At 41.3% G+C, this 57,671-nt stretch carries 52 protein-coding genes and 15 tRNA genes (2 of these 67 running past the window's edge); 44 read left to right on the top strand and 23 right to left on the bottom strand.

Annotated features, from left to right (window positions below; translation table 11 throughout):
• Both truC and SJY38_RS08780 read left to right on the top strand, forming a co-directional pair.
• Positions 1–15, top strand: partial view of a tRNA pseudouridine(65) synthase TruC gene (truC, locus tag SJY38_RS08785; RefSeq protein ID WP_377109618.1) — the final stretch only. Its footprint begins 750 nt before the window's first position; only the last 15 of its 765 coding nucleotides appear in the window; its start codon lies off the left edge, out of view; the stop codon is at positions 13–15.
• The gene (locus tag SJY38_RS08780) at positions 15–464 is read left to right on the top strand and encodes a flavodoxin (protein ID WP_004585976.1); all 450 of its coding nucleotides are present in this window, start codon (positions 15–17) and stop codon (positions 462–464) included. The genes truC and SJY38_RS08780 overlap by 1 nt, the downstream gene beginning before the upstream one ends.
• Positions 465–737: 273 nt before the next feature.
• Here SJY38_RS08780 and SJY38_RS08775 read toward each other — a convergent pair whose 3' ends face one another.
• Entirely contained in the window at positions 738–2,315 is a 1,578-nt protein-coding gene (locus SJY38_RS08775) for a LysM peptidoglycan-binding domain-containing protein (RefSeq protein WP_024033687.1), read from the bottom strand.
• A gap of 184 nt (positions 2,316–2,499) precedes the next feature.
• The gene (gene gloB / locus SJY38_RS08770) at positions 2,500–3,273 is read right to left on the bottom strand and encodes a hydroxyacylglutathione hydrolase (RefSeq protein ID WP_055255233.1); all 774 of its coding nucleotides are present in this window, start codon (positions 3,271–3,273) and stop codon (positions 2,500–2,502) included.
• 53 nt (positions 3,274–3,326) lie between these two features.
• Here gloB and SJY38_RS08765 point away from each other — a divergent pair, with 53 nt between their 5' ends.
• Positions 3,327–4,103 carry a class I SAM-dependent methyltransferase gene (locus SJY38_RS08765; protein WP_055255234.1) on the top strand — a complete coding sequence of 259 codons (777 nt, stop codon included), beginning with the start codon at positions 3,327–3,329 and terminating at the stop codon, positions 4,101–4,103.
• A 77-nt stretch (positions 4,104–4,180) separates the two neighbouring features.
• Here SJY38_RS08765 and rnhA read toward each other — a convergent pair whose 3' ends face one another.
• Positions 4,181–4,645 carry a ribonuclease HI gene (gene rnhA, locus SJY38_RS08760; protein ID WP_004585980.1) on the bottom strand — a complete coding sequence of 155 codons (465 nt, stop codon included), beginning with the start codon at positions 4,643–4,645 and terminating at the stop codon, positions 4,181–4,183.
• 68 nt (positions 4,646–4,713) lie between these two features.
• On the opposite strand from rnhA, the gene dnaQ reads away from it, so the two are divergent.
• The 10 genes from dnaQ (at position 4,714) to SJY38_RS08710 (ending at position 8,704) form a co-directional block, all read left to right on the top strand.
• A complete protein-coding gene (dnaQ, locus tag SJY38_RS08755; protein ID WP_377109617.1) occupies positions 4,714–5,427 on the top strand; it encodes a DNA polymerase III subunit epsilon in 714 nt (237 codons plus the stop codon).
• An 8-nt stretch (positions 5,428–5,435) separates the two neighbouring features.
• Positions 5,436–6,806, top strand: a complete 1,371-nt coding sequence (locus SJY38_RS08750; protein ID WP_377109616.1) for a TIGR03503 family protein — start codon at positions 5,436–5,438, stop codon at positions 6,804–6,806.
• A gap of 98 nt (positions 6,807–6,904) precedes the next feature.
• Positions 6,905–6,981 (top strand) — tRNA-Asp (locus SJY38_RS08745).
• 27 nt (positions 6,982–7,008) lie between these two features.
• Positions 7,009–7,085 (top strand) — tRNA-Asp (locus SJY38_RS08740).
• 41 nt (positions 7,086–7,126) lie between these two features.
• A tRNA-Asp gene (locus tag SJY38_RS08735) sits at positions 7,127–7,203 on the top strand.
• A gap of 31 nt (positions 7,204–7,234) precedes the next feature.
• A tRNA-Asp gene (locus tag SJY38_RS08730) sits at positions 7,235–7,311 on the top strand.
• Positions 7,312–7,348: 37 nt separating this feature from the next.
• Positions 7,349–7,425, top strand: a tRNA-Asp gene (locus tag SJY38_RS08725).
• 37 nt (positions 7,426–7,462) lie between these two features.
• Positions 7,463–7,539 (top strand) — tRNA-Asp (locus SJY38_RS08720).
• A gap of 53 nt (positions 7,540–7,592) precedes the next feature.
• Positions 7,593–7,669: transfer RNA gene (locus SJY38_RS08715), tRNA-Asp, on the top strand.
• A gap of 315 nt (positions 7,670–7,984) precedes the next feature.
• On the top strand, positions 7,985–8,704 hold the full coding sequence (locus tag SJY38_RS08710; RefSeq protein ID WP_377109615.1) for a helix-turn-helix domain-containing protein: 720 nt from the start codon (positions 7,985–7,987) through the stop codon (positions 8,702–8,704).
• A gap of 68 nt (positions 8,705–8,772) precedes the next feature.
• Here the strand turns inward: SJY38_RS08710 and SJY38_RS08705 are convergent, their stop codons facing one another.
• Together SJY38_RS08705 and fadE are read right to left on the bottom strand one after the other, a co-directional pair.
• A complete protein-coding gene (locus SJY38_RS08705) occupies positions 8,773–10,692 on the bottom strand; it encodes a S9 family peptidase (RefSeq protein ID WP_286744768.1) in 1,920 nt (639 codons plus the stop codon).
• 269 nt (positions 10,693–10,961) lie between these two features.
• Positions 10,962–13,418 (bottom strand): acyl-CoA dehydrogenase FadE, encoded by a 2,457-nt coding sequence (gene fadE / locus SJY38_RS08700; RefSeq protein ID WP_029772579.1) that lies wholly within the window; start codon positions 13,416–13,418, stop codon positions 10,962–10,964.
• A gap of 297 nt (positions 13,419–13,715) precedes the next feature.
• On the opposite strand from fadE, the gene SJY38_RS08695 reads away from it, so the two are divergent.
• Complete coding sequence (locus tag SJY38_RS08695) at positions 13,716–14,480, top strand: class II glutamine amidotransferase (RefSeq protein WP_286744767.1); 765 nt, start codon at positions 13,716–13,718, stop codon at positions 14,478–14,480.
• A 73-nt stretch (positions 14,481–14,553) separates the two neighbouring features.
• Here SJY38_RS08695 and SJY38_RS08690 read toward each other — a convergent pair whose 3' ends face one another.
• The 5 genes from SJY38_RS08690 to cmoA form a co-directional block, all read right to left on the bottom strand.
• Entirely contained in the window at positions 14,554–15,291 is a 738-nt protein-coding gene (locus tag SJY38_RS08690) for a DUF3108 domain-containing protein (protein ID WP_286744772.1), read from the bottom strand.
• Positions 15,292–15,307: 16 nt separating this feature from the next.
• The gene (gene purN / locus SJY38_RS08685) at positions 15,308–15,955 is read right to left on the bottom strand and encodes a phosphoribosylglycinamide formyltransferase (protein WP_004588939.1); all 648 of its coding nucleotides are present in this window, start codon (positions 15,953–15,955) and stop codon (positions 15,308–15,310) included.
• A complete protein-coding gene (gene purM / locus SJY38_RS08680) occupies positions 15,955–17,007 on the bottom strand; it encodes a phosphoribosylformylglycinamidine cyclo-ligase (RefSeq protein WP_138579437.1) in 1,053 nt (350 codons plus the stop codon). Before purM ends, purN begins: the two co-directional genes overlap by 1 nt.
• Positions 17,008–17,187: 180 nt before the next feature.
• Positions 17,188–18,156, bottom strand: a complete 969-nt coding sequence (cmoB, locus tag SJY38_RS08675) for a tRNA 5-methoxyuridine(34)/uridine 5-oxyacetic acid(34) synthase CmoB (protein ID WP_054982276.1) — start codon at positions 18,154–18,156, stop codon at positions 17,188–17,190.
• Positions 18,157–18,168: 12 nt separating this feature from the next.
• The gene (gene cmoA, locus SJY38_RS08670) at positions 18,169–18,894 is read right to left on the bottom strand and encodes a carboxy-S-adenosyl-L-methionine synthase CmoA (RefSeq protein WP_286744765.1); all 726 of its coding nucleotides are present in this window, start codon (positions 18,892–18,894) and stop codon (positions 18,169–18,171) included.
• 116 nt (positions 18,895–19,010) lie between these two features.
• On the opposite strand from cmoA, the gene SJY38_RS08665 reads away from it, so the two are divergent.
• Positions 19,011–19,700: a DUF3334 family protein gene (locus SJY38_RS08665; RefSeq protein WP_004588943.1), complete on the top strand. Its 690-nt coding sequence runs from the start codon at positions 19,011–19,013 to the stop codon at positions 19,698–19,700.
• A gap of 202 nt (positions 19,701–19,902) precedes the next feature.
• A protein-coding gene (locus tag SJY38_RS08660; protein WP_377109614.1) for an IS3 family transposase occupies positions 19,903–21,071 on the top strand; the annotation gives its coding sequence in 2 pieces (ribosomal slippage) (positions 19,903–20,173 and positions 20,173–21,071; 1,170 coding nt in all).
• Between the two features lie 73 nt (positions 21,072–21,144).
• Here SJY38_RS08660 and SJY38_RS08655 read toward each other — a convergent pair.
• Entirely contained in the window at positions 21,145–21,642 is a 498-nt protein-coding gene (locus SJY38_RS08655) for a M48 family metallopeptidase (RefSeq protein WP_288422521.1), read from the bottom strand.
• Between the two features lie 13 nt (positions 21,643–21,655).
• On the bottom strand, positions 21,656–22,504 hold the full coding sequence (locus tag SJY38_RS08650) for a DUF72 domain-containing protein (protein WP_096739850.1): 849 nt from the start codon (positions 22,502–22,504) through the stop codon (positions 21,656–21,658).
• Positions 22,505–23,067: 563 nt separating this feature from the next.
• On the opposite strand from SJY38_RS08650, the gene aspS reads away from it, so the two are divergent.
• The 3 genes from aspS to SJY38_RS08635 all read left to right on the top strand — a co-directional run bounded on the left by aspS (position 23,068) and on the right by SJY38_RS08635 (position 25,898).
• The gene (aspS, locus tag SJY38_RS08645) at positions 23,068–24,846 is read left to right on the top strand and encodes an aspartate--tRNA ligase (protein ID WP_029772588.1); all 1,779 of its coding nucleotides are present in this window, start codon (positions 23,068–23,070) and stop codon (positions 24,844–24,846) included.
• A gap of 189 nt (positions 24,847–25,035) precedes the next feature.
• Positions 25,036–25,266, top strand: a complete 231-nt coding sequence (locus SJY38_RS08640; RefSeq protein WP_024033669.1) for a hypothetical protein — start codon at positions 25,036–25,038, stop codon at positions 25,264–25,266.
• A 29-nt stretch (positions 25,267–25,295) separates the two neighbouring features.
• Positions 25,296–25,898, top strand: coding sequence for a pentapeptide repeat-containing protein (locus tag SJY38_RS08635; RefSeq protein WP_286744239.1), 603 nt, complete (start codon positions 25,296–25,298; stop codon positions 25,896–25,898).
• Between the two features lie 83 nt (positions 25,899–25,981).
• On the opposite strand, the gene SJY38_RS08630 is transcribed toward SJY38_RS08635, so the two are convergent.
• Positions 25,982–26,305, bottom strand: a complete 324-nt coding sequence (locus tag SJY38_RS08630) for a hypothetical protein (RefSeq protein WP_004588950.1) — start codon at positions 26,303–26,305, stop codon at positions 25,982–25,984.
• 124 nt (positions 26,306–26,429) lie between these two features.
• Between SJY38_RS08630 and SJY38_RS08625 the strand changes: the two genes are divergently transcribed.
• Positions 26,430–27,173 (top strand): alpha/beta hydrolase, encoded by a 744-nt coding sequence (locus SJY38_RS08625; RefSeq protein WP_286744237.1) that lies wholly within the window; start codon positions 26,430–26,432, stop codon positions 27,171–27,173.
• A 105-nt stretch (positions 27,174–27,278) separates the two neighbouring features.
• Here SJY38_RS08625 and SJY38_RS08620 read toward each other — a convergent pair whose 3' ends face one another.
• The 3 genes from SJY38_RS08620 to SJY38_RS08610 all read right to left on the bottom strand — a co-directional run bounded on the left by SJY38_RS08620 (position 27,279) and on the right by SJY38_RS08610 (position 29,815).
• Positions 27,279–27,851: a hypothetical protein gene (locus SJY38_RS08620; protein WP_273589946.1), complete on the bottom strand. Its 573-nt coding sequence runs from the start codon at positions 27,849–27,851 to the stop codon at positions 27,279–27,281.
• The gene (locus tag SJY38_RS08615) at positions 27,848–28,468 is read right to left on the bottom strand and encodes a hypothetical protein (protein WP_273589945.1); all 621 of its coding nucleotides are present in this window, start codon (positions 28,466–28,468) and stop codon (positions 27,848–27,850) included. The genes SJY38_RS08620 and SJY38_RS08615 overlap by 4 nt, the downstream gene beginning before the upstream one ends.
• A 144-nt stretch (positions 28,469–28,612) precedes the next feature.
• Positions 28,613–29,815, bottom strand: a complete 1,203-nt coding sequence (locus SJY38_RS08610; protein ID WP_064386443.1) for a bifunctional alpha/beta hydrolase/OsmC family protein — start codon at positions 29,813–29,815, stop codon at positions 28,613–28,615.
• A gap of 267 nt (positions 29,816–30,082) precedes the next feature.
• On the opposite strand from SJY38_RS08610, the gene SJY38_RS08605 reads away from it, so the two are divergent.
• Complete coding sequence (locus SJY38_RS08605; RefSeq protein ID WP_004589526.1) at positions 30,083–30,922, top strand: isopenicillin N synthase family oxygenase; 840 nt, start codon at positions 30,083–30,085, stop codon at positions 30,920–30,922.
• A 293-nt stretch (positions 30,923–31,215) separates the two neighbouring features.
• Complete coding sequence (locus tag SJY38_RS08600) at positions 31,216–32,607, top strand: DEAD/DEAH box helicase (protein ID WP_286744230.1); 1,392 nt, start codon at positions 31,216–31,218, stop codon at positions 32,605–32,607.
• Between the two features lie 102 nt (positions 32,608–32,709).
• On the opposite strand, the gene SJY38_RS08595 is transcribed toward SJY38_RS08600, so the two are convergent.
• On the bottom strand, positions 32,710–33,453 hold the full coding sequence (locus SJY38_RS08595; RefSeq protein WP_286744227.1) for a DUF3307 domain-containing protein: 744 nt from the start codon (positions 33,451–33,453) through the stop codon (positions 32,710–32,712).
• The gene (locus tag SJY38_RS08590) at positions 33,453–34,076 is read right to left on the bottom strand and encodes a hypothetical protein (protein ID WP_286744225.1); all 624 of its coding nucleotides are present in this window, start codon (positions 34,074–34,076) and stop codon (positions 33,453–33,455) included. The genes SJY38_RS08595 and SJY38_RS08590 overlap by 1 nt, the downstream gene beginning before the upstream one ends.
• Before the next feature lie 167 nt (positions 34,077–34,243).
• Here SJY38_RS08590 and SJY38_RS08585 point away from each other — a divergent pair, with 167 nt between their 5' ends.
• The 9 genes from SJY38_RS08585 (at position 34,244) to SJY38_RS08545 (ending at position 42,864) form a co-directional block, all read left to right on the top strand.
• Positions 34,244–34,747, top strand: a complete 504-nt coding sequence (locus SJY38_RS08585; protein ID WP_004589523.1) for an NYN domain-containing protein — start codon at positions 34,244–34,246, stop codon at positions 34,745–34,747.
• Between the two features lie 152 nt (positions 34,748–34,899).
• A complete protein-coding gene (gene nudC / locus SJY38_RS08580) occupies positions 34,900–35,823 on the top strand; it encodes an NAD(+) diphosphatase (RefSeq protein WP_029771750.1) in 924 nt (307 codons plus the stop codon).
• Positions 35,824–35,832: 9 nt separating this feature from the next.
• Positions 35,833–37,014, top strand: a complete 1,182-nt coding sequence (locus SJY38_RS08575) for a cystathionine beta-lyase (RefSeq protein ID WP_286744219.1) — start codon at positions 35,833–35,835, stop codon at positions 37,012–37,014.
• 163 nt (positions 37,015–37,177) lie between these two features.
• Entirely contained in the window at positions 37,178–38,002 is an 825-nt protein-coding gene (locus SJY38_RS08570) for an ABC transporter permease (protein ID WP_264390631.1), read from the top strand.
• The gene (locus SJY38_RS08565; protein WP_024033654.1) at positions 37,999–38,907 is read left to right on the top strand and encodes an ABC transporter ATP-binding protein; all 909 of its coding nucleotides are present in this window, start codon (positions 37,999–38,001) and stop codon (positions 38,905–38,907) included. The genes SJY38_RS08570 and SJY38_RS08565 overlap by 4 nt, the downstream gene beginning before the upstream one ends.
• Positions 38,907–39,281 carry a PH domain-containing protein gene (locus SJY38_RS08560; RefSeq protein WP_004589518.1) on the top strand — a complete coding sequence of 125 codons (375 nt, stop codon included), beginning with the start codon at positions 38,907–38,909 and terminating at the stop codon, positions 39,279–39,281. The genes SJY38_RS08565 and SJY38_RS08560 overlap by 1 nt, the downstream gene beginning before the upstream one ends.
• Positions 39,282–39,480: 199 nt before the next feature.
• Positions 39,481–40,275 carry a putative porin gene (locus tag SJY38_RS08555; RefSeq protein WP_286744214.1) on the top strand — a complete coding sequence of 265 codons (795 nt, stop codon included), beginning with the start codon at positions 39,481–39,483 and terminating at the stop codon, positions 40,273–40,275.
• A 111-nt stretch (positions 40,276–40,386) separates the two neighbouring features.
• Positions 40,387–41,621, top strand: a protein-coding gene (locus SJY38_RS08550) for an IS3 family transposase (protein ID WP_377109613.1) whose coding sequence is annotated in 2 segments (ribosomal slippage) — positions 40,387–40,738 and positions 40,738–41,621 — 1,236 coding nt in all. Because the reading frame shifts where the segments join, the coding sequence is not laid out codon by codon here.
• 439 nt (positions 41,622–42,060) lie between these two features.
• Positions 42,061–42,864: a putative porin gene (locus SJY38_RS08545; RefSeq protein WP_286744211.1), complete on the top strand. Its 804-nt coding sequence runs from the start codon at positions 42,061–42,063 to the stop codon at positions 42,862–42,864.
• 87 nt (positions 42,865–42,951) lie between these two features.
• On the opposite strand, the gene SJY38_RS08540 is transcribed toward SJY38_RS08545, so the two are convergent.
• On the bottom strand, positions 42,952–44,799 hold the full coding sequence (locus SJY38_RS08540) for a M2 family metallopeptidase (protein WP_286744209.1): 1,848 nt from the start codon (positions 44,797–44,799) through the stop codon (positions 42,952–42,954).
• Between the two features lie 167 nt (positions 44,800–44,966).
• Here SJY38_RS08540 and SJY38_RS08535 point away from each other — a divergent pair, with 167 nt between their 5' ends.
• A complete protein-coding gene (locus SJY38_RS08535; protein WP_096041942.1) occupies positions 44,967–47,243 on the top strand; it encodes an acyl-CoA dehydrogenase in 2,277 nt (758 codons plus the stop codon).
• A gap of 66 nt (positions 47,244–47,309) precedes the next feature.
• Here the strand turns inward: SJY38_RS08535 and SJY38_RS08530 are convergent, their stop codons facing one another.
• Positions 47,310–47,744 carry a hypothetical protein gene (locus SJY38_RS08530; protein ID WP_029773124.1) on the bottom strand — a complete coding sequence of 145 codons (435 nt, stop codon included), beginning with the start codon at positions 47,742–47,744 and terminating at the stop codon, positions 47,310–47,312.
• Between the two features lie 146 nt (positions 47,745–47,890).
• On the bottom strand, positions 47,891–48,859 hold the full coding sequence (gene cysK / locus SJY38_RS08525; RefSeq protein ID WP_004589513.1) for a cysteine synthase A: 969 nt from the start codon (positions 48,857–48,859) through the stop codon (positions 47,891–47,893).
• A 366-nt stretch (positions 48,860–49,225) separates the two neighbouring features.
• On the opposite strand from cysK, the gene SJY38_RS08520 reads away from it, so the two are divergent.
• The 12 genes from SJY38_RS08520 to SJY38_RS08465 all read left to right on the top strand — a co-directional run bounded on the left by SJY38_RS08520 (position 49,226) and on the right by SJY38_RS08465 (position 54,762).
• Complete coding sequence (locus tag SJY38_RS08520) at positions 49,226–50,377, top strand: dicarboxylate/amino acid:cation symporter (RefSeq protein WP_024033649.1); 1,152 nt, start codon at positions 49,226–49,228, stop codon at positions 50,375–50,377.
• A gap of 158 nt (positions 50,378–50,535) precedes the next feature.
• The gene (gene uvrY, locus SJY38_RS08515; RefSeq protein ID WP_004589511.1) at positions 50,536–51,186 is read left to right on the top strand and encodes a UvrY/SirA/GacA family response regulator transcription factor; all 651 of its coding nucleotides are present in this window, start codon (positions 50,536–50,538) and stop codon (positions 51,184–51,186) included.
• A gap of 11 nt (positions 51,187–51,197) precedes the next feature.
• Positions 51,198–53,021 carry an excinuclease ABC subunit UvrC gene (gene uvrC / locus SJY38_RS08510; protein ID WP_004589510.1) on the top strand — a complete coding sequence of 608 codons (1,824 nt, stop codon included), beginning with the start codon at positions 51,198–51,200 and terminating at the stop codon, positions 53,019–53,021.
• A 42-nt stretch (positions 53,022–53,063) separates the two neighbouring features.
• Positions 53,064–53,609: a CDP-diacylglycerol--glycerol-3-phosphate 3-phosphatidyltransferase gene (pgsA, locus tag SJY38_RS08505; RefSeq protein ID WP_024033647.1), complete on the top strand. Its 546-nt coding sequence runs from the start codon at positions 53,064–53,066 to the stop codon at positions 53,607–53,609.
• A gap of 208 nt (positions 53,610–53,817) precedes the next feature.
• Positions 53,818–53,893: transfer RNA gene (locus SJY38_RS08500), tRNA-Gly, on the top strand.
• A gap of 27 nt (positions 53,894–53,920) precedes the next feature.
• Positions 53,921–53,994, top strand: a tRNA-Cys gene (locus SJY38_RS08495).
• A gap of 36 nt (positions 53,995–54,030) precedes the next feature.
• Positions 54,031–54,117, top strand: a tRNA-Leu gene (locus SJY38_RS08490).
• Positions 54,118–54,207: 90 nt separating this feature from the next.
• Positions 54,208–54,283, top strand: a tRNA-Gly gene (locus SJY38_RS08485).
• Between the two features lie 39 nt (positions 54,284–54,322).
• Positions 54,323–54,409 (top strand) — tRNA-Leu (locus tag SJY38_RS08480).
• 60 nt (positions 54,410–54,469) lie between these two features.
• Positions 54,470–54,545: transfer RNA gene (locus SJY38_RS08475), tRNA-Gly, on the top strand.
• A gap of 19 nt (positions 54,546–54,564) precedes the next feature.
• Positions 54,565–54,638: transfer RNA gene (locus SJY38_RS08470), tRNA-Cys, on the top strand.
• 37 nt (positions 54,639–54,675) lie between these two features.
• A tRNA-Leu gene (locus tag SJY38_RS08465) sits at positions 54,676–54,762 on the top strand.
• Positions 54,763–55,285: 523 nt separating this feature from the next.
• Here the strand turns inward: SJY38_RS08465 and SJY38_RS08460 are convergent.
• Together SJY38_RS08460 and SJY38_RS08455 are read right to left on the bottom strand one after the other, a co-directional pair.
• A complete protein-coding gene (locus SJY38_RS08460; RefSeq protein WP_029773123.1) occupies positions 55,286–56,881 on the bottom strand; it encodes a BCCT family transporter in 1,596 nt (531 codons plus the stop codon).
• A gap of 183 nt (positions 56,882–57,064) precedes the next feature.
• A protein-coding gene (locus SJY38_RS08455) for a sodium:alanine symporter family protein (RefSeq protein ID WP_024033645.1) crosses the window boundary here: on the bottom strand, positions 57,065–57,671 show its 3' end. Its footprint extends 809 nt past the window's final position; the window shows 607 of its 1,416 coding nt (coding positions 810–1,416); its start codon lies off the right edge, out of view; the stop codon is at positions 57,065–57,067.

Genomic DNA, 57,671 nt, shown 5'->3' with positions numbered 1-57,671 from the left:
GAAAAGGATTATTAATGGCACATATTAGTATTTTTGTAGGCAGCGTTAACGGCGGTGCAGAACGTTTAAGCTATGATGTTGCAAATACAATTGAAAAAGCGGGGCACACTGCGAGCGTTATTAGTGAGGCCTCACTTGATGATATTAAAAACGCCTCACATATATTAGTTGTTACCTCTACCACAGGGCAAGGCGATGTACCTAGCAATTTAGCAGGGCTCTACTTTGCTATGAATAGCACATTTCCGATGCTAACCGATAAGCCATTTGGTGTTATAGCCATGGGCGATAGATGCTACGGCGATACGTTTTGCGGTGCAGGGCGCAGCTTTGATGAGCTACTACGTGACTTGCAGGCTAAGCCGGTAGGAAACCGTTTAGAAATAGATGCCTGCGAAGACTTTGAGCCATGGCCTGTAGCACAGCCGTGGTTAAAAGCATGGCTTGAAAAATTACCAGCTTAGTAACACCAATGCGCAATAATGCTTAATCATTTTGCGGGGTTAAATGTGTCGCTAGCTGCGTTAAAAAATGCTCATTTACGACTGATGGATGCAGAAGGTAGAGCCATGCAGGAGCAATTGCCGAGAACAATTAAATAGCGAATTTATTGCCTAGCTATTAACACGTTTTTCCGGCCTCAAAATAGAGCATTTAATTAAGCGAATTGGTATTAACTGCTTATATGTACAAAAAAAGGAGCGCATGCGCTCCTTTTTTAATTATTAAACCGTAGGTTAACTACTTCTTACATCAACCTTAAGCTTTAACTTTTGGCCAGGCTGTAAATACTTTTGGCCGGCTAAGTTATTCCACTTAATAATTTCGTTTACGGTTAAATTAAATTTAGACGCAATACGTGCAAGCGAGTCACCACGGCGTACTTTGTACGTAATGGTGCGATTAGTACTTGCAGTTGCTTGTGGTTTACTCGCGGATTTATAAACAGTGAGCTTTTGATTTAAGCGCAATACTGAGTTTTTCTTCAGTTTATTCCACGAGGCCAGTTCATCCATGGTGACATCGTATTCGCGACTAATGTCCCACAGGGTGTCGCCACTTTTAACCGTGTGCGACAGCTTAGTACGGGTGGCTTTATTAGCAGCTAAACGCATTTGCTTAGGTAAATGTTCACTATTAATTGCGCCATCGGTTAAGGGTACTAATAACTGTTGGCCAATACGTATGGTGTTTGACTTTAATTTATTAAGCGAGCGAATCGCACTGGTGCTGGTGGTAAACTTTTTAGCAATAACCGATAGGCTATCTCCGCGCGCCACGGTGTATTGCTGCCAGCGTAAGCGGTCTTTAACATCGGTTTGCGCCAGCTTTTGGCTGAATTGTTCCGCTTTATCGGTGGGTAATAGTAAAAAATGCGGACCGTTAGGGTCGGTCGCCCAGCGGTTAAAGCCTGGGTTTAACCTGTATAGCTCAGTAAGAGTCATATCGGCCATATCTGCGGCCAGTGCTAAGTCAATTTGCGTGCCTACATCAACCACTTCTACAACTTGCGCGTTGATAACCGGTTTCCATTTTACATTAAACTCATCAGCGCGTTTTAATAAATCGGCAAGGGCTAAAAGCTTTGGTACATACGCGGTGGTTTCGCTTGGTAAGTCGAGAGACCAAAAGTCTGTTGGTAAATGCTTTTTACGATTTTTCTTAATCGCACGCATTAAACGCCCTTCGCCTGAATTATAAGCGGCAATGGCGTTTAACCAATCGCCTTCAAGGGTTTTGTGTAAATACGATAAGTAATCAAGGGCAGCACGCGTAGATTGCACTATGTCGCGTCGGCCGTCGTACCACCAGTTTTGTTTTAAATCAAAACGCTCACCAGTGGCTGGCATAAATTGCCAAATACCCGAAGCACTGCGATTAGAGTAGCCAAATGGGTCAAACGCGCTTTCTACAATAGGTAAAAGGGCAATTTCGATAGGCATTTCGCGCTTTTCTACTTCTTCAACAATAAAGTGTAAGTAAGGTTCTGCGCGTTTTGAAATGCGGTCTAAATAAGCTTGATGACGCGCATAGTAGTTACGCTCGGTAACAACAGGGCGGTTTTGCGGTACATCAATAGACAGTTGGTAGCGAATGCGCTCCCACACATCGTCAAAAACGGGGGCGTCTTCGCTCTGCTCAACGTGTTGATATTGGGCGTTTACCATCAATGCATTGTTAATATCGTTAGGGCTTGCGCCTTCTAAGCGCTTATTTGCTTGGGTAGCAGCTTGTGCGTCTGAATCTACGGTTGTTAATGTTTGACAACCACTTAGCGCAAGCGCCAAGGCAATTAATAGAGGAGATTTATTCATATATACCAATACATCAGGTAAAAAAACTCGGCGAATACTACCCGTTATGAGTCAACATTGCCACTTAACGACCAACTTTAACATGTTGATAAAACCATTCGCTATTTTTAAACCAATGGTTTTACCTAGGATATACCTAACCACGATGCTGCAAAATTAATTACAACAGGTCAACATATCTTAACTAAAAGTTGTCTTTGAATCGTCTCAGACTTGCAAAGTTTTCCCATGGTTCATTGTTTTTTGTAACCAACACAAATTCTTTTGGAATTAATTCTGTAATAGTAGGTAGGTCGCTGCGCATAAACGGATTAACTTTAAGCTCTTGGCCTATTGTACTTGGCAGTGTAATTTCGCCCTTAGCACGCTGTGCATCTACTTTATCGCTGTATTGGAGTAGCTCAGGGTTACGCGGCTCAACGGCTTTTGCAAATGCTAAATTGGCTTGCGTATATTCATGCGTGCAATACACTTTGCAGGTTTTAGGTAGCTCACGCAGCTTATTAAACGACTCCCACATTTGCTCAGGCGTCCCTTCAAATAATCGCCCACAGCCCCCACTAAAAAGGGTATCGCCTGTAAAAGCCAACTCTTCATGAATATAACAAATGTGATCAAGGGTATGGCCAGGGGTGGTAATAATGTTAAAACGCGTACCCAATACCTCAATGCTATCGCCATCAACCAGTGTATTGGTGATCCCCGCAAACGGACTGTTAATAGGACCGTACACTGCAATGTTTGAAAACTGTTTTACAAGCTCGGCTACGCCACCGGTATGATCGCTGTGATGATGGGTAATTAAAATGCCACCAAGCTGTAAGTTATGCTCTGCTAAATGCGCTATAACGGGCTGGGCGTCGCCTGGGTCAACCACCCACGCTAGGTCGCTATTATGGGTAGTTAAACACCAAATATAATTGTCAGAAAATGCTTTAATTGCTTTAACTTGCACCATATTAATTTGCTCTATAAAGTGACGGGTAACACCTAGTATAACGAGCTATAAAAATGAAACCAGCCCTTAGTTTTCAAGAAGGACCCAAACCGCTGTCATGGCAGCAGTTCCCTCATGGGGATTATTTACGTGCTGACATTGAACAAAAAATGGATCAATGGCTGCCGCGTATGTTTGGTTACCATATGCTTAAATTAGGTAATTTAAGTGGCGAGCTTAATACCAGCATAAGCACTATAAAACACCAAGTATGTGTTGCCGAAGAGGGGCCTTACACAGGTGTAATAGCCGATATAGACGAACTGCCTTTTTATGAACACAGTGTTGATGCGTGTATTTTAAGCCACTGCTTAGAGTATCACTCAGACCCACATCACATATTACGCGAGGCGCATCGCACACTTATACCCGGTGGTTACATTGTTATTACCGGATTTAATCCGTTTAGTTTATGTGGATTGGCGCAAATGCTGCCCTTTAGCGGGCAAAAGCTGCCATGGACGGGGCGTTTTTTTACGCCTGCGCGGGTAAAAGATTGGCTTAATTTATTGGGGTTTGAAATTATTAGTGATGAGCGCTTTATTTACTCATCTCTTGCGCGGGGTAACAGGCTTTCACGGTTTGCATTTTGGCGCAGTTTTGCCAAACAGTATTTAAAACCTATGGGGAGTGTTTATATGCTGGTGGCGCGAAAACGCGTGGCTCCGCTTACGCCTATAAAACCTAAGTGGCATGCAAGGCCGCAGTTTTCTCCTGTAAAAGGGGCAGGGCTTAGGCAAACCTCAAAGCAGCACTTTAAACAGTGTGAGCAAAAAAATAATAATAGTTAAAAATGTAAGTAGGCACTTTTTAACCCAGCCATGAGCCTTACACTCATGGCATTAAAAAGTGCGAAAGCTTTAACGGGTTAAGGCTGATACCCTACATCATCAAGTAGGTTGCTACTGCCTGCAGCGTCACGTGCCAAATCGTCAACTATTTCGTTATATTTATGCCCGCTATGTCCCTTTACCCATTTCCATGTAACCGTGTGCTCGCTACAAGCGCTATCAAGTCGCTTCCATAAATCAACATTTTTAACCGGCTTTTTTGCCGATGTTTGCCAGCCCCGTTTTTTCCAATTTGCAATCCACGACTCAATACCCTGCTTAACATACTGGCTATCTGTGGTGAGGTTAACGGTGCAAGGGCGGGTAAGTGATTCAAGGGCAACAATGGCAGCGAGCATTTCCATACGGTTGTTTGTGGTGAGCTTATACCCTTGGCTTAATTTTTTTTCGTGGCCGTTATAAATCATAAAAATACCATAACCACCAGGGCCCGGATTACCTAAACATGAGCCATCGGTGTAAATCTCTACGGTTTTTTGCACTGTTTTACCTTGATATTATGTACAATAAAGTGATTATAGAAAGATACCAGAGTCAGGCTAAATTCGATATGGCACGTAGACAAATAGTTTTAGATACAGAAACCACCGGCATCGACCCCAAACAGGGGCACCGCATTATAGAAATTGGGTGTGTAGAATTATTAAACCGACGTTTAACCGGTAATAATTTTCATGTTTACATTAACCCACAACGCAGCATTGAAGAAGAAGCAATAGATGTTCACGGTATTACCAACGAGTTTTTACGTGATAAACCACTTTATCGCGATATAGCGCAAGAGTTTTTTGACTACATTAAAGGTGCAGAGCTTGTAATACATAACGCCCCGTTCGATGTGGGCCATATGGATAACGAGTTTGCGCTGCTTAACCAAGGCTACCCAAATACGCACGAGTACTGCCAAGTTCTCGACACCCTTAAAATGGCGCGTGACTTGCATCCTGGTCAAAAGAACAACCTAGATGCTTTGTGCCGCCGTTACGATATAGACAACGCAAAACGAACATTACACGGCGCATTACTGGATTCTGAAATTTTAGCCGATGTTTACTTAGCCATGACAGGCGGGCAAACCAAGCTAAACTTAAACCAAAATAAAGATGACGGCAGCGAGCAACAGACTGGTGGCATAAGACGCTTAAGTAGTGACCGAGCACCTTTAGTTGTATTGCGCGCAAACGACGCTGAGCAAAGCGCACACGAAGCACGACTCGATCTTATAGACAAAGAAGGCGGCCACTGTTTATGGCGCGCTGAATAAGGCCAACTATGAAAACGATGTATTTTATAACTGTATTGTGCGCCACCTCACTGTTTAGCGCCAGTACGTTTGCCGTTAAGCAAGTAGAGCTGCTTAAACGCGACGGCGAACAAAATGAAATACCGCTGCTAGATAACCGTTTTCGTATAGACAGCCAATTAGACGAAATAACCTTACTATTTTTTAGAAAGCCAGGTTCGCCCGCGGTTATTTTAGTCAGACCCGATGGCAGCAAGTACTTTGCCACTAACGCCGTTAAAGATCCCAACCTCGATTGGTTTGATGAGCTTAGTTACGACTTAATCACCATAAAAAAACCGATGGCTGGCCCATGGCAAGTTATTGGCCGCATTTTGCCCGACAGCCGCATTGTGGTGTTAGGGGAAGTGTCTTTAAAAGCACAGCCACTACCTCCTATGTTGTTTAGAGGCGAGACAATAAAAATAACGGGCGAAATTTTAAATGATGATGAGCCTATCGATGCTAACTTATTCACAGATGTAGTTAGCCTAAACGTTGACTTTGTAAGTACTAACGATGAAAGCTATGCAAACTTCGGTGCAGGCACTCAAGAAGTTGCCGAATTTAAAGACGATGGCCGCGGCTTTGATGAACGCCCTAACGATGGAGTGTTTACTGGCGAATTTAAATTAGACTTTCCTGCAGGGCAGTGGACGCCAGAACTCTATATAGCGACTCCCTTATTACAGCGACGGATTGTGCAAGACCCTATCATTGTGCATGAACCGCCATTTAAATCTGAGGTCGCACTGGCAGAGCTTGATACTGACGATCACCAGCTATCTATTAATATAGATAGCAACATAGTTAAACCTGAAACCGTTATTGTGCAGGGAAAAATTTATTACCCTAACAATGAAGAGCAAATGTTTACAATTGACGCGCAAGCGGGTGATACACGCCAACTAGCAATTAAAAACTATGATTGGGGAAGATACAGCGTTGAACTGTCTGTTTTTGGCACTAATATAAACGGTCGTGAGTTTATGGCCACAATACCAACATACAAATTTGAGATAGAAAGGCCAATAGAAGCAGTGCCCGAAATAGACCCTGCTACGCTTATTGATCAAAATCTGGCCTTGGAAGCTGAACCCGTTGAAGAAAAAATGGCCACTTCTACATTAGTGACTTTAATCGTGGGCTGTAATTTGCTCATTTTATTGTTAGGGTGGTTAGCAATTCGTATTTTTGTACAGAAAAAGCCAATCAAATTTAACTTTAAACTGCCTTTTTTAAACAAAAAGAAAGTAAACGATGAGAGCAACGCCGATGCAGAAAAAAATCAAGTCGGCAAAAATGGCTCAAAAAGTGACAAATCAGGTGAAATTTTAAACCTTTCGATGTCAGATGACTAAAAAACCTGTAAAAAAACAAAAAAGCCCTTGACGAAGTAGGGGCTGATTCGTATTATTCACGCCGCTGCAAAGGGAGACCTAAGCAGAAACGAAAATGCGGAGTGGTAGTTCAGTTGGTTAGAATACCGGCCTGTCACGCCGGGGGTCGCGGGTTCGAGTCCCGTCCACTCCGCCAATTTTCGACAATTTGTAAGTAGACGCTGGAGTGGTAGTTCAGTTGGTTAGAATACCGGCCTGTCACGCCGGGGGTCGCGGGTTCGAGTCCCGTCCACTCCGCCAACACTTACACAACATATGGTTGTAAAGCATATTCTTATTATGGAGTGGTAGTTCAGTTGGTTAGAATACCGGCCTGTCACGCCGGGGGTCGCGGGTTCGAGTCCCGTCCACTCCGCCAATAAGAAAAAATAACAGTTTAAATACGCGCTGGAGTGGTAGTTCAGTTGGTTAGAATACCGGCCTGTCACGCCGGGGGTCGCGGGTTCGAGTCCCGTCCACTCCGCCACTATTTAAACACTGTTATGTTACAAAATTTGTATGCTGGAGTGGTAGTTCAGTTGGTTAGAATACCGGCCTGTCACGCCGGGGGTCGCGGGTTCGAGTCCCGTCCACTCCGCCAACAAATTTAGTAATGACAAGTAATATGATATCTCTGCGGAGTGGTAGTTCAGTTGGTTAGAATACCGGCCTGTCACGCCGGGGGTCGCGGGTTCGAGTCCCGTCCACTCCGCCATTTGATATCGTAACAAAATTAGTAAGTGCATTACCCCATGCACATACCACTGCGGAGTGGTAGTTCAGTTGGTTAGAATACCGGCCTGTCACGCCGGGGGTCGCGGGTTCGAGTCCCGTCCACTCCGCCACTTGTTATTTCCTCAATAACAAGCTTATAAAATCCTTGGTTAAATAATTTTATAAATTACCCTTTGGCTATCAGCTATCAGCTATCAGCTATCAGCTATCAGCTATCAGCTATCAGCTATCAGCTATCAGCTATCAGCTATCAGCTATCAGCTATCAGCTATCAGCTATCAGCTATCATCTATCATCTATCAGCTAAAAAATCGACTACTTAATGCTAACCTGCTAATATTCCTGCCTATTCTTTAATATTCAGCTTCTTATATCTGCATGAATAGCCAAGAATCTAGTCTCACTTTAAAAAAGGAAGCACTAAAATGAGCACACTAGGTCAACAAGTAAAGCAGCTTAGAAATAATAAAAAATTGAGCCAACCAGAGTTCGCTCAGCAAGTAGGGATAGAGCAGAGTTATTTATCAAAACTTGAAAACGATAAATCAATTCCCTCGAATGAAATATTTAGATCTTTATTGATAGCATTAGATCTTTCAATTGATGAGTTTATGAAGCCGCTTGTATCAAGTCATGATAAAGCCAGGCTTATGCAGATACCGGATGTTGAGCAGTGGTATAAAAATAAAGCTGTGAGCACTTCAGTAACTCAGCGTAAATTGATTTATTTAGCAATGTTTTTAATTTCGTTTGGGTGTGCACTATTTTATGCAGGCCATAAAAATTATGTGTTTAACGAACATTTTTATGAGTATCGCTCAATTGGAATTATTAAAAATGATGAACCACTCAATGTTTTCAATCATTGGAAAGATTATATAATAGATCCCAGTGCTGAAAAGCGTACAGCAAAACTTAAAGAGATGCTTGCTAGGCGTGTTGAACTTTTTAAATTAATGGATGAGTATATCGGTGAATCATTTGTCGAAGAAGTGACGGGTGGTAAACGTGTTTATACAACAAATGCTGTCCCACGCTACATAACACATGCAGGTAATACCTGGCTTGAGTTTATTGGATTATTTGCAGCTGTATTTGGTTTAGCTTTGGCGGTATTAGAACCAAAATTAACGCGTCACGCATAAAAAGCTGTATGCGAACAAGCACACAGCTTTTATCTTAAATTTAGCCCATAGTTGTATGGGCTTAAGCGCTATTTTAGATAGGTATCTAAAAAGTTTAAGTAAGCGTTAGAGGCTGTTATACGGTTTTCTTTTTTAGTAAAACCATGCCCTTCATCATCAAACAATACATACTCTACTGGCACGCCATTGGCTTTGACTGCGGCAACGAGTTCATCGCTTTCAACTTGTAAAACACGTGGATCGTTAGCGCCTTGTATTACCATTAAAGGTTTAGTGATATTTTTAGCATGAAATAGTGGCGATATAGCCCGATGACGCTCACCATCTGTTGCAGGGTCGCCCATTTCATCGTATAAGGCTTTTTTAAAACTCTCCCACCATGGTGGAATTGAGTTAAGTGTTCTTACCCAGTTAGTCACCCCAAAAATATTAATACCTACTTTGAATTCTTCTGGTTCAAAGGCAAGTGCAGCTGCGGTCATAAACCCGCCGTAACTACCTCCCATAATGCCAATTTTTTCGCTATCGACCCAATCTAAACTTTGAAGATGCTTTTTACCGTACACAATATCTTGTAAGTCATCTGTGCCGTGCTTTTTATCATCCAAATGAAAAAATGTTTTACCGTATCCTGAACTACCACGGTTGTTAACGGCAAAAATAGCATAGCCATGATTAATTAAGTGCTGCTGTGTCGCGCTGTAACCAGTACGGCTTTGTCCACCAGGACCACCATGCACCCAAATTAGTGCTGGCACTTTATTAGTGCTACTTGCTTGTTTGGGCTTGTACAAAACACCAGGTACCTCTAGCCCATCAAAACTTTTAAAGCGTACAATTGTGCTTTGTACTAAATTACTTTGATTTATTTCTTTGCTAAGTGAATTAGTTATTTGTTTGGCGCTAATACCACCGACTTGCCATACAAATAAATTACTTGGGGATGTGTCAGAGTTCAAATAAAACGCCATGGTTTTCTCGTCACTTGAGAAATTTACACTGCGTAAATTACCATTGGGTAGGGTGGGCATAGCGACTTGTTTACCTGTACGAGTATCTAAAATAGTTACTTTAGTACTGGCATCGGCATTTACTCCACTTACTTGGTAGCGTCCAGATTTAGAAAAATAAATAAAGTTTACGTCCCATTCGTCTTCTAAAGCCGGGCTATGTTTCTCTGTCGCTAACTCATAGCGCCACACTTGTGAAAACTCACCTTTTGCGTCTGTAGAGTAGTATAAATATTTACCGTCAGTAGAGAAGGTTTCAGGTGTATATTGTGCGGGATCATCATGCTTAGATATAAGTTGTGGTTTAAGGGATCTTTTATAAGAGTCGAGAATGTATGTATCACTGTCTTTATTGGTATTATTTTTAGATAAAGCAATAAAGCGTCCATCAGGGCTAATGGCGCCAACATCTAATCCGAGTTCATTTTGATAAACAGGAGACATTTCATAGGTTTCACTATCTACGCGATATAAATCCATAAATTTGGCATCACGCTGATTGCTGGTGATAAAAAACTGGCTGCCATCTTTGGTAAAACCTGCAAAGCCAGCTCGTGTTTCAGCGCCAGGGGTTAAATCTTTGATTGAACCGTCAACTTCACGCACGTAGACATGATATCGCTCGTTACCGCCTGAGTCTTTGGTAAATAATACGCGCTCATCATTAGGGAAGTAGCGTACAGGGTAGGTACTGTCTTCAAAATTGGTTAAGCGTTCTTTACTGCCTGTTTTAACATCGACCTCATATAAACTATAAATACCGCTTTCATCGCTACTAACGAGAATTTTTTCACCAGAAGGTGAAAAACTACTACCTATAAAGGATGTAGTATCAAAAAAAGTGTTTGCACTGTATGTCTGTATCGCTTGTGCTGCTGAGGTTTGTTCAGCAATAACATGTGTTGTATTGCTCGATTGGCTACAGCCAGCGAGTGCAATTGCACATGCTAGTACGCCAAACTTAAGTGTTTTTTTCATTAATATAGTCCTTGAATTATTATTAGCGTATTTGAGTGTTGCTCGTACATTTTTTAAACGCAAGCTTTGGAGCTTATTCAAGGCTTAATAAAGTGTTACAAAGCGTGTATTAGATGAGTGATTAGTAAGTTTTATAATGTATTGGTAGGTTTTATATTTTTTGATACTGATCGAGCTTAAAGTTATTGCTTTAAGCTAATTAAAATTGAGAACAAAAAAGCCAGCGCTAGAGCGCTGGCTTTTGCTATTCAGATGCTTAGCTTGGTTGATTAAGCTGCATCTGCTTTGCTGTCTTCACTTTTACGTGCGGCTTTGCCTGCTAATAAATCAGCTGGGTCAAAGTCATCAACGTTAATTACGTCTAAGCGGGCTTTTTCAACAGCGGCTAATTTATCAGCTTCTGCTTGGCTTAATATGCCAGCTTCAAGGCCCATTTGCGCTACTTTATCAAGTTGGAAGAATGGCAGTTTAAGGCCTTTTTCTTTACATACTCGTTCAAATAACGGCTCTACAGCCAGTACGTCTTTAAGTGTTTGCTCTTGACGGCCAACTAGGTTTAGTGGCTCATCTTTTAAGTAAACATAGCTTGCTAAACGGTTACGCGTTTCGCTAGGTACTTGAAGTAGTTGTGCTAGTTTATGCTCAAGTTTGTCGGTAGGTTTACGAACCGGGCGACCAAACGGGAATAACAATACTTTTAATACGCCACGTAATGGGGCAGAGGGCATGTTATTGATTAAATCAGCAAGGGCACGTTGGCAGTGGTAAAGATGATCCTGACAGCTCCATTTTACTAGGGCTAAATCTTCTTGTTTACGGCCTTCATCGTTATAACGCTTAAGCGTTGCAGACACTAAATATAAGTAGCTTAGTAAGTCACCTAAACGTGCTGAAATGCGCTCTTTACGTTTAAGCGAGCCACCAAATACCGCCATGCTAATGTCAGACATAAGCGCAAGCGATGCACTAAAGCGTGATGCTATACGGTAAAACTCTGCGGTGTCGTCTTTGTACGGTACGCTAGTAAAACGTGCACCACTAAGCGCAAGCCACTTAGTACGTACAAGGTTCGACATTGTAAAGCCAATGTGGCCCATTAGCGCTTTATCAAATACGTTAAGCGCTTCTTCGCGGTCTTCAATTTCACAAGCACCAAGCTCGGTTAGTACAAATGGATGACAGCGAATTGCACCTTGACCATAAATAATCATATTACGGGTCAAGATGTTGGCACCTTCTACTGTTATAGCAATAGGGGCACCTTGATAGCCACGACCTAAATAGTTATTTGGCCCAAGCATAATCCCTTTACCGCCAAGTACGTCCATTGCATGAATGGTCGACTCGCGCATTTGCTCGGTAAGGTGGTATTTAATAATAGCTGAAACAACCGATGGCTTTTCACCTAAATCTACTGCACCCGTTGACATACTTACGGCTGCATCTGAGCTGTAAGCGTAACCAGCAAGTTTAGCCAGTGACTCTTCAACACCTTCCATTTTACCAATTGGTAAACGGAACTGACGACGAATACGGCTATATGCACCTGTTGCTACGGCAATTGTTTTAATGCCACCGGCAGAGTTTGATGGCAATGTAATTGCACGGCCAACCGATAAACATTCAACCAGCATGCGCCAGCCTTGGCCAGCCATTTCTGGGCCACCAATAATGTAATCAAGGGGTACAAAAATATCTTTACCGCGAGTCGGGCCATTTTGAAATGGTACGTTAAGCGGGAAGTGGCGACGACCAATTTCAACACCTGGCGTGTTAGTTGGAATAAGTGCACAGGTAATGCCTGGCTCTTTGTTGTCGCTTAGTAAACCATCTGGATCTTGTAGTTTAAAGGCAAGACCAAGTACTGTAGCCACTGGTGCAAGAGTAATGTAACGCTTGTTCCAAGTAAGGCTAATACCTACTACTTCTTCACCGTTCCATTGCCCTTTACACACAACACCGTAATCAGGAATTGAGCTCGCGTCAGAGCCTGCTTCTGGCGAAGTTAATGCAAAACATGGAATTTCTTGGCCTTGGGCTAAGCGCGGTAAATAATGATTTTTTTGATCTTCTGTACCGTAGTGCTGAAGTAACTCACCTGGACCTAACGAGTTAGGTACACCTACAATTGACGATAGCAAGGTCGATTTACTGGTTAACTTTTGCAGAACACAAGATTGTGCAAACGCAGAAAACTCTAAACCGCCGTATTCTTTTTTGATGATCATGGCAAAGAATTTATTATCTTTTAGATATTGCCATACATCTTGCGGTAAATCGGTAAGCTCGTGTGTTGCTTCCCAATCATCTAGCATGCTACATACTACTTCTACAGGGCCATCAATAAAGGCTTGCTCTTCAATAGTCAGTTTTGGAACTGGGTATTGGTGTAGCTTTTTCCAATCTGGGTTACCACAAAATAAATCAGCTTCCCACCACGTAGTACCGGCATCGATTGCTGACTTTTCAGTGTCAGACATGCTTGGCGTTACTTTTTTAAAGGTAGTAAAAATCGGCTTGATTATATATTGCTGACGAATGCCAGTAACAGAAAGAGGAACCGCGATGATCAAAAAGATCAACCAGCTAATTAAACCAAAAGCACCTGCAAAGGTACCAATTAGTAATGTTGCGGCAGAAACACCAAGTGCTGTGTTCCAACTCGCTCTGTGGTAAACCGCGATGCTGAGCAGTGCGATTAAACCGAGTGTAAATATGAGTGTCATTGCTTATTCCTTAATAGAGGTCAGACCACCTCAGTTAGAGTAGCGCTAGTGAGCGTAAGTTTCAAGTACATTACAGCGTTAAATTAACGACAAACTAGCCATTATGCTTATCATTATTCCCTTTATAAGGAACAAGCATGCACCACTGCTATGTTTAATTCAATCACAGCGATTATTTAAGCGCTAAAAATCAGTAAATCAGCTAGCCAAAAAAGTTTTTTTAAGTAAGTATGTCTGTTGTAGCGCATAGCAAAGTACAGCGCTATTTATACGTATTTTTTAAGGGTTAGTTTATTAATGTGTGAATTACTTGGCATGTCAGCCAACGTACCTACGGATATTTGTTTTAGTTTTTCAGGTTTATTAGAGCGCGGTGGAAATACCGGCCCGCATAAAGATGGCTGGGGTATTACGTTTTACGAGGGTAAAGGGTGTAGAACCTTTAAAGATCCTGAACCAAGCTATCAATCAGAAATCGCCAAGCTAGTAAAAGCCTACCCCATTAAAAGTGTGTCGGTAATTAGCCATATTCGCCAAGGAAACCGTGGCCGAGTGTGCCTTGAAAATACCCATCCGTTTACCCGTGAGCTTTGGGGACGCGAAATTACCTATGCACATAATGGCCAGTTATCTAACTATCACGATTTAAAACCACAATATTATCGCCCTGTGGGCAACACCGACAGTGAGCTAGCGTTTTGTTGGTTGCTAGATAAAATTCGTGAAAAATACCCAAAACGTCCCTCTAATATGGCCTCTATATTTAGATATGCGGCTAAGCTTTCGCATACGCTACGTGAAAAGGGCGTATTTAATATGTTATTGACCGATGGCGTATTTGTATTGGCGTACTGCACGAATAACTTACATTACATAACGCGCCGAGCGCCATTTGGTAAAGCAACGTTAATTGATGCCGATATGGTGGTTGATTTTAACGAAGAAACCACCCCAAACGATGTAGTAACAGTAATAGCTACACGGCCATTAACCAACGACGAACGCTGGCAAAAAATGCAGCCAGGGGAGTTTGCGTTATTTAAAATGGGCGAACTAATTTAGTTAAATAGCCTAAAAGTAAACACAAAAAAACGCGATATAAAATCGCGTTTTTTTGTGTTTGCTATCACCGTGTTTACGGCGCTTCTGATCTTACTTCGCTGCTCTCGCTTACTGGAGTAGAAACAGGCTGGGTAACGGTAAATGAATTTATTTGTACTTCAAACTGCTCCATGCCTTTTTCGCCTTTCCACATACGTACAAGCATGTAGTCCATTTCTGGTGCAAACCAAGCAAGGGCTTGGCGTTTATCGTTATCGTATAAACGTTTTACTTTTATAGCTTCTACGTTACCAATTGGCAGCGAAATCATTTCTTTGCCAACCACTTCAAAGTTGTAGTCGCGGCGATTGCCTTTTTTATCAATAAGCGGAAACGAAAAATAAGTTTCGCCTTTTTTTAAGCCTTCGCGTACTTGTACTTGATACGAAATAGCATCTTGAAATTCGTCAGTCCATTCGCACTTTAGCGGGTATTCACTAGTACTGCTGGTGACCACTTTATTTTGTGTATCAAAGTCTATTTTATAATCTTTATCTGGGCCGGTGCCGGTACGCACCATATTGTAATGATGAGGAGTGACTTTGTTATCTAAAAAAGTAAATACTGAGGTTTCTTCCCGCTTGTCAGAGAAAATCATCCACTCAATATTGCTGTGATAAGTAAGTTGATATGTTTGCTCGCCAACTTTTTTAAGTTCGCGTACTGCCTCGCCATGATTTTTACCTTTGCGTAAAATATCGTAGCTGGCTTGATACTCTGTTAGTTCGCCTGCAATTAGGCTAGTAGGAAGTAAAGCGCCCACACATAACAGCAGGGCACTTATTTTTTTATTGTGGGTAGTGCGCGCCGTGTGCAGGAAGTTGTTTTTCGTCAAGAACTGCATAATCTGCTTCCATAGTAAGTCTGTGTTCACTGAACCACTTGACCACCAAAGGATAAATTATATGCTCTTGTTCGTGCACGCGTTTAGCTAATGTTTCTGCTGTATCATCCTTGAGTACAGGTATTTGCGCCTGAAGAATAACGGGACCGCCGTCTAACTCTTCAGTTACAAAATGAACACTTACGCCATGAACATCGTCTTTTGCATCAATTGCTCTTTGGTGGGTATTCAGCCCCTGATACTTAGGCAACAAAGATGGATGAATGTTCAACATTTTTCCAACATATTTTTGCACTAAGCTAGGAGTAAGAATACGCATAAACCCAGCTAATACAACTAGATTTGGCATAAAAGAGTCAATAACGTTCATTAATTGCGCATCATAGGCCTCGCGCGAGTCAAAATCTTTGTGACTGAGCACTTTTGTAGCAATACCTGCTTGTTTTGCACGCTCAAGGCCGTAAGCGTCTGCTTTGTTACTTATAACAGCCGCTATGTGTCCGTTTATTTCGCCGCGCTCGCAGGCATCAATAATGGCTTGTAAATTAGAACCACTACCCGATATTAATACCACTAAGCGAATGGGTGCCATTACTTAGCACCACCTACAATTTCTACTTGCTCTTCGCCGGCAACAGCATCTTGAATTTCACCAAGGTGCCATGCGTTTTCGCCAAGCTCTTTTAAAATGCTTAAGCTTTGCTCTAGCGCATCGCCTGGTACTACTAATACCATGCCTACACCACAGTTAAATGTACGGTACATTTCGTGCGTAGTAATATTGCCGTTTTCTTGTAACCAGTTAAAAACGGTTGGCCACTCCCAGCTATCGCCTTTAACTACTGCTTTTGCAGAATCGGGTAATACACGCGGAATGTTTTCCCAAAAGCCGCCGCCAGTAATATGCGATAGGGCATGCACGTCTACTTGCTTAAATAACTCAAGTAAAGGTTTAACGTAAATACGGGTTGGCTCAAGTAAGTGCTCGCCTAGTGTTTTTCCGTCAATAACTTGGTTCGTATCGGCGTTTGATACTTCAAGCACTTTACGAATTAAAGAAAAGCCGTTTGAGTGCGGACCGCTAGAGGCAAGGGCAATAAGTTGATCGCCGGCTGCTACTTTTGTGCCATCAATAATTTTAGATTTTTCTACTACGCCGGTACAAAAACCGGCCATGTCGTAGTCTTCACCATCGTACATACCTGGCATTTCAGCTGTTTCGCCGCCAATCAGGGCACAGCCAGAAATCTCACAGCCTTTACCAATACCGGTTACTACATCGGCCGCTGTGTCTACATCTAGTTTACCTGTTGCATAGTAATCTAGAAAAAACAGGGGTTCAGCGCCTTGTACTATTAAATCGTTTACACACATTGCAACTAAATCAATACCTACAGTGTCGTGTTTTTTTAAGTCGATAGCTAAACGTAGTTTAGTACCTACACCGTCAGTACCTGCTACTAGTACTGGCTGTTTGTAACCTTCTGGAATTTCGCAAAGAGCGCCAAAACCACCAATTCCGCCCATTACTTCTGGACGACGCGTTTTTTTAACTACGCCTTTAATACGCTCAACAAGTGCATTACCAGCGTCGATATCTACGCCCGCGTCTTTATAGCTTAATGACTGTTTTTGTTCGCTCACAGGTTTTCCTCAAATAATTGCTTGGGGTTGCTTTTCGATAGCTTAGAAACGCGCGTATTTTACAACAATTGCAACTGCGCGGCTAGCTCAAATATAGTTTTGAAATAATTAACAAGGACACTTGTCCGCTATTAGTTTGTTAATTGCACAAAAAAAGCACCCTGGGTGCTTTTTAGTTATTTATGCTTTGGCAGTTAGTATTGCTCTAAGTGGAGCAGGGTAACCTTCAATGGTTTTACTGGTATCGTTTGGGTCTAAAAAATCAACTAACGATTCGTTTTCCATCCAGTCGGTCCTGCGTTGCTCATCAAGCGTGGTAATTGCGCAATCTTTTATTTGCACATCTTTAAAGCCAACGCGCTCCATCCACAGTTTTAGTGCAGCAGTACTTGGAATAAACCAAACGTTGCGCATTTTTGCGTAGCGGTCGGTAGGTACCAGTACGGTGTTTTCATCGCCTTCAATTACTAACGTTTCTAGTACGAGTTCGCCACCTGGGCGAAGCTGCGCTTTTAACTGCGCTAAAAAATCGATAGGCGAGCGGCGGTGATACAGCACCCCCATAGAAAACACCGTATCAAACGCTTTAAGCTCGGGTAGTGCCTCTACACCTAATGGTAATAAATGCACGTTTTCATCTGGGTTGTAATGTTTAATGGCCTGAAACTGACACAAAAATAAATCAGAAGGGTCAATACCCACTACAAATTCAGCGCCTTCACCGCGCATACGCCATAAGTGATAGCCAGAGCCACAGCCTATATCTAATACTGTGCGGCCTTTTAATGGCTCAATATGAGGAAGCAGGCGGTCCCACTTCCAATCGCTGCGCCACTCAGTGTTTATTTCAATACCGTGTACAGTAAAGGGACCTTTGCGCCATGGCATCATGCGTTTTAATAAATGCGTGGCTTGTTTTTGCTCGCCTTCGCTCATCTCCCCCGGTGCGCCAATTTCTACTTTAGTGGCGATATCAACGTGGGTTGTTTTTACTTCTGGCAAATTTTTAAGTACTTTTTGCCATTTTGGTAAATCGCCATGGCTTGCCTCGTTTTGCCAATGCTTTAATTGAGCGGGCAGGGTTTCTAGCCAGTGGCTAAGCGGGCTTTGTGCAATTGCTGCGTAAAATTGGTTAAACCATTGAGACATAAGTCACTCTCTTTATTTAATTGCTACCATTGAGCAAAAATTAAAACATTGATACCACACCTGCGTTTGGCTAAAACCAATGTCGCTTAAACGATTAAAGTGAGTGCTTAGCGTATCGGGGCGCATCACGTTTTCAATGGCAGTACGTTTTTGGCTTATTTCAAGCTCTGAGTAGCCATTGTGGCGTTTAAAGTCGTGGTGCAAATCAATTAACAAATTATCGCACTGCTCGTTTTCGGCTTTAATTTTTTCGCTAAGGAGCAGTACGCCACCGGGTTTTAAGTTAGCGTAAATTTTTTCAAGCACGGCTTGGCGCTGTAAAGGCGGAATAAATTGCAAGGTAAAATTCATGGCTACTACCGACGCATTTTGAATCTCAAGCTCGTTAATATCGCCTAAAGTTACTGTAACAGGCACGTCTGACTTAAAGCCTTGTAAATGAACCTTACAACGCTCAACCATAGCTTGTGAGTTATCTACAGCTATAATGTGGCAGTTATCGGTGCGAATATTACGGCGTATGCTTAGGGTAACCGCACCAAGCGAGCAGCCTAAATCGTAAAGGTTTGAATTACTTTGCGCATATTCACCGGCCAATTTACCCATAGTGCTTACAATGGTGGCATACCCAGGCACAGAGCGCTGAATCATATCCGGAAAAACCTCAACCACATTTTGGTCAAAGCTAAAATCTTTTACTTGTTGCTCAGAGGCGTAAATACTGTCTTTTATACTCACTAAGGCAGTCTCTTTAAAAATAATGGCACTATTTTAACATTTTATACTGGATAGTCAGTGATAAATTCAGTAGCTTGGCTAGAATTATGAATAATAAGTATAAAAGAGAACGTTAAATGAGCAAAAGTAAGGTAATTAGCACAGACGATATATTAGCAACCCTATGTCATTCAGTGACGGGTGTTCTGTCATCAGCCAGTGGTAACGAAATTAGCTACTCGGCTATGGTGCAAAAAATAACGCGCACCTGTATGCGTCCAGACATTGGCTGTTTTGTATTATTTGATGGTGGCTTTACAGGGCTGGTAGTCACTAATTTTACAGCGCAAGCAGCAATGGAAATTTACGGCGATTACATGCGCAATATGGGCATGCCTGAAGAAGAAATTGCCCACAGTCATTTATCGGATGACGTTTCAAATGTAATGGGCGAGCTGATGAACCAAATTGTTGGTGACTTCACTTCTAAAGTGCGTGAGCAGTTACATACCTCTATTACGCAAAACCAGCCAAAAATGATGGCGATTAATAAACAAGTGCAAATATCGGTTGATACCACTATGGATCGTCCACAAGCACGCCGCGTAACCTTTACTACGCGCAACCAAAATATTTTTTACCTAGAGCTGGCAATGGATAAAACAGAGTTTATTAAACTACATGACTTTGACATTGTAGAAGCGATAGACCCTGATGACATTATCGAAAACGAAGCTAAGCAAAAGGCTGAAAAAGCAAAAGCTAAGTCAAAAGAGGCAGAACAAGATGATGCCGATGATGACTTTATGGCTGAGCTAGGGCTGTAATGTAGGTTGGGTTGAGCGAAGCGAAACCCAACGTGCTTTTGAGCTGTCAGTTTTAAGCTATCAGCGGTCAGTAGAAAAGTTACTAAAGAGAACGCGATTTTAAATCGCGTTTTTTTATTGAGAACTTTGATTACGAGTTAGGTTGTATTTATTTTTTGATCTGACTCCATAAAAGTAGACACCTATTTAGGAGTCAGTTCTCATGAAAGTAAAAGCGTTTCGTAAACATACAGAGGAATTTAAAAGAAAAGTGGTGCAGGAGTCACTAGACTCACACGGTACCGTTAAAATTACCGCTAATAAATACGGTATTCATCCCGATATGCTGTCAAGTTGGAGAAGTAAAATGACCTCAAGAAAAGAGCCTAAGCCACTTAAAAACCATGGTCCAGAAAAGTCATATAAAGACCTTGAACGTCAAGTTCGTAACCTTGAAAAGCAGCTTGAGGACGTACAGTTGGAGAACGACGTACTAAAAAAGGCGAGGGCCTACTTCGACAGTCTAAAAGAATAAGGTTTCAATATATTCATAAGACCACGACGGTGAAGAAAACAGTAAGCAAGTTATGTAAGTTATTATCTGTTTCTAAGGCTGGGTATTACAAATGGTTGAAACAGTCGTCGAATCCAGTTGAAAGAAAAAATGATTTTTTACTTCAGTTTTTAATAAAAAGAAGTAATGAAGAGCACTGCATACCTGGTTACAGAAAATTGTGGCAAGCCGCCATAGCCGACGGATATGATTGCAGTAAAGGCCGAGTGCAGCGTTTATTACAAAGCGTAGGTTATCGCTCTAAATCAGGTAAGCGTCGCTACACCAGTGGTAATAAAAAGCAGGGTTTTATAACGACAGAGAATCTACTTGCTCGTCAATTTGATGTTGAAGAGCCTAATAGTGTATGGGTATCGGATATAACTCAGGTGCGCTGTAAAGAAGGCTGGCAGTACTTATGTGTCATTTTAGATTTATACTCACGCAAAGTTGTGGGCTGGGCAACAAGTCGAATTAGTAATGCGGTTTTAGTGATTAAAACACTAAAGAAGGCTTGGAATGTGCGCAAGCCGAATGGGCAACGTTTACTGTTTCATTCAGATCAAGGGAGCCAGTATCGAGCTAAAGAGACTATATCGTGGTTGAACAAGCGAGGTGTAACGATTAGCATGTCGAGAAAGGGGAACTGCTGGGATAATGCCTGTTCAGAAAGTTTTTTTGCTCAGTACAAAAAAGAATGGATGAGTAATCTAAATGAACTGAGTCGTAGCGAAATGACAATACAAAGTCGTTTTTATATTGAGAATTACTACAACTCAGTGCGAATGCATGGGACGATTGGAAATGTTAGCCCCATACAATATGAATCAATGAATTAAAACCCCGTGTCTACTTTATCGGGGTCAGATCATTTCGCTGACCGCTGACCGCTGACCGCTGACCGCTGACCGTTCATGAATAAGGATTCTCTCCCATCGCAACCACCACACAAAAAATTCGTAAATCTAACTCTAACTGATGGTATTGCGGCTCCATGTGGCAGCACAGTTTATAAAAGCTTTTGTTGTGATCTTTTTCTTTAAAGTGGGCGAGTTCGTGTACGACTAGCGCTTTTAACAGTGGCTCGGGTGCGCGCAGTAAGTCACTGTTTATGGCTAAATCGTGCTTACGGGTTTTACCCTGCATGCGGTAGGTGTGAGTACCGAGTGCGTTGGTAACCATATCACCTTGTTTTTTAAATGCAGCGCGGCCAAACGGTGGGGCGTTTTTTAAATACTGCTTTTTTAAATCAGTGGCGTAGCTGTAAAGTAGTTTGTCGGTGGTTATGGTATGCGCTTGTGGGTACTTTTTAAGTAAGTAGTCACATACCTTGTTGTTATTTATAAGGCTTAATACTTGCTCAACAATGTTAGCTGGGTAGCCGGTAAAGTAACGTGCGTATTCACTCATTTTTATTCTCTATTTAAAAAAGCGTTGGCTGGTGGGCTTCTTTTTCGCCGCTGAATGGATTTAATACCGGGTGGTTATACCCTAGGTCTTCACAAAACTGCCTAGCAAGGAGTGGAGATTCACGGTTATCAGCAGTATGAAAAAACACATACGGGGATTTACCTTCATCAAGCCATTGTTTTACTTTATTGAGCCACGGTTTATAAAAGGGTTTATAGTCGTTTTGTAAATCGGCTATTACAAAGCGTGCCATCGGCTGCGAGCCTGTAGCTATTGCATGTACCGGTAAGTGGGGCTTTTTTTGTTGTGCATCTATTAAAGCCTCGGTGGTGGGCTTTACTGCAAAAAGCGCACGGGTATCCATAGAAATACGGTTTATATTATTTGCCATTAATAGCTGATTAAGGGCAATTTCGGCCTCACCTTTTTTAAAAAAACCACTATGGCGTACTTCTACGCCGTAATTTAGCTCTTTGGGGAGCAAGCTAATAAATTGCGTTAATTTAGGTAAATCGCTTGGACCAAACGCTTTGGGTAATTGCAGCATTATTTGCCCTGTTTTTTCAAGTATTGGGGCAAATAACGTAAGCCAGTCATTAAGTTCTGTTTGAACATTACTAAGCGCAAGCTCGTGGCTAAAGCGACGATGAAACTTAAACGTAAATTTAAAGTCCTCGGGTACGCTTTGAGCCCAGCGTAAAACAGTGCTTGGCGCTGGGTCTGCGTAAAAGCTGGTATTGCCTTCAACTGAATTAAAATGCTGGGCATATTGGCTTAGCATATCGGCATTTTTACATTGGCGGGTAAATAAGTTGCCTTTCCAGGCGCTGCTCGACCACTGAGGGCATCCAATATATAACATAAAAAGGGTGGCTAAATGACTTCGTGGCGTAAGTGTACCAAATACATACGGTGCTTGCTGCAAATTAACATTACAAAGCTAAACACACGCTCTAGGGCGTGTTGATCTTTGTAGATTGAAATTTGTTCAATCTAGGGGCGATTAAATCGCGGCGCGAGGTTTGTAACCTAGTGGGCTAAGTAAAAATCGAGCAAAGCTTCCGCGTCCTGCTCACGCCCCTTACCTACATCCATGTAGGCAACAAAGAGTTAATTGTCCCTAGAAAGAACCCAAAGGGCAGCGCATGTTTGGCATTTATGCTGCGTTATCGCCTTTTTTATTGGGAATAACCACACTACATAGACTCTGCATTGCCTAAAAGCCAAACATACTGCTGCAAATTCAACCACCAACGTTCAACACGCCCTAGCATCTTGATACTACTTGGGTATAATGCAGGGCTTAATTTGATTATTTTTAGATTGCTAGCGGCTTTATTTGTATTGTGGTGACCAGTTTTTTAAATCACACGCCTTAAAACAAATAAATATAACCGTTTAAGCCTTTTATCTGACAGGAAAACTATGCGCTCTATATATTGCGGACAGCTAAATAAAACTCACGTAGATCAAGAAGTTGAACTATGTGGCTGGATCAACAAACGACGTGACCTTGGTGGACTTATCTTTGTCGATTTACGCGATAGAGAAGGGTTAGTACAAGTTGTATTCGATCCAGAGGTTGAAGGACTAATGGATAACGCTAACAAACTTCGCCAAGAGTTTTGTGTGCAGTTAAAAGGGGTTGTACGTGCGCGCCCAGAAAGCCAAGTAAATAAAGACATGGCAACAGGCGAAGTGGAAATTTTAGGTACTGAGCTAACTATTATTAATCGCTCTGAGCCGCTACCGCTTGATTTTAATCAAACCAATTCAGAAGAGCGCCGCTTAAAGTACCGCTACTTAGATTTACGCCGCCTTGAAATGAGCGACCGTATTAAACTGCGCGCTAAAGCAAGCAGCTTTGTTCGTCGCTTTTTAGATGACAATGGCTTTTTAGACATTGAAACACCTGTACTTACAAAAGCAACACCAGAAGGTGCACGCGATTACTTAGTACCAAGCCGTGTTCATAAAGGCAGCTTTTACGCATTACCACAGTCGCCACAGTTGTTTAAGCAATTGTTGATGATGTCGGGTTTTGACCGTTACTACCAAATTGTTAAATGTTTCCGTGATGAAGATTTACGTGCCGATCGCCAACCTGAATTTACCCAAATAGATTTAGAAACCTCGTTCATGAGCTCTGATCAAGTACGTGGTATGACTGAAAAAATGATCCGTGAAATGTGGCAATCATTACTAAACGTTGATTTAGGCGATTTCCCAATTATGCCTTACAGCGAGGCAATGAGCCTTTACGGTTCTGATAAGCCAGACTTACGTAACCCAATGAAGCTTGTTGATGTAGCTGATTTAGTAAAAGACGTAGAGTTTAACGTATTTTCAGGCCCAGCTAATGACGAAAAAGGCCGCGTTGCTGTATTAACAGTACCGGGTGGCGCTAAGCTTTCGCGTAAGCAACTTGACGATTACACTAAGTTTATTGGCATTTACGGCGCTAAAGGTATGGCGTGGATGAAAGTAAACGACCGCGATGCAGGCGCTGAAGGCGTTCAATCTCCAGTTGCTAAGTTTTTAAACGAAGAGGTAATTACCCAGTTACTTGAGCGTACTAACGCACAAACGGGCGACATTATTTTATTTGGTGCCGATAAACGCAACGTTGTAAACGAAGCAATGGGCGCGCTTCGCTTGAAGATTGGTGTTGATTTAGAAATCACTAACCTTGATAGCTGGGCGCCACTTTGGGTTGTTGACTTCCCAATGTTTGAAGAAGATGACGAAGGCACGTTACATGCTGTGCATCATCCATTCACAGCACCAAAAGATATTAGCGCAGAAGAGCTTGAAGCAAACCCTGCCGCGGCTATTTCAGATGCTTACGACATGGTATTAAACGGCTACGAAGTAGGTGGCGGCTCGGTACGTATTCATAATGCTGATATGCAAGAAGCAGCATTTAGAATTTTAGGGATTGATGCGCAAGAGCAACAAGACAAGTTTGGTTTCTTACTTGATGCCCTTAAATACGGCACACCACCACATGCTGGTTTAGCCTTTGGTCTTGACCGTTTAGTTATGCTTTTATGTGGTACCGATAACATTCGTGACGTTATTGCGTTCCCTAAAACCACTCAAGCATCGTGCTTATTAACCGATGCACCTAGCAAAGCTAATAGCGACTCGTTAACTGAGCTTGCAATCAGTGTGGTAGAAAAAGCAATTCCTAGCGAAGAGTAATACCGCGCGCAACAAATGCGCTTAGCTAGATTTAAAAACCCTTAGGAGTATGCCTAGGGGTTTTTTTATGGTTAAATTTAAAGCAGTTCATATCAATCGTGTTAAGTTATTAGTCTATTTAGCACGCTAGAGTAGTTAATTATTTAAGTTGCTTGGTATCAAATATTATTCAATAGAGAGGGAGTTCTTATGTCGTTTAATCTCACATTATTTGGTGAATTTTTAGCTTTTTTTATTTTGTTTTGCATTCCAATTTTTGCGCTTATTAGCTACAAAATAGGTAAACGCAAAAGCACCATGCCGGGCGTTTTAGCTTTTGTGGGCGGATGCTTAGCGGTATTTCCGCTCTTTGGCTTAATTTTTATCGCCTTATTAGCGCTTAAACAAGACTTGCCAAAAACCAGCCCTTATGCCCATTAAACAACCCTAAATACGGACACGTAGTCACAGTGCCAATTTCTAATAATAGCTATTATTGCGATCAGCAATTTAGTGCCTTACAGCTAGCAAAACACACACTCGAAAACACAGAGTTTGAAGCGTGTACGTTTATAGATTGCGACTTATCTCAGGGGCAATTTAAAACGTGTCGATTTATAGAGTGCAGCTTTGAGCGTTGCAATTTATCGAGCATTGATTGGGGATACAGCTCGCTTGAAAATGTAAGCTTTAGCCATTGTAAGTTAAACAGTGTGCAATGGGGCGATGCAGATTGGGGAGCGCTAAGTATTGATGCGCCGGTGAGCTTTAATAGCTGTGAGCTTAGTAACTGCTCTTTTTATGAATTAACTTTAAAATCACTAAAATTAATACACTGCTTTGCAAAAAATGTTGATTTTAGACATGCCAATTTAAAGCAAAGTACATTTACAGGAAGTAATTTTCGCGATAGTGAGTTTTTTCAAACCACTCTAACTGAGTGTGACTTTGTAGGGGCTACAGAATTTAATATAGATTTAAACAGTAATACGTTAGCGGGGGCTAAGTTTGAGCGCTTTGAAGCCCTTAATTTACTTACAAGCCTTAACATTGAGCTTTGCGATTATATGTGAGGAGCGTTTAGAAGCTGCATATTGCAAGCCTCTAAACAATGAATAACCTTTAATAAGATTAAACAGTGGCCTGTAGCTTGGTATTAACAGCTAGGGCCATTTTTATTACGTGCGTTTGCCAATGTGCGGGCAATTTCAAGCAGTGCAGGGGTGATGTCATCAGCGCCGTCTTTGATTAATTTGGTTACATCGCCTGATGAATATAAGCTATCGCGCGGCGACTTAATACCAAGTTCGCGCACAAAGTCTTTTGTTTTACCTGTGCTGCCTGTTTCAATAAATTTAAAAATAATACGCTCGTTGTTACTTTTTGGCTCGGCCTGTAACACGGCAATTTCTTCTTTATAGGCTTCTATTCGACTTTGCAAAATGTCGATACGTTGTTCAATAGTGCTGTATGATTTCATGGGGTACTTTTCTAAATTAACTAAAAATAATACCCGTATTATCGCATACATTAGCAATGGCGCGCGCTAACCTTTATAGTAAAAGTTATTTTTATTTAAAAACAATAATTTATATAAGTACAACATGCATAAAACAATAAAAAAGTTACTAACATTAAGTGCATTTAGCCTAAGCGCGAGTTTAATATCACCATTAAGCTTTGCTGATGATGTAATAGTGGATCAAAGCCGCAATCGCACCATCCCTATAAATATCACATACCCCAATGAGAGCAATCAATGCAGCGTACACGCAAAGTGTCCTGTAGCATTTGTAAATGCAGGCTACGGCATTAGCCACAATGACTACACGTTTGCGAGTAAGCTATTTAATGCACAGGGTTATTTAAGCATTGCAGTCGCGCATGAGCTAAAAACCGACCCTGCGCTTAATCGCATACAGCCTTATTTAACCACCCGCATGGAAAACTGGCATCGCGGTGTAGTTACCCTTAAATTTTTAGTTAATCAGCTAAGTGCTCAATACCCTGAGTATAACTTTTCTCAGCTCACGTTATTTGGCCACTCTAACGGCGGCGATATATCTGCTTTATATGCTTCAATTTACCCAAATGAAGTAAGCCAACTAATTACCCTCGATCACCGACGCATGTTGATCCCACGTAATAAAAATATACGCGTACTGACACTGCGCGGTAGTGATTACCCAGCTGATGCTAACGTGCTATTAAACGATACAGAGCTTAAAGAGTTCCCTGTTAGCCAAATAAAGATAGAAAAGTCGCGCCATAACGATATGCACGACGGTGGGACAAAATGGCTGGTACAGAGAATGAGTAAAGAAGTAGGGGCGTTTTTAGATAATTAGCCAAGATATATAATCAAGCCAACTTTAAGCTGGCTTGATATATAAAGGTTTAAGCTGACGCAGAATTTTGAGTGGCATTAAACAAAGTATGTATATTATTGCAGGTTACCCTTGCGGCGTAGCAAACTGTTTTATTGGCCGTTCCTTTATTTCCATATCTTTTGTAGGAATAGCTAGGAGTGAATATTTCGTTCTTATGGTAATGATATCAACAAACTTACCGTTAATGTACAAGTTGACGAACGGTGTAATTGTACTCACTAAGTATTTTTTTTCGGGGTCCAAAGCAAATTTTTCTTCCATGCCTTTTAGCTCAATAAACTTTACTTCAAGCGGTTCGAACTCTATCGAGGATAATTTTTTGTGTGCACGCCGGCGCCCTTGTATAGGTTGTTCAGGGACCTTTGCATTGGGGTTTTCTGCTCTTATTGAGAAGTATTCATCCACTTCATATATGAACATTGAGTTTAAGTCGATACCTTGTCCATTGAAAGCGAGAGAGCTTAATTTAACTTGATAAGGCGAAGTATTTTCCAACCTTATACTAGTTATACATTTAGTATCTATATGACAAAATGTATAAGAAGATGCAGCAATAGGACCTTCGATAACTTCTTCAGAGTTGGCAAAAGTAGAGTAACTAATTAAAAGAAATATAATATTGATCAAAGTTTTCATTGGGCTGTTCGCACTGCATTTTCAAAAAGATATGCCGAATATAGCAATATATCTCTGTCTTCATTAGTTTGATAAATCTGTGCCTTTTGAGCGATGAAATTAAGATCCTTTATAGCAGTTCTCGCGTTATATGCTGTATCTTCAGAAGTCCAAACTGCGTGACTAAACTCATGAACAATAGTATCTACTTTTCTATCAGTACCTACGCTAAAAAAACTCTTGCCAAATCCTATAATTCCATATCTGTCATAATAGGTAGCATCGCCAAACTCAGCACATTTATACAATTTTTGTGGGGTCAAATACATAGAACCAATAAGGTTAATTACTTTACGCGCTTGGCGGATTAAAAATGTTCGTGTTGTTTCAAAATTAATTGAATTAACAAAACCATATTGTTTCATAATTGATTCGAATTTTTCTTTTTTCTTTTCATCTAAGTTAGCAGGGTTGTGCAATATATTAATAAAAGTTGTTAATGCTTTTGGGGTAATTAGCATAGCCAATTCAATTTGTTTTAGCTCAGATAAAGTTAACTCGATACCTGTTTTGTTTGTTACTTCGTAAATTGAAAAGTTGTTGCGCTCATAGTAAGTATTTTTATTCATACTATTCATACCTATCCTTGGTTGTATAATTTTTACTAACAAACTACTAGAATTGTACCTATTATTCAACCTCTATATTTTATCTCAGATTGTGAGGTTGCTTTATTGAACATCTAAAATAGCGCAGCCACAGCTGCGCTATTTTTGTTTTAGTTACTCAACTAATTCACTTACTACAATTGGGCTGTTATGCAGGGTTTTATGCACTGGGCATTTGTCGGCTATTTCGAGCAGGCGTTGGCGCTGTGCTTCGGTTAAGTCGCCGCGTAGGGTAATTTTACGGGTAATGGCCTCTAGGTTTTGGGTGCATTCGCCGTTGTCGCAATCTTTGTAATAGTCGCGGGTGTGTTCAAGCTCTACTTTTATATGATCAAGCGGCAGCTTTTTTAAGGTTGCATACATACGCAGTGTCATTGAGGTACACGCGCCTAGGCCTGCGAGTATATGGTCGTAAGGATCGGGGCCTAAATTACTGCCACCTACTTTTAATGGCTCATCGGCAAGCCATGTATGATCTTTAGTACTTACGTGCTGAGTAAATATATGATCTTTTTCTTCAACCAGTACTTTGCCGTTTTCTAATTTTGCGCTGTAGTTGCTTTGCTCGTATTTAACGTAGCGGTTTGCCCAATTAGCAATTAGCGTAGCAGCGTACTCGGCATCGTTTTTATTACTTAGTAAGTGGTCGGCGTTATCGAGGCTAATAAAGCTTTTTGGGTGTTTGGCTGATGCGTAAATTTTCTCGGCTTCTGAAATATTAACCGTGGCATCAACAGGGGAATGCATAACTAAAAGTGCGCGTTTTAATTTGCCTATATGGCTACGGTCGTACTTTGCAATATCCTCTACAAATTGTTTTTTTATGGTAAATTCGCGCCCAGCTAAGCTAACTTTAGCTTCACCTGCGGCGTTTATTTCGTCTAAATGGGCTTCAAAGTTATGTGCAACGTGTTGTGCATCTGAAGGAGCGCCAATTGTTGTAATAGCCGATACCTCAGGAATATGCTCTGCAGCAGCCAGTACGGCAGCGCCACCTAAGCTGTGGCCAATTAATAACTGCGGCGCATCAAAGTAAGTACGCAGGTGATCGGCTGCGGCCACTAAATCTTGAATATTTGATGAGAAGTTACTGTTTGCAAAGTCGCCGTCGCTATTGCCAAGGCCGGTAAAGTCAAAGCGCAGTACGGCAATACCTTGTTGGGTAAGGGCGCGGCTTATGCGCGTAGCGGCAGCAATATCTTTACCACAGGTAAAGCAGTGTGCAAATAAAGCATAAAACTTTACATCGCCGGCTGGGCGTTCAAGCTGGCCTGCAAGTTCTAAATCGCCGCTTTTAAAAGATACTTTTTGTCGCATAGAAGAGCCTTAGTGTTTCATTAAAATACGTTACAATAATAGATAAGATATAAGCACTAATTAGTGCAATTTCAATGTTTATTATGCTTTGATCTTGATCAAGTAAACTGTTTACTATTTCATCGTGAGGACATTTGTCCTTATGTTTTTTGGGTGGTTTGTCTATCCTCGCACAGCGCTATAATGAAGGTTTTGCTACTTTATATTGGCTAATTAGCTATATTTTAAAGCAGCTCACTTCTAACAACCTATTCACTGGAACGTACAATGCAATTACCTACTGTTGATTATAAAGCTCCCGATGCGGCTGCTCACTTTGTTGAATCGTTAAGAAACACCGGTTTTGGTGTATTAAAAAATCACCCAATCCCGCAATCTTTAGTTGAGTCTATTTACGAAAAATGGCAAGACTTTTTTAATTCAGAGCAAAAGCACGACTTTTTATTTTCTAAAGAAACGCAAGACGGTTATTTCCCGCCTTCTGTATCTGAGGTAGCTAAAGGCTTTACAGTAAAAGACATTAAAGAGTACTTTCATGTTTACCCTAAAGGTCGCGTGCCTGCAGAGCTTGAAGCCGACGTACGTGAGTACTACCGCTTAGCTAACGAATTTGCAGCAACGCTATTAAGCTGGGTTCAAGCAGAGGCACCAGCCGATGTACGTGCTAAGTTTTCTATCGATTTAAAAGACATGATTGCTGATTCTGAGCAAACATTGTTACGCATTTTACATTACCCGCCAATGACAGGTGATGAAGAGCCAGGTGCAATTCGCGCTGCAGCACATGGTGACATTAACTTATTAACTGTATTACCTGCATCGAACGAGCCAGGCCTGCAAGTTCAAAAAACTGATGGCGGTTGGTTAGATGTGCCATGTGACTTTGGTAGCTTAATTATTAATATTGGTGACATGTTACAAGAAGCGTCGGGCGGGTACTTCCCATCGACTATTCACCGTGTAATTAACCCAACGGGTAAAGCGTCGACTAAGTCGCGTATTTCTTTACCGCTGTTTTTACACCCACGTCCTGATGTTGTGCTTTCTGAGCGCTACACTGCAGACAGCTACCTACAAGAGCGTTTACGCGAGCTAGGTGTTAAATAATAGTTGCTTTTTAAATAGCATCTATTCAAAAGCGGCTTTTTAGCCGCTTTTGTTGTTTTACATAGCCCATTGGGTTATATCCCCCGCGCTGCGATTTAATCGCCCTTAGGTAGTACATATTTTAATTCACAAAAACGTATCTGCTTTAATGCCATAGTGCTGTTTTGTATTGCTATTCGCTATTTTTGCGCTGAGTGCTTATTTGGCAAAGTGAATATTTCCATGCATTTCTAAGTTAGTTGCGTATAATGCGCCCTTGGCCGGTTTGGCCTTTTTTTTTATTGAGAGATTTTATGAGTTTTGATGGTTTAGGTTTATCACAGTCTTTAGTTAACGCGGTTTTAGAAAAGGGCTATGAAACGCCAACGCCTATTCAGGCTCAAGCAATTCCTGCAATTATTGAACGTCGCGATGTAATGGCGGCTGCACAAACAGGCACAGGTAAAACCGCTGGTTTTACGTTACCGCTAATTGAGCTGTTATCTAAAGGCAGTAAAGCAAAAAGTAACCACGTACGTGCCCTTATTTTAGCGCCTACGCGTGAGCTGGCTTTGCAGGTAAGCGAAAACGTTGAAGAATACGCTAAGCACTCTGATGTAAGTTCGTTTGTAGTGTACGGCGGCGTTAAAATAAACCCACAAATGCAGCGCCTTCGTAAAGGGGTTGATATTTTAGTGGCCACGCCTGGGCGTTTAATCGATTTACATAATCAAAACGCTGTTAAGTTTGATAATGTTGAAGTGCTGGTACTTGATGAAGCGGACCGCATGCTTGATATGGGGTTTATTCACGACATTAAACGCCTGATTGATAAAATGCCGCCTAAACGCCAAAACTTAATGTTTTCGGCAACGTTTTCAGATGATATTCGTGCATTGGCAAAAGGGTTAATTAACGACCCTGTTGAAATATCAGTTGCGGCAAAAAACACCACTGCTAAAAGCGTAACGCAAAGCGTTTACGCTGTTGATAAATCGCGTAAAACCGCATTACTTAGCCATTTAATTCGTAGCAACGATTGGCAACAAGTATTAGTGTTTAGCCGTACCAAGCACGGTGCAAACCGTTTAGTTAAACAGCTTGAGCGCGACGACATAGTAGGCGCCGCTATTCATGGTAATAAATCACAAGGCGCTCGTGTTAAAGCATTAGATGGCTTTAAAAGTGGTGAAGTACGCGTACTTGTAGCCACTGATATTGTGGCACGTGGCCTTGATATTGTTGAGCTTCCGCATGTGGTTAACTACGACTTACCAAACGTATACGAAGATTACGTTCACCGTATTGGCCGTACAGGCCGTGCTGGTGCATCAGGGCATGCTATTTCGTTTGTAACAGCCGATGACGCCGCTGATTTATACGGTATTGAACGTTTTATTGGTGAGCTAATTCCTCGCGCTGAAGAGCCTGGATTTGAACCAACTAGCCCAGTGCCTGAGCGCGCATTAGATGCTCGCCCAATTAAACCTAAAAAACCTAAAAAAGCAAAGCAGCCGTTTAACAAACCTAAGTCTGATAAGCCGAACAGCAAAAAACCAAACAATGGGGGAAGCGGTACCGGCCCTCGTCGTGGTGGTTCTAAAAAACCAGCAGCGAAAACTGATGACAACGCACAAAGCCCATGGGCAAAACGCCAATCGGTAGGTGGTAATGGCCAGCGCCGTCGTCGCCCAAATAACGATTAATGATTATTAAAGATTGTATTGGCCTTTAATTAAACGCCAATACAAAAAAACGCGCTACCTTTTAATAGAAGTAGCGCGTTTTTTATTATCTGTAATTTATACTTACCTGATCAACGAATTAACGCCTAAACCTACAAACAAGGTAACGCTAACGCTTAGTAAGGTGCCTAGCATAACGTACTCGGTGAGCTTTTTATCTTTACTGGCACTTAAATCGCCAAACCTAAATACCGACTTGGCAGCTAGCAAAAAGCCAAGCCCCGCAAATTGATCAAGTAGTATAAAGCTGAGCATAAGTACACGCTCTATCATGCCAATGCTTTGTCCGGCCAACGGTAAGCTGCCCTCACTTGAAAAGTTAGCGGTGAGCCTTTCAAGCATCATTCTTATAAATACGGCACTTGGGCTTAATATAATTAAATATCCGCATACAACCCAAAGCACTTTAGGGTTTGTGGCAAGTGCGCTTACGTACGCGATTAAACTTTGGTTATCAGTTATATAAATACACAGCGCTATTATTACGGCTATATGCGCTATTTGGTCGAGTAAAAAGGGCACAACCCCTTTGCTAGAATACGACTTAGCAATATCTATTAGGTAGTGGCTAAGCATAATTGCAGCTGTTGAAAGTAACACGGTGCTTAGTTGTTGCCAGCCATAGCTATATTCCCAAAGCGCTAAAATAACGGCGCTAACCACACCGTGTACTAATACATGCAGGTAGAGCTTTTTAGCTTTAAAGTGGCGGGTGTTTCTATCGTTTACCCAGCTCATTGGTTGTAAAAAAAAGTCACTGACTAGGTGGCCTATAATTAATGTCACTAATAATAACGAAAACCCCATTACTCACTTCCTTTTGCAATCGTTGTTATGACCTGTTTAGCGTGTATTATAAATCGTTCTATAAGCTGATAATTTGCTAAATTAAGCAATTTAGTGACATTTTCGCGACTGGTGTTAAGCTCTTTTGCCAGTGCTGCATGGCTGTTATCGGCCTGGGTTAAATACACGTAAAGCGCATTGGCTTGTTTTTGCGTTATTTTGCAAAGCAAGGTATCAACAAAGGCAAGGTTAAGACTAAAGCCTTCATCTAGGGTGTGCTTTGCTATCTGTAAGGTAAAGCGCTGATTGGCTATTTTATCAAGGCCTTGCCCTGAGAGCACAAAGGCAGAGCCGGTAGCTGTTTTTATATCGCTGCGTGGGTTGTCTACCTCACCTAAGGCCATACTTTGGCGCAGCTCGTAACCTGCCGACTTTAAATGCAAATAAATGATAATAGCGGTTTTAATTAACTGCTCGCTTTGATTTATTTGTAACTGAAAAGCATCACCTCGGTATATGGTCCACAGTGAGGTATTATTACTAATTGCACGCAAACTTTGCTCTAGCTGATAAAGCATGGCATCGTATTGCTGCTTAGGTATTTTTTGCGATTTAATTATATCGCCGCTGATCACACCAATCATAAAAATCCAAAAAGTAACTTAATGCAGTTACATAGAATCAGGTAACCAAATTTGGTTACATTTAGTTAAGTAACCAATTTAGGTTACTTAAAACAAAATTGCAAGGTTCACTCGTTAATGGCGTTTTTTTTTCAGCTGCGCTGAGCTGTGAGCACTTAAGGAAACAAATGACTTTACAAAACGATCAGCAAATCAGTAAGCCACGTGTCGGTATTTTTGTTGATGTACAAAACATTTATTACACGTGCCGCGAAAGTTACCGTAAAAACTTTGATTACAATGCATTTTGGGCGCACATGAAGCAGCAGTATTCTATCGATTGTGCATTTGCGTATGCCATTCACCGCGGTGATGAAAAACAAAACCAGTTTCAAAATATTTTGCGTGCTATTGGCTTTGAGGTAAAACTAAAGCCGTTTATTCAGCGCCGTGACGGCAGCGCAAAAGGGGATTGGGATGTAGGCATAACGATAGATATGCTAGAGCAAGGCAAAAACCTCGATAAAGTTATTTTGCTCTCTGGTGATGGCGACTTTGCGTTATTGCTAGGGCATTTAAAAAATCAATACAATGTACCGTGCGATGTTTACGGGGCCGATAAGTTAACCGCAGAGGTGCTTAAGCAAAGTGCAGAACAGTTTCATTTAATTGATGATAGCTTGCTACTCTAAAGCATAAAATATAGCGGCTAAGTGCCTGCAACATGAGAGTTTTTAATAAAGAGCCTATATAGCTAATATAGGCTTTTTTTATTGCGGTAATAAATTGGGTTTACTCAGCGGTTATGGTAATTTTACGCCATACCATGTTATTGAGGACTCACATGCTTTATTACAGCGACATGCCATTAGACCGCGGGTCTAATTTTCGTAAAAACGCGGCGTGGTTAAACGCGCAAATGTCGGCACAAAGTAAGTGGCTTTTGGTGAATAATAACCACACTTTGTTTTATAAAGACGCAGCTCAAGTGTGCTACTTAACGTATCAGCAAATTGCCCATTTAGATTTATCAAACGCTATTTATTTAGGCTCAAATACTGAGCAACAGGGTGTGTTTGCGTTAGATGTTTCAGCCATACACGATGACGAACTCAAGTGCGTTATAGGCGACGCACAGTTTTTTGATATACGCCAATATGGCCCTCACGTTGATATACAAGATGGCTCTATAGCCGCACTTGCACGTGGCTTATGTTATTGGCATGCAACGCATAGTTTTTGTGGGCGTTGTGGCAGTAAAAATACATTAGTAGAGGCAGGGCATTCACGCCTATGTGAAAACGAGCACTGCAAGCACCCTACATTTCCACGCACTGACCCTGCAGTAATTATGGTGGTTACTAAAGTATTTGAAGATGGAATAGAGCGTTGTTTATTGGGTCGCCAAGCAATATGGCAACAAGGTATGTATTCGTCATTGGCAGGCTTTGTAGATCCAGGTGAAACACTAGAGCAAGCTGTAGCGCGCGAAGTTAAAGAAGAAGCAGGCATTGACGTTGATAATGTACGTTATATTGCCTCGCAACCCTGGCCATTCCCTTCCTCTATTATGTTGGGTTTTATTGCTCAGGCTAAAACTGAGCAAATAAACGTAGATAAAGACGAATTAGACGATGCCAAATGGTTTACGCGCGAAGAAGTTAAGGCGTTTGGCAATATGGGCGATGAAGGCGATCATTATAAACTCCCTCGGGTCGATTCAATTTCGCGTTTTTTAATTGAACAATGGCTTTCAAATAAGGCTTAAGGATTGGTAATGTCGACAAGCAAAAATAAAAATACCCAGTTAGTATCAACGGGGCGTAAAAAAGCCTACACCCATGGTGTGGTAAATCCCGTAGTACAGCGCGCTTCTACAATTGTATTTGACAGCGTGGCCGAATTAAAAGAAGCAGCTAAAACCCGCGGAGATAAAACATTATTTTATGGCCGCCGTGGCACAACTACACATTTTGCACTGCAAGAGGCGATAACCGAGCTTGAAGGCGGCGAAGGCTGCGCACTTTACCCATGCGGCGCTGCGGCAATAAGCCAAGCGTTATTGTCGTTTGTAAAGGCAGGCGATCATATTTTAATGGTTGATAACGTGTATGAACCTACGCGTGATTTTTGCGATAAAATTTTAGCGGGGCTAGGTGTTACCACCACTTACTACCCACCTACAATTGGCGCAGGTATTGAGGCGTATATTCAGCCAAACACAAAAGTGCTGTTTTTAGAATCGCCTGGCTCTATAACCATGGAAATACAAGATGTACCTGCCATGGTTAAAGTAGCCAATGAGCATAATATTATGACCATGCTTGATAACACCTACGGCAATGGCTTGCATTACCGCCCACTTGAACACGGTGTAGATATTAGTATTCAAGCAGCAACTAAGTACATTGTTGGCCACTCTGATGTAATGATGGGTGTTGCAGTGGCAAATAAAAAGTACTGGCCAACCCTACGTGAGCAGTCGTACTTATTAGGGCAATGCACCAGCGCAGATGATGCCTATTTAGCGCTTAGAGGCTTACGTACTATGGCAGTGCGTTTAAATCAGCACGAAAAGGCGGCTATAGAGGTGGCAAAATGGCTTGAGCAACATGAGTTAGTTGATCATATTCGCCATCCTGCATTTGCAAGCTGCCCTGGGCATGAATTTTTTAAGCGCGACTTTGATGGCAGCAATGGATTGTTTTCATTTGTAATGAAAACCGGTAACCAAAAAGCCATTGATGCGTTTTTAGATAGCCTTGAGCACATTAAAATGGGCTTTTCGTGGGGCGGCTTTGAAAGTTTAGTCACCGCCAATTTGACCATGGAAGGTTTACGTTCGAACACCGGCTGGGATTTAGGCCCTGTTATTCGCTTGCATATTGGCCTTGAAGACATTGATGATTTAATTAATGACTTAAGCCAAGCACTTGAGGTATACCAACAGCATTTATAAAAATAGGCTAAATAAACAAAGTTTGGCCTGTTACATTTAAACGGTTTGTTACAAAGCTCACGTATGGTGAGCTTTTTTTTACTGGTAATTCAAGGTGTTTACACTTACTGTTGTTACATTACGCTTTATTTTAAAGCATGAGCAACGTCATTAAGGAAAGCCAATGGCAACATCATCAGTGAACATAGGGCGATTAACCCAAATAGCGGGTTTTGAGCTAGTACGTATGTTTTTAACCAAACGCGGCTTAATTGCAATGGCCGCCTTTGCCCTTGTTTGGTTACTTATTTTACGCTACCCGATAGGCCAAGCCGTCAGCATTATTAGTGCCCCCAATTTTGAACAAATGGCACGCGATATTTCAGGCAGTATTGGTTTAAGTAAGTTGCTTGATTGGCCTGAGGCCGAATTTGCTATGTACTGGCTAGTCGCTTTGTATAGCTTTCCGCTGTTTGCTATTTTTATATCAAGCGATCAAACCGTTGGCGATAGAGAGCGCGGCACATTACGGTTTTTATCATTGCGTTCTACTCGGTTTGAAATTTTATTTGGCCGTTTTTTAGGTCAGCTTGGCGTGTTAGCGTGTTTATTAGCTATTACCCTAGTGGCAACCCTTGGCGTACTTGGCTACAGAGAGCCTAGCCTATTAATGGGGGGGTTAAGCCGTGCGGTTTCTATATTTATAATAATGGTGGTGGTACTTAGCCCGTTTGTGGCATTAATGAGTTTGATTAACACGTTTGCTCGCTCGTCTCGTTTAGCAATTGTATTAGCCATTTTATATTTTGCTGGTGGCGGCATTATTGTGGGTATATTGGCGTGGCAAGTACCGGCTCTAAATGCGCTCGATTACCTTTTCCCAGGGGTTAATTCTGAACTTTTAGCTGGGCAAAACCTACCTTTATTGAGTGCCTTAGGTGTGCCGCTTATTCAAAGCGCTGTATTTATAGCAATTGCGCATCGAATATTTACAAGGAGTTCGCTATGAGCGTATTAATAAAAGCCAGCGGCTTGAGTAAATCGTATGGCGCAAAGCAAGCACTTAACAACGTAAGCTTTGAAATTCAAAAAGGCGCACCTGTGGCGTTAGTGGGCCCTAATGGCGCCGGTAAAACCACATTATTTAGTTTATTGTGCGGCTATATTAACCCAAGCCACGGTGAGCTCAGTATTTTAGGGCATAAGCCTGGTAGTGCAGCGTTGTTCAACCAAGTAAGTGCATTACCGCAAGATGCGCAGTTAGATCCGCGTTTTAATATAGATAAGCAACTGGCGTTTTATGGCAAGCTTCAAGGCATGGGCGCTAAACAAAGCCACAATGAAGCGCTGCGCGTACTTGATTTGGTAGGCTTAAAAGAAGTCGCTAAACAGCGTGCGGGCGATTTATCTCACGGTATGCGCAAACGGGTAACGATAGCACAAGCGCTGATTGGCTCGCCGAAAATAGTGATGCTTGATGAAGCCACAGCAGGGCTTGACCCTATTCATGCCAGGGAGGTGCGAGAGCTGGTATCGAGCTTAAGCGATGAAGCCACCTTTATTTTAAGTTCGCACGATTTAACCGAACTTGAGCGATTATGCTCCCAAGTGCTCCACCTAGATAAGGGCATTTTGAGCGAGCACCAAACAAAAGACAACAATACGCATACTCACTTTTATACCTTAATGCTCAACGAGGCGTATCAAAATGTGGAGCAACAACTGCAGGCGTTAGCAGGTGTAAGCCGTGTGTATATGAGCCAACATAAAGAATACGTGATTGAGTACCAGCCAACCGGTGAGCCACTTGATATTGCTTTATTAAACTTTTGCCATCAACAAAACTGGCAATATAGGCAGTTAGTAAATGGTCACACCTTAGAAAATCAAATATTTACACAGGAGAAAGCATAATGGGACTACTCAGTGGTTTAATGGGAAATGCAAGCGAAGTAGATGATTCTGACTTAGAAAAAGTACTTGCTAATACCCTAATAGATGGCGAACAAGTAGAAAAAGCCTATAAGGTGATTCGCGATATGTTTATTTTTACTAATAAGCGTTTAATTTTAATTGATAAGCAAGGTATGACCGGCTCTAAAATGGAAATGGTGAGTATTGCTTATTCTAAAATTACTAAGTTTAGTAAAGAAAGTGCAGGGCACTTTGATTTAGATGCCGAGCTTAAAATTTGGATTGGTTCAGACCCAACGCCTATTAGTAAAGAGTTTAAATCGGGCGATAATATTAACGAAGTTTATCGTGTAATAAGTCAGCATGCGCTTTAGTTTGCTGAACATGTTTTAAGTAGTTGTTGACTATATGTTGCAACTACTTTAAATTTACAGTTTCTTACACCTACTTACAATTAACTTAATAAATACAACTGCTTAATTAAGTTTTCATTCAGTTTCTCAGCGTTAGCATGTCCCCACTTTAGTCAATGAGCTAAAGCATAAAAAGCAATGCACAAAGGGAAGTCTTACAATGAAAAAATTAGCAGTTATTATTTCAAGCATTTTATTATCTAGCACTGCGGCTGCTGCAGACAGCTACAATTCAATCAGTAATTTAAGCTACAAAGATAGCGATAACAACGACACCGTTGCTGTAGACTCTATTTATTACCTATCTCCTAAAAAAACATTAGGTCCGTACGATCAGTTTGAGTACATTAATAAACAAACTAACGTTTACGGCGGTTATGCTGATGACGACTTTGGCGATGTTACTAACATTGGTGGCGAATACTTTATTAATGAATTTGTTGTTGGCGCATCTTACGAAAACCTTGACCCAGATTCGGGCTCTAACGGTGAGCTTTACAAGCTAACTGGTGGCTACTTCTTTAACCCTGATTTATTAGCAAAAGTAACGCTTGTTGAAAACAAAGACGGCGATGACTTTGCTTTGTTTGATTTAGCATACAATCACATGCTAAACAGCACAGACTACGTAGGTGTAACACTTACATCTGATGACGAATTTGATTACCGCGCTGTTGCAGCTAAGTACTTTATTGACTTACAGCAAGGTAACTTTTTAACGTTTGAAGGTAAATACGAGAGCATTGAAGATGCAGAAAACCAGTGGGTAGCAGAAACTAACTACTACTTCTCAAAAGCAACCTCGGTATTTGCTAACTACAACAAGCAAGATACATACAGCTTTGGTGCTCAGCACTTCATCAATAAAAACATTGGTCTTAAAGTAGGTTACGAGAACAATGCAGATGACTCTGATAACGATGCATACTTTGCAAACATGCGTTTTCAGTTTTAATTAAGCCCTGTACTTAATTAAAAGCACAAAAAGCCCGCTACTGTAGCGGGCTTTGTTGTTTTTAACTTATGTCTTGTCCTGAAATGTGTTTACACATTTAGGACTTATTTTATGAAAACCACTAAAACTAAAGACGTTAAGCGTACTCAGCGAGATTATACATTAGGCTTTAAATTATCTATTGTTGAGCAAGTAGAAAAAGGCGACTTCACCTATAAACAAGCGCAAAGTCATTACGGTATTCAAGGCCGCAGTACCGTTCTGGTATGGCTGCGAAAACATGGTAAATTAGATTGGTCTAAACCAACTTATATAGCCAACATGCCTAAATCGAAAGAAACCCCAGCACAAAAAATTAAACGTTTAGAGCGCGAGATAGAAGAGTTACGCCTAAAGGATTTAATCAAAGATGAAATGATTAATATTATGGATGAAGAATATGGAGCGGGCTTGCGAAAAAAGTACATATCCGAGCTATCACGCGCGCAAAAGAAAACCTTCAAATAAAGCTTACTCCGTTATGCCGTGCATATGGCATAACGCGACAAGGTTACTATCAAGCTATGCGCAGAATAGATGCTCGGAATAAAGAATTGGAGCCAGTCAAAGAATTAGTGATGTACTGGCGGCAATTCATGCCTCGTATTGGTGGGAAGAAACTTTATCTGATGATAAAGCCAGACCTGCAAGAGCGTGGCATTAAACTAGGTCGTGATTGTTTTTTTGATTATTTGAGAGAGCATGACTTTCTTGTAAAACCAAAGAAAAATTACACTAAAACAACAAACAGTAACCATTGGATGCGCAAGCATCCCAATTTACTAAAGGAATACATGCCTACTGCGGCCGAGGAAGTCTTCGTTAGTGACATTACATACGTAAAGTCAGCGCAAGGCGTGCATTACCTATCGTTAGTCACTGATGCTTACAGTCGAAAAATAATGGGTTATGAGCTGAGTGATGAAATGAAAGCAACCGATGTAGCCAAAGCATTAGAAATGACAATTAAGCAACGCGTATATAAACGTGATGCCATTCATCATTCAGATAGAGGTTTACAATATTGCTCTGAAGTATATCAAAATGCGCTATTAAAAGAGGGCATTAGACCATCGATGACCGATGGGTATGACTGTTATCAAAACGCATTAGCAGAGCGTATTAACGGGATATTAAAGCAAGAGTTTTTACTGTATAAATGTCGCAATATGGCAGAGTTAAAACAGCTCGTTGAAGAATCGATATTTATATACAATGAAATGCGACCGCACTTAAGTTTGGATATGAAAACACCAAATCAAGTGCATAAAAAAGACCTGGCGCTTTCGCACCAAGCCTTTCATTAAAACCGTCAACCTATTTCAGGACGGGACATTAAATTATCCGTGGTAAAAGTTTTACCAGGTGCAATTACGGTCTTTGTTCTGCTCATCTAAATAGCATTTTTTAAATTAAAAATAATAATTTTTTTGAAAAATGAGAAAAATATAATGAGGGATAGTTATATTGATGAGGTTTATCGAATAGTTAAGTTGTATTCAATTTAGCGACAGTTTGTACCTTATTTATTACTTTTGAAGTTTAAATGCTGAGATATAATTCTACTGTAGATTTAAGGTGTGCTTTATATTTACATTTGTACGGAATGATTAACAATTTAAGTTGTTGATATTGTGTTTAATTTGTTCTCTCATTCATTTTTTGTTCATTATTTATTGTTAGGATGCGGCCCGACTTTGGCTACACGGCCCAAGCATAGAAAATAACATTTATAGGGAATTTAAAATGAAAAAATTAGCCGTTATCATTTCGAGTATTTTATTATCAAGCGCTGCAACCACTGCAATGGCAGCAGATACTTACCAATCTATCAGCCACGTAGGATACATGGACATTGATGGAGATGACACGGTAAGTGTTGACTCAACTTATTACTTTTCTCCAAAAGCGACGTTAGGTCCTTATGATCAATTTGAGTACATCAATAAGCAAACAAATGTTTATGGTGCATACAGTGATAATGATTTTTTAGACGTTACTAGCATTGGCGGTGAGTATTTTGTAGAAGATTTTGTACTAGGTGCACAGTACAATAACTTCGATAGTGATTTTGGCTCAAGCACGGATGTAATTGAACTTTCAGCTGGTTACTTCTTTAATCCAAACCTTGTATTAAAAGCAACGTTTGTAGATGTTGAAGATGCTGACAATCAGTTTGTGTTTGACTTAGCATATAACCACGAATTAAACAGCACTGATTATATCGGCTTTACAGTAACAGCAGATGACGAGTTTGATTACCGTGCAGTAGCAGCTAAGTACTTTGTTGATTTACAGCAAGGTAACTACTTAACTGTTGAAGGTAAATTTGAAGATGTTGATGGTGGTTCAAGTAACTGGGAATTAGCATCTAACTACTATTTCAGTAAAGCAACATCGGTGTTTGTTACAGTTAACAAGAACGATGACTACGCTTTTGGTGCTCAACACTTTTTCAATAACAATGTTGGTTTAGAAGCAGGTTACGGTAATAACTGGGATGATTCTGATTACGATGCTTACTTTGCAAATGTAAGCTTACAGTTCTAATTTAACCAAAAGTTAGTTACTGAACAAAAAGCCCGCTACTGTAGCGGGCTTTGTTGTTTCTAACTTAAGTTAACCGTGGTAAACGTTTTACCAGCCGCAATTACGGCCTTTGTTCTGCTCATCTAAATAGCGTTGCAGCGGTGCAAAGTAATCAAGCATAGCGGTTGCATCCATTTGCGGCTTGCCTGTGATGGTTTCAAGGGCTTCTTGCCATGGACGAGAAGAGCCCATTTCTAGCATTGCGTTTAGCTTATCCCCTGCTTCTTTTGAATTATAAATAGAGCAGCGGTGAATGGCTTTATCGTTACCAGCTATTTCACATAAGCTACGGTGAAATTCAAACTGTAAAATATGTGCTAAAAAGTAACGTGTATAAGGGGTGTTGCCTGGTACGTGGTATTTAGCACCTGGATCAAAGTCATCTTCGCTACGTGCAATAGGCGCTTTAACACCTTGGTATTTTTCACGTAGCTCCCACCACGCTTTATTATAATCTTGTGGCTTTACTTGGCCCGAAAATACCTGCCAGCGCCATTGATCAACCATTAAGCTAAAGGGCACAAAGGCAACTTTATCTAGCGCCATTTTCATTAGTAAGCCAATGTCTTTTGACTCATCAGGTACTTGCTCAAGTAAACCAATTTCTTTTAAGTAACCGGGTGTAACCGATAAAGCAATGGTGTCGCCAATGGCTTCGTGAAAACCATCGTTGGCACTTTCTTGATAAAATAAAGGTTGTTTATTATAAGCGCGCTGATAAAAGTTGTGGCCTAGCTCATGGTGAATAACAGAAAATTCTTCGCCGGTGCGTTGAATACACATTTTAATGCGTAAATCGTCTTTGCTATCTATATTCCAAGCAGAGGCATGACACTGTACGTCTCTGTCTTTTGGTTTTACAAATAACGAACGCTCGTAAAAGGTCTCTGGCAGTGGCTCAAACCCCATTGAGGTAAAAAAGGTTTCAGCACCTTTAACCATTTTTAGCTCGTCGTAATTATTTTTAGCTAATAGCTCGGTAACATCGTAACCCGGATCGGCGTTTTCTGGCGCGACCACATCGTAAATATTACCCCACGCTTGCGCCCACATGTTTCCTAATAAGTGCGCAGGAATAGGCTCATCTTGGGCTACTTTGTCGGTGCCGTATTTTTCGCCTAATTTAGCGCGTACATGACAATGCAGTGAGTTATAAAGTGGTTTTACTTGCCCCCAAATGCGGTCAAGCTCGGTTGTAAAGTCATCGGCTGGCATATCGTACTTGCTGCGCCACATTGCGCCGGTATCAGCATAACCTAGCTCTTTAGCCCCTTCGTTTGTAAGGGTTACTTGCTGCTCGTAAAGTGGGCGCATTGGCTTTGAAATTTGACGCCACCCTTGCCATAAATCAAGTAGCTCGTTGTAATCACGGCTGGTGGCCATTTTTGCGGTCATATCACCAAGGCTTAAACAGCTGCCATCGTCTTTACAGTATTTACCTTTACCGTATAAACCACCTAGCTCTGCCACAATAGTTGAAAGTTGAGCTGTTTTTTCGGCGTCCTGAGGAGCGGGTAAAGTAAGCGCAAGTTTAAGTTTATTAAGCTTGCGGCGTGCATCGTAATCAAGCGCTAAGTCGTCAAATTGTGCTGCCTGATTGGCTAAACGTACGACCGACTCGGTCATTTTACGATTAACTTCGGCAGATAACGCCGAGGTGTCGTGTGTTATAAAGTTTGCGTAAATCCACTCAGCGCGGCTCGACTCTAGGTAAAGCTCACTTAGTTCTTGCTCGGCTTTGGCAATAAATGCATTGGCATCTTGTTTTGTAAGAGGCTTCTCGGTCTGTGCTGAATCGGTAGTGTCTATGGCTATTTCTGCTTCGCAGGCGGTTAGCGCTAATGTACTTGCGACTATGAGGGCGCTCATACTTAGTTTAAAGCGTGGCGTGTTCATTGTATTCCTTTGGTTTATTGTTATTAAGAAAGTGATAATAGCAGCGATGTTTAAAACAATAAAATTAATACGTTAAGGCGTGTGGTGCATCGCGCAATGATTGTATTTAAACTAAGATGGGTCATAATTAAGTTACTATTTTCATTCAATGTAAAAGGAATGTGCTCATGTCAGTATTTATAATATTGCTGGTCGTGGTGGTGGTTATTTTTGCAGTCAAAGATATTCGCCTCAACCTGATCAGCCGTCCTACGTTTAAAATGTTTAAAAAGGTACTTCCGCCGCTCTCGCAAACTGAGCGAGAGGCAATGGAAGCCGGCGATGTATGGTGGGATGGTGAGCTATTTAGTGGTAATCCAGATTGGCAAAAACTGCATAACTTTCCAAGGCCTGAACTTAGCGATAAAGAAAATGACTTTATGGATAATCAGGTGAACACGCTACTGGCGATGCTAGATGATTACCAAATTGTACAAAAAGACAAAGACCTGCCAAAAGAAGTCTGGGATTACTTAAAAACAGAGGGCTTTTTTGCGCTGATCATTCCTGAAAAATTTGGTGGACGTGAGTTCTCTGCCATTGCTAATTCAACCATAGTGTCAAAAATTGCCACAAAAAGCTTAACTGCGGCGGTTACTGTTATGGTGCCTAATAGCTTAGGCCCAGGCGAGCTGTTACTGCATTATGGCACAAAAGAGCAACAAGACCGTTGGCTACCAAGCCTTGCAAGTGGTAAAGATGTGCCGTGTTTTGCACTTACCGGCCCAGAAGCTGGCTCTGATGCCGGCAGTATTCCCGACTCTGGCGTAGTGTGTAAAGGGCAGCATAATGGTGAAGAAGTTATAGGCCTGCGTTTAAATTGGTCTAAGCGTTATATTACGCTTGCGCCGGTTGCAACCGTACTTGGCCTTGCCTTTAAAATGTATGACCCAGATGGGATATTAGGCGATGAAAAAGAGCTAGGGATTACCTGTGCGCTAATTCCTACAGATCACGAAGGGGTAGAAACGGGTGAGCGCCATTATCCATTAAACATGGCATTTATGAACGGAACTACCTACGGTAAAGATGTTTTTATTCCGCTAGATTGGATTATTGGCGGTGAGCAGGGCGCAGGGCGAGGCTGGCGCATGTTGGTTGAGTGTTTAAGTGCTGGACGCGGTATTTCTTTACCTGCACTAAGCACCGCAACAGGGCATTTAGCCTCTAAAATGACCTCTGCTTACTCTGTGGTACGCCAACAGTTTGGTGTATCAATTGGCCAATTTGAAGGTGTACAAGAAGCCTTAGCCCGTATTGGCGGGTTAACGTATACGTTAGAGTCTGCGCGTTTAATGACCGCAGGCGCAATAGATTTAAAACTTAGCCCATCGGTTGTTACCGCCATTGCAAAATACCATATGACCGAAATGGGGCGTACGGTAATGAACGATGCAATGGACATTCATTCTGGTAAAGGTATTCAAGTAGGGCCTAATAACTATTTAGCCCATGGTTATATGGGGATCCCGGTATCGATTACCGTTGAAGGGGCAAACATTTTAACCCGCAACTTAATGATTTTTGGCCAAGGTGCCACCCGTTGTCATCCGTTTGTGTTAAAGGAAATGGAAGCTGCCGCAATGGAAGACGATGATGCAGCACTTGATCAATTTGATAGTTTATTGATGAAGCACATTTTATTTGCTGCCAGTAACGCCGGCATGGCTTTTGTACATGGTCTTACGCGAAGCTGTTTGGCAAAAGCGCCCGTGTGCGGTGCAACCGCAGTGTATTACAAACAGCTAAGCAGAATGAGCCGAGGGCTTGCTTTTACTACAGATGTAGCCATGTTGGTACTCGGTGGCGAGTTAAAGCGTAAAGAGATGATTTCGGCGCGTTTAGGTGATGTGCTTAGCCACTTATATTTGGCGTCTACTGTATTAAAGCGCTTTGAAGATGAAGGGCGCCAACAGGCTGATTTACCTTTTGTGAAATACGCTATTGAAAATTCTCTTTATGAGATAGGCCAAGCGTTTGACGGTTTTTTCAAAAACTTTTCAAATCCGGTGGTTAACTTTTTACTTAAACGCATTGTGTTTCCGCTGGGGAATCACTACCACAAGCCAAGTGATGAAACAGCCCAAAGTATTTGCGAGCATATGACGCAACCTGGGGTGTTTAGAAACCGTTTAACGCACTTATGTTATGTAGATGAAAATGCGGGCACGGGCGTGATGGAAAATGCATTTTTAGCTATGCACGATATGCAAACACAGTTTAAAGAATTAAAACACTGGCAACGCAGTGGTAAGGTCCCTGCAACACTCGACATAGAAGGCGCAATAAATTACGCACTAGAGAATGAGCTCCTTGCGCAAGCAGATGCCGATGCAATGCACCATACCAATAAACTAAGAAAACAAGCAATTGCCGTTGATAACTTTAAACCCGGTGAATTATAACGCTTAAGATAAGCGCTAAACGCAAAACGGCCTTACATGTGTAAGGCCTTTTTTGTGGTGTATAAGTTAGCGTGCGTAAGGGTCTGCAACTATTTTATCGATATACCATTTCCCTTTTTTACGAAGCATTTTAACGCTGCGCATATCATCGACTTTATCGCCATTAAAGTAGCCTGTAAAAATGAGGTTTATTTTGGCGTTATCGCCATATTGTTCGCGTACACTCATATTGGTCATATCGACTTCAATTACTACTTCATCGTATTGCAGGTTTACTAAGTTTCGGGCAAATTGCTTAGCGGTGCCATAGGATTTCATAATCCGGCTTAGGTTAGGGGTGGCCATTGTGCTGGCTTTTTGTAAATCTTTTTGATTATACAATGCATCAAAGTAAGCGGTGGCTGTATCGCCCGGTGAGTCGCCCAGCGTTTGTACGCTATCGCCACAGGCGGCTAAAAATAAGCATACGATAAAACTTAAATAAGCTGTTATTTTTTTCATGTTGAATGTTTTTAATTAGTTTTTTTAAAGTGTGTGGTTAATTAAACAAGATGTAAAGCAGCACTGGGGAATAAATAGAAAATTGAATCATAAATAATAAAAAAGGATGCCATAAGCATCCTTTTAAGTATCTCAAGGAGAGAAGTTTACTGTACTAATTCTTGCTCGCTAAATTCTTCAGCAAACATTGGGCTAGACAGGTAACGCTCTGTGGCACTTGGTAAAATCACCACAATATTTTTATCAGCGTTTTCTGGCTTTTCAGCAAGGCGTTTAGCGGCAACAACAGCTGCGCCTGATGAAATACCCACTAAAATACCTTCTTTTTTCATTAGCTCATGAGCCATTGCAATAGCATCTTCGTTTGATACTTGCTCAGCACCATCAATCACACTTAAATCAAGATTACCAGGAATAAACCCTGCGCCAATACCTTGAATTTTATGTGGACCTGGTTTTACTTCTTCGCCTGCAAGCGTTTGGCTAATAACAGGTGAGTTAGTTGGCTCAACTGCAATCGCTTTAACATCTAGGCCTTTTTCGTTTTTAAGGTAACGGCTAACACCTGTAATAGTACCGCCAGTGCCTACGCCTGCTACAAAAAAGTCTACTTTACCATCAAGCGCTTCAAAAATTTCTGGGCCGGTTGTTTCAAAGTGAATTTTAGGGTTAGCTGGGTTTTCGAACTGTTGTAATAAAATGTATTTTTCTGGATCTGTTGCTTGAATTTCTTTTGCTTTTTCAATTGCGCCATTCATACCTTTAGCGCCATCTGTAAGCACTAAGTTAGCGCCTAATGCTTTTAATAGTTTGCGGCGCTCTAGGCTCATTGTATTGGGCATGGTGAGTGTTAATTTGTAACCACGTGCTGCTGCAACAAATGCAAGGGCAATACCTGTATTACCCGATGTAGGTTCAATTAGTTCCTTACCTTCAACAAGCTGACCTGATTTTTCAGCTTCCCAAATCATTGATGCACCAATACGACATTTAATACTAAAGCTAGGATTACGCGATTCTACTTTAGCGTAAACGTTTCCGCCTGTTACGCGATTAAGTTTTACCAGTGGTGTATTACCAATGCTTAGTGAGTTATCTTCAAAAATAGTAGACATAATGTTCCTTTGGATACAATCTGATCAATGTGTTAATAGCCTTTGCTATTAACTATATAAATACACTTTACTGCGAGTTTAAAAAAACTAAAGTAAAGTTTGGCTATAACATATATCTATTGGGCTTATAACCAGCCGAAATAAAAATTAGTTATTATTGTTGCTTTAGTTATTAAAGATGCGGGCTCATTTTTAAATTTAAAGAGTAAATTTCGCCACGTAGTTAAAAAATGCTCAGAGTAGGCTAATTATTGCGATGTTTTTGTGTGTTATTTGTGCACATGAATATAACTTGAATACTTTTATCACACAATGCGCCTAAAACATGTTAAAAACACTCTATCTATATTCAACTAAGCAATCACAATGAAGTTAATCTTAAAATTAATTGCCGGTATTGTGGCCGGTATTTTGGTCGGGCTTTATGTGCCTCTCACAGGTGTTGAGCTTTTATTTACTGTTAAAGAACTTATTGGCCAACTCATTTCTTTTACCATCCCATTAATTATTTTATTTTTTATTGCTTCGGGCATTGCGGGCTTGCCTAAAGGGTCTGGCCATTTATTAGGTAAAACTGTTGGCTTTGCTTATAGCTCTACAGTAATTGCAGGTACGCTTGCCTTTTTATTAGTAAGTGCGGTTATTCCACTGCTAAGTGGCAATATTACGTTTGAAGCCGAAGTTGCCACTGAAATTGGCAGTTTTATTGATTTAGAAATTCCACCGCTGATGGGTGTAATGACAGCGCTTGTGACTGCATTTGTGTTTGGTATTGGCATGAGCCAACTTGAATTAGAAACACTTAAAAAAGTGTCTGATCAGGGTCGCGATGTAATCGATGCTTTATTATCTAAAGTAATTATTCCGGCATTACCATTTTACATTGCGGGTGTATTTGCAGAAATGACCGTAGCAGGGACCGTGGTAGATACATTGCAAACCTTTGGTGTTGTGCTTATTGCAGCACTTGTTATGCATTGGCTGTGGCTAACCGTATTATATGTTTCTACGGGGATATTACTTAAACGTAACCCGTTGGAGCTAGTTAAAAATATGCTTCCTGCTTATTTTACAGCACTGGGGACAATGTCGAGCGCGGCAACCATTCCGGTGTCTTTGCAATCAAGCAAAGCAAATAACGTGAAAGAAGATGTAGCAAACTTTACAGTGCCACTGTGCGCTACTATTCATTTATCGGGTTCTACCATTACGATTGTGACGTGTGCAATGGCCGTTATGTTTTTATCGCCAAGCATGGAAGTACCTTCTTTAATGGGGATGCTGCCGTTTATTATGATGTTAGGGGTAGTAATGATTGCAGCGCCAGGTGCACCTGGTGGAGCAGTAATGTCGGCGCTCGGTTTATTAACCAGTATGCTTGGCTTTAACGAAGGCGCTGTTGCACTTATGATTGCACTTTACCTTGCGCAAGATAGCTTTGGTACTGCGTGTAATGTTACAGGCGATGGCATTATTGCCCTATGGGTAGACCGTTTTAGCGAAAAAGCAGCGTCATAAAAAACTAAAGTACTGGTTTTTAGCAGTCGTAAAATAATGCTAAAAGATGAGTACACCTAAAGCGAAGCAATAATATTAGTTATTGTTTCGCTTTAACTGTGGTAATGTGGCAAATTAGATTGTTTGTCGCGTATTGTTAGGTTAATGAGGGTATTACATTGATTAATGTGCTTTTAGTTGATGACCATGAGCTGGTACGAACTGGTATAAAACGTATATTAGATGATGTACGTGGTTTTAAAGTGGTAGGCGAAGCTAAAGATGGAGAGGCTGCGGTACAGTTTTGTCGCCAGCACGCACCTAATATTGTATTAATGGATATGAACATGCCTGGCATGGGTGGCCTAGAGGCCACAAAAAAGATTTGTCGCTATTGCCCAGATGTAAAAATTATTGTGCTTACGGTTAATTGCGAAGACCCGTTTCCATCAAAAGTGATGCAAATTGGCGCGCATGGCTTTTTAACCAAAGGTGCAGGCTCTGATGAAATGGTTCGTGCTATACGGTCTGTTCATGCAGGTCAGCGTTATATCGCCCCAGAAATTGCACAACAAATAGCCCTTGCGCAAGTAACAGGGCGTACCGATGAAAACCCTTTTCAAAGCTTATCTGAGCGCGAGCTACAAATTATGCTAATGATCACCAAAGGTGAAAAAGCTCAAGATATTGCCGAGCGCTTAAATTTAAGCTCAAAAACAGTGAACAGCTACCGTTACCGTATGTTTGAAAAATTAAACGTAGGGGGCGACGTCGAGCTTACTCATTTGGCTATTCGCCATAAAATGATTGATATAGACGTATCTCATTAATTTTTTAATTTATGTCTGAATTCGATCACGCCCAATTTTTAAAAACGCTATCAAGTGAACCGGGTGTATACCGTATGCTTGATAGTGAACAACAAGTTATTTATGTCGGTAAAGCTAAAAACTTAAAAAAACGAGTAAGTAGCTACTTTAGATCTAATCTAACCGACAGTAAAACCCGTGTGTTAGTGAGTAATATTTGCGATATTGAAGTTACACTCACAAACACCGAAACCGAAGCCCTGCTGCTTGAAAACAACCTTATAAAAAAATATCAGCCGCGTTATAACATTTTATTACGTGATGATAAGTCATACCCCTATATATTACTTACCAGTCATAAACATCCGCGTTTAGCCTTTCATAGAGGCAGTCGCAAGGTAAAAGGCGAGTATTTTGGGCCTTTCCCAAGTGCTGGCGCAGTGTCGGAAAGTTTGCGTTTAATGCAAAAAATATTTCCTGTACGTCAGTGCGAAGATGCCTATTACCGTGCCAGAAGCCGCCCGTGTTTACAGTATCAGCTAAAGCGCTGTTCAGCACCGTGTGTTAATAAAGTGACAGAGCAAGAGTACGGCGAACAAGTTGATTATGTACGTAAGTTTTTAACAGGTAAGTCGCACGAAGTAATAGCCGATTTAATAAAAAAAATGGAAGCGGCGAGTAAAGACCTTAACTTTGAGCTCGCAGCTAAAGTGCGCGACCAAATTATGCTACTGCGCAAAATGCAGGAGCAGCAGTCTATTTCAGGTAATTTTGCTGAAATGGATGTGGTAGGTTTTGCGCACTTAAATGGATTAAACGGGATTCATTTATTAATGATCCGTGATCATAAAGTGCTAGGCAGTAAAACCTATTTTCCAAAAGTCCCTAAAGATTCGGGGCAAGAGGAAATACTCACTTCGTTTTTAGGGCAATATTATTTAGCGCCTGGTGCGACAGGGCGCATAGCAAAAGAGATTATTTTACCGTTCGAGATTGAAGAAAGTAGCGCATTGAGTGAAGCGCTTACGCAAATTAGTGAGCGCAAAGTATCGCTTAAAGTGGTCACCCGCGGAGAGCGAGCACAATACCTTCAACTTGCTAATAAAAACGCATTAAACAGCATTACCGTTAAACAAAGTACGCAAGACTCTATAAACAAACGTTATGCACAATTAAAAGCGACCCTAGGCTTAGATGATATAAACAGAATGGAATGTTTTGATATCAGCCATACCATGGGGGAGAACACAGTAGCCAGTTGTGTAGTATTTGATTCGCAAGGGCCAAATAACAAAGAGTACAGACGCTACAACGTAACGGGTATAACCGGCGGTGATGATTACGCGGCAATGGAGTTTGCACTGAACAAACGCTACAACAAAGTGGTAGATGAAGACAAAATTCCTGACGTTATATTCATTGACGGTGGTAAAGGGCAACTAGGCCGTGCAGAGCAGTATTTTGCTACGTGGCCACATGCTAAAATGCCGCTGTTAGTAGGTGTAGCAAAAGGCACAAGCAGAAAGCCAGGCCTTGAAACCTTATTAATTGATGGCGGGCGAAAAACGATTCCTATGGATTCGGATGCGCCAGCACTTCATTTAATCCAGCATATTCGCGATGAGTCGCACCGATTTGCTATTGCAGGGCATCGTAATAAGCGCCAAAAACAGCGCACGCAATCATTATTAGAAGAGATCAATGGAGTAGGTTCTAAGCGCCGCCAAACATTATTAAAATATTTAGGGGGCATGCAAGGGGTAAAAGCTGCTAATATAGAACAGTTAAAGAAAGTTCCTGGGATCAGTCCTGACATGGCTGAGAAGATATTTAACCATTTGCATGACAAGGGCTAGCCCTTCATGCGAATATAGAAAAAAAGACATATCCAAGTAGTTATGTGGAATATTCCAAACACACTCACAACCTTTAGACTTTTTCTTATCCCCATATTTTTGGTGATATTTTACTTGCCTTATAGCTGGGCGTTTTTTGCTGCCGCTTTTATTTTTTGGCTTGCATCAATCACCGATATACTTGATGGCTATTTAGCACGAAAGCTAGAGCAATCTACGCCTTTTGGTGCGTTTTTAGACCCTGTAGCCGATAAGGTTATGGTGTGTGCTGCACTTGTTGCGCTCTCTGATCATTATCAGTCTATGTATATGACGATTCCGGCACTTATTATTATTAGCCGTGAAATAGTGATATCTGCATTACGTGAATGGATGGCCGAACAAGGCAAACGTGGAAACGTTGCAGTATCAAATATGGGCAAAATAAAAACCGCGGCGCAAATGCTGGCGATTATTGGCCTAATTTGGCAATACGATACGTGGATGATCTATTTAAGTTTTGCTTTATTGTATATAGCCACCTATTTAACACTAAGCTCTATGGTGCAATATTTAATGGCTGCATGGAGTGAATTGACCAAAAATTGATTGTAAACGTCTAATAACGCACCGTTTTAGATAAAAAATAATCAAACAGTTCAAAAGTGGCATTTTTTGTGTTGACGCGTTTAATAATCTCTGTAGAATGCGTCCGTGTTGAGAGGGCATAGCCCCTAAGATAAAGAAAACCAAAGTTACTTAGTTAGCAGCGTAAACATCGCAAGATGTTGAATAACGCAGATAATTAAATAACAATGCGGCACTAGCTCAGTTGGTAGAGCGCGACCTTGCCAAGGTCGAGGTCACGAGTTCGAGCCTCGTGTGCCGCTCCAAGTTTTCATTAGGTTGTCCAACGGTTTGGCGGAATGGCAGAGTGGCCATGCAGCGGATTGCAAATCCGTCCACCTCGGTTCGACTCCGGGTTCCGCCTCCATTCAACACTCCACATGCTTTAAATAGCAAACTCGATGCCCGAGTGGTGGAATTGGTAGACACAAGGGATTTAAAATCCCTCGACTAACAAGTCGTGCCGGTTCAAGTCCGGCCTCGGGCACCACTTTGTGGTTTAATTACATAGCCAAGTGTAATTTATAAAAACAATGTTACATAAATTAGTTTGTGTAATTAAATTTAGAATTAATATGATGCGGCACTAGCTCAGTTGGTAGAGCGCGACCTTGCCAAGGTCGAGGTCACGAGTTCGAGCCTCGTGTGCCGCTCCATATTAGTTTTATCCACTTGCTTTAAATAGCAAACTCGATGCCCGAGTGGTGGAATTGGTAGACACAAGGGATTTAAAATCCCTCGACTAACAAGTCGTGCCGGTTCAAGTCCGGCCTCGGGCACCACTTTTAATTATTCTACCAAGATAATTGAAAGTTAGATAAAATATTAATGAATAGTTTAACGCGGCACTAGCTCAGTTGGTAGAGCGCGACCTTGCCAAGGTCGAGGTCACGAGTTCGAGCCTCGTGTGCCGCTCCAAATTATTTGGAAGCGTTAAGGCGGAATGGCAGAGTGGCCATGCAGCGGATTGCAAATCCGTCCACCTCGGTTCGACTCCGGGTTCCGCCTCCATTTAATTACTCCACATGCTTTAAATAGCAAACTCGATGCCCGAGTGGTGGAATTGGTAGACACAAGGGATTTAAAATCCCTCGACTAACAAGTCGTGCCGGTTCAAGTCCGGCCTCGGGCACCACTTTTACTAAAGTCCTTTTAGTAAATTAAATACTCCCTATTTTTAAATAAACATCCATTTTTTATATAACAATCACTTTGTTTATGTTTTTGCCTATTCCTTAAAGATTAATAGCAATTGGCTTAATCAAGTGACTAATTTTGAGGCAGACAATCGTGCTTAAAGCAAAGCATACGTATTGTTACACGTTAGCGTTAGTTGATTAAACCTACATTACTTTTCCTATATCCCTTTGCTGCTGCCGTCTAAATCCAATTCAGTTCATCAATCAATTTTGCATACATGCGCGACTACCTGATGATATAAACTTGATAGCTAAAGGTGTAACTAATAGCGCTTGGTTATTATGCGCTGATATGTGCGCTCTATTTATTTTAAACAACGTGTTTTAAAGGTATATTGCCAAAGCTAAACAGTTTGATAATTAAATACGGTCGTTAATGTATTAGCTGAAGTGTAGGTAAGGGAGGAAATAAAGTGCAAAGCAAAGCGACACAAAGCCGCTTTGCTAAAGTACATAATGCTATAACTTTGTTTGTGCCTTATAAATAGGGTATTCGCTCATTAAACCTTGAATAAGCGCCACGCACATTAAAATAAGCACAATTGAGAACGGTAACGCAGTGGTTACTACTCCAGATTGCAGAGCCTGCAAGGCTTGAGAGCCACCTACCCACAGTAATACGGCGGCTATTGCCCCTTCAATCGATGCCCAAAATATACGTTGTGGTACCGGCGCATCAATTTTTCCGCCAGCGGTTATGCCATCTATTACAAGTGAGCCAGAATCAGAAGAGGTAATAAAAAACACTAAAACAAGCACAATTGAGATCACACTAATAAGGCCACTAAGCGGAAGCTGCTCATAAACCTGAAATAGCGTCACAGAGATATCGGTTAACCCGTTTTGCCCAAGTGGGCCAACTTTATCAATAATTTGTGAAATCGCTAAATTACCAAATACCCCCATCCACACTAAGCTTAATAGTGTTGGCAGGCCAATGACGACTAATAAAAATTCCCGCACGGTACGGCCTCTAGAAACGCGGGCAATAAACATTCCTACAAACGGCGACCACGATATCCACCATGCCCAATAAAATACTGTCCAGGCATGCATCCAGTCTTCATCTTCACGGCCAAACGGATTACTAAGTGGAACCATATGTTCTACATATGCACCAAAGGTAAACCATATTGCTGTAATTGAGTCACTAAAAGTAAGCGATATTATGGCTACAAGTAAAATAAATGCACATATAAGATTGATGTTACTAAGTACTTTCACACCCCCTTCAATGCCTTTAATAACAGAAACAATAGCAATACAGGTAACGAGCGCTATAACTGTAATTTGAAAAGCGGTACCGTAGTCAGTGCCCATTAAATAATTAATACCACTTGTTGCTTGCTGTGCCCCTAAACCAAGAGACGTTGCTAAACCAAAAAGCGTAGAGAGTACAGCAAGTATATCAATAACGTGACCAAGCCAGCCCCAAGCACGATCGCCAAATAAGGGATAAAACACGGAGCGTATAGATAACGGAAGGCCTTTATTGTAAGCAAAAAACGCTAAGCTAAGTGCAACAATGGCGTAAATTGCCCAACCATGTAAGCCCCAGTGATACATGGTGGCGCCCATGGCTAAAGAGTGAGCTTCTGGGGTATTTGGCTCTGCGTTCATTGGCATTAAGTACCAATCAGTAAAATAGGCTGCGGGCTCTGCGACACCCCAAAACAGTAAACCTATCCCCATTCCTGCGGCAAATAACATTGCCAGCCATGAGAGATAACCATGTTCAGGTTTTGCATCAACACCCCCTAAGCGAATTTTACCAAGAGGGGAGAGCGCAAGTGCAAAGCAAAATAATACGAAACCATTAGCAATCAACATGAAGTAACTATCAAATTTATTGATAATGGCATCTTTAGTTGAGGTAAGTGCTTCCCTGACCACTTCAGGGTCAAGCAATAAGGTAAGGGCAACAAATAGTATGACTAAAAATGCGCTTATTCCAAACACTGGGTTATGAACATCAAACCCCCATTTTTGTACGTTATCTTGACCTACCTGATAATCGGTAGTGTCAATACTGTATTTGTTCAATTGGTCATCCATCATGACTCCTTTATATTATAGATAACAAACTTCAATTTTATAGTACGTAAGTAAATCAAAAAGCGCCTATTACTGATATTTAATTATGGTATATATCTCTGAAATACATTAATAAATTTTTATATAGTTTGAAAGGCAAAAAAAAGCGAGCTAATGCTCGCTTAATAATTTTTTAATTTAGCGTTACTTCCACGCGTTAGGATCAACCTCTTTGGCAAGCTTAGGGTGCTTGTCTTTGTCAAACGTAGGTAATACTCCTTGCTTGTTTTGCGCGTTGTAATCTTTTGATAACCACACAACAACGCCTGAAAGCATAAACAGTGCAACCACGTTTACAATAGCCATTAGGCCCATAGAAATATCAGCAAGTGTCCAAATAATACCTAGTTCACCAATGGCACCAAACATAACCATGCCTAATACGAGTAATCTAAATATAAACATTCCTTTAGTAGAGTTGTGCTCTAAAAACATTAGATTTGTTTCGGCATATGAATAATTCGCGACAATAGAGGTAAATGCAAAAAACAAAATGGCAATGGCAATAAAGTAAGTACCCCAGTCACCTACGTGCTCTTGTAGTGCAGCTTGCGTTAACTCTATTCCCAATACACCCGATTCAGGTACAAGTTGATTAGACAGTAAGATTAATGAGGCAGTGGCTGTACAGATCACAATAGTATCTATAAATACACCTAGCATTTGCACATACCCTTGCGAGGCTGGGTGCGGTGGATAAGGTGTTGCCGTTGCTGCGGCATTGGCTGCGCTACCCATACCGGCTTCGTTC

It is taken from the genome of Pseudoalteromonas sp. R86517, assembly GCF_042466295.1.
In the GTDB taxonomy this organism is placed as follows: Bacteria; Pseudomonadota; Gammaproteobacteria; order Enterobacterales; family Alteromonadaceae; genus Pseudoalteromonas; species Pseudoalteromonas atlantica.
This window is presented reverse-complemented; position numbering and strand designations above follow the sequence as displayed.

Bases quoted from the DNA above. Each gene is read 5' to 3' on its own strand.
- SJY38_RS08655 (WP_288422521.1), bottom strand. From the start codon at position 21,642: ATGAGTGAATACGCACGTTACTTTACCGGCTACCCAGCTAACATTGTT.
- SJY38_RS08615 (WP_273589945.1), bottom strand. From the start codon at position 28,468: ATGAATAGTATGAATAAAAATACTTACTATGAGCGCAACAACTTTTCA.
- SJY38_RS08460 (WP_029773123.1), bottom strand. From the start codon at position 56,881: ATGGATGACCAATTGAACAAATACAGTATTGACACTACCGATTATCAG.
- SJY38_RS08665 (WP_004588943.1), top strand. From the start codon at position 19,011: ATGAGCAAAAGTAAGGTAATTAGCACAGACGATATATTAGCAACCCTA.
- SJY38_RS08630 (WP_004588950.1), bottom strand. From the start codon at position 26,305: ATGAAATCATACAGCACTATTGAACAACGTATCGACATTTTGCAAAGT.
- SJY38_RS08570 (WP_264390631.1), top strand. From the start codon at position 37,178: ATGGCAACATCATCAGTGAACATAGGGCGATTAACCCAAATAGCGGGT.
- uvrC (WP_004589510.1), top strand. From the start codon at position 51,198: ATGTCTGAATTCGATCACGCCCAATTTTTAAAAACGCTATCAAGTGAA.
- cmoB (WP_054982276.1), bottom strand. From the start codon at position 18,156: ATGTCTCAATGGTTTAACCAATTTTACGCAGCAATTGCACAAAGCCCG.
- SJY38_RS08610 (WP_064386443.1), bottom strand. From the start codon at position 29,815: ATGCGACAAAAAGTATCTTTTAAAAGCGGCGATTTAGAACTTGCAGGC.
- SJY38_RS08540 (WP_286744209.1), bottom strand. From the start codon at position 44,799: ATGAACACGCCACGCTTTAAACTAAGTATGAGCGCCCTCATAGTCGCA.
- purN (WP_004588939.1), bottom strand. From the start codon at position 15,955: ATGGCACCCATTCGCTTAGTGGTATTAATATCGGGTAGTGGTTCTAAT.
- SJY38_RS08710 (WP_377109615.1), top strand. From the start codon at position 7,985: ATGAGCACACTAGGTCAACAAGTAAAGCAGCTTAGAAATAATAAAAAA.
- SJY38_RS08560 (WP_004589518.1), top strand. From the start codon at position 38,907: ATGGGACTACTCAGTGGTTTAATGGGAAATGCAAGCGAAGTAGATGAT.
- SJY38_RS08775 (WP_024033687.1), bottom strand. From the start codon at position 2,315: ATGAATAAATCTCCTCTATTAATTGCCTTGGCGCTTGCGCTAAGTGGT.
- SJY38_RS08520 (WP_024033649.1), top strand. From the start codon at position 49,226: ATGAAGTTAATCTTAAAATTAATTGCCGGTATTGTGGCCGGTATTTTG.
- SJY38_RS08600 (WP_286744230.1), top strand. From the start codon at position 31,216: ATGAGTTTTGATGGTTTAGGTTTATCACAGTCTTTAGTTAACGCGGTT.
- aspS (WP_029772588.1), top strand. From the start codon at position 23,068: ATGCGCTCTATATATTGCGGACAGCTAAATAAAACTCACGTAGATCAA.
- SJY38_RS08780 (WP_004585976.1), top strand. From the start codon at position 15: ATGGCACATATTAGTATTTTTGTAGGCAGCGTTAACGGCGGTGCAGAA.
- SJY38_RS08575 (WP_286744219.1), top strand. From the start codon at position 35,833: ATGTCGACAAGCAAAAATAAAAATACCCAGTTAGTATCAACGGGGCGT.
- SJY38_RS08695 (WP_286744767.1), top strand. From the start codon at position 13,716: ATGTGTGAATTACTTGGCATGTCAGCCAACGTACCTACGGATATTTGT.
- nudC (WP_029771750.1), top strand. From the start codon at position 34,900: ATGCTTTATTACAGCGACATGCCATTAGACCGCGGGTCTAATTTTCGT.
- SJY38_RS08620 (WP_273589946.1), bottom strand. From the start codon at position 27,851: ATGAAAACTTTGATCAATATTATATTTCTTTTAATTAGTTACTCTACT.
- SJY38_RS08650 (WP_096739850.1), bottom strand. From the start codon at position 22,504: ATGTTATATATTGGATGCCCTCAGTGGTCGAGCAGCGCCTGGAAAGGC.
- SJY38_RS08595 (WP_286744227.1), bottom strand. From the start codon at position 33,453: ATGGGGTTTTCGTTATTATTAGTGACATTAATTATAGGCCACCTAGTC.
- SJY38_RS08555 (WP_286744214.1), top strand. From the start codon at position 39,481: ATGAAAAAATTAGCAGTTATTATTTCAAGCATTTTATTATCTAGCACT.
- SJY38_RS08605 (WP_004589526.1), top strand. From the start codon at position 30,083: ATGCAATTACCTACTGTTGATTATAAAGCTCCCGATGCGGCTGCTCAC.
- dnaQ (WP_377109617.1), top strand. From the start codon at position 4,714: ATGGCACGTAGACAAATAGTTTTAGATACAGAAACCACCGGCATCGAC.
- SJY38_RS08640 (WP_024033669.1), top strand. From the start codon at position 25,036: ATGTCGTTTAATCTCACATTATTTGGTGAATTTTTAGCTTTTTTTATT.
- fadE (WP_029772579.1), bottom strand. From the start codon at position 13,418: ATGACACTCATATTTACACTCGGTTTAATCGCACTGCTCAGCATCGCG.
- SJY38_RS08565 (WP_024033654.1), top strand. From the start codon at position 37,999: ATGAGCGTATTAATAAAAGCCAGCGGCTTGAGTAAATCGTATGGCGCA.
- pgsA (WP_024033647.1), top strand. From the start codon at position 53,064: ATGTGGAATATTCCAAACACACTCACAACCTTTAGACTTTTTCTTATC.
- SJY38_RS08535 (WP_096041942.1), top strand. From the start codon at position 44,967: ATGTCAGTATTTATAATATTGCTGGTCGTGGTGGTGGTTATTTTTGCA.
- SJY38_RS08705 (WP_286744768.1), bottom strand. From the start codon at position 10,692: ATGAAAAAAACACTTAAGTTTGGCGTACTAGCATGTGCAATTGCACTC.
- SJY38_RS08590 (WP_286744225.1), bottom strand. From the start codon at position 34,076: ATGATTGGTGTGATCAGCGGCGATATAATTAAATCGCAAAAAATACCT.
- SJY38_RS08625 (WP_286744237.1), top strand. From the start codon at position 26,430: ATGCATAAAACAATAAAAAAGTTACTAACATTAAGTGCATTTAGCCTA.
- SJY38_RS08530 (WP_029773124.1), bottom strand. From the start codon at position 47,744: ATGAAAAAAATAACAGCTTATTTAAGTTTTATCGTATGCTTATTTTTA.
- gloB (WP_055255233.1), bottom strand. From the start codon at position 3,273: ATGGTGCAAGTTAAAGCAATTAAAGCATTTTCTGACAATTATATTTGG.
- cysK (WP_004589513.1), bottom strand. From the start codon at position 48,859: ATGTCTACTATTTTTGAAGATAACTCACTAAGCATTGGTAATACACCA.
- SJY38_RS08585 (WP_004589523.1), top strand. From the start codon at position 34,244: ATGACTTTACAAAACGATCAGCAAATCAGTAAGCCACGTGTCGGTATT.
- SJY38_RS08750 (WP_377109616.1), top strand. From the start codon at position 5,436: ATGAAAACGATGTATTTTATAACTGTATTGTGCGCCACCTCACTGTTT.
- SJY38_RS08765 (WP_055255234.1), top strand. From the start codon at position 3,327: ATGAAACCAGCCCTTAGTTTTCAAGAAGGACCCAAACCGCTGTCATGG.
- SJY38_RS08545 (WP_286744211.1), top strand. From the start codon at position 42,061: ATGAAAAAATTAGCCGTTATCATTTCGAGTATTTTATTATCAAGCGCT.